Origin of the sequence: Roseibium litorale, from assembly GCF_014842915.1 — a bacterium.
GTDB classification, from domain to species: Bacteria; Pseudomonadota; Alphaproteobacteria; order Rhizobiales; family Stappiaceae; genus Roseibium; species Roseibium litorale.
The window spans coordinates 114,663-172,333 of sequence record NZ_JACYXI010000009.1 but is presented as its reverse complement, the minus strand read 5'-3'; the positions used below and the strand labels follow the sequence as shown (position 1 = coordinate 172,333).

The window sequence follows — 57,671 nt, the reverse complement described above, 5'->3', positions numbered from 1 at the left end:
TGGCTTATCGAGCGACTTTACTCTAGGGCAGGTCACAGCTTTACCTGTGAGAGTGGGTTTCCCTCAGAAGGCCTGGCTCAGGCCCACATAAAGCGCGTAATCCGGATCGTCCTTATCCGGATCGAGCGGCATGGCCAGATCCACCCGCAGCGGGCCGATGGGTGTGTAGTAACGCAAACCGATGCCTGTGCCGATCTTGAGCGGCTGCGAGAAATCCGGAATGCTATCGCTATAGGCATTGCCCGCGTCGACAAAGGCAACCACACCCAATGTGCCGGTGATCTTGACCCGGAGCTCGGCGGAGGCTTCCACAAGACTGCGCCCACCTGTAACTGTGCCGTTGAGGCGCGGGCCGACGTTGCGATAGGCGTAGCCGCGGATTGAGCCGCCACCGCCCGCAATCATGCGCCGGGTGGCCGGAACAGCATCAACGGAGGGGGCAATGATGCTGCCCGCGCTGACACGGCCAGCCAGAATGAACCGTTTGGCCTCGTCCAGGGCGACATAGCTGGAAGCCGTTCCCTTGACGAAGAACATCGCATGGGACTGCAGCGTGTCATAGGCAGGCTCGATGGCAAGCGCCGCATAGATGCCCTTTGACGGGTCCAGCTTGTCATCCCGGTTGTCGAAGGTCAGATCGGCAGGAATGCCGACAAGCAGGTATCTGTCCTTGCCATAGGCATCTTCCTCGTCGGCGAAGAAGACCTCCCCGCCAGCGCGGCCTGTCAATGTGTCAGTGAAGGTCCGCGAAAGATACCCGTCCAGGGTCACCGAGCGGCTCTTGTAGGCGTCCGGCACTTCCTGCTTGGCGCCGAGGCTCGTCGTGAATTTCGTCAGGGGGCCGAAGACACCGGGCTTTTCCAGCGCAATGCGGGCCGCGTATTCCATGTCGTCGGCACCGGCATCGCCGATATGGCCTGCGGAACCTTCGATGGAGAGAAGTTCACCGCGGCCGAACAGATTGCGCCGGCGCCAATAGGCCTCGACGCCAAACCCTTCCGAGCTTGACCAGGTGGCGCCCGCACCAATCACATGCCGCTTGCGCTCGGTCACCTCGATCGTGATCGGCATATCGCCCGTGGCCGGGTCGACATCGCCTTCCACAAGCTGGATGGAGGAGAAGATCCCGAGTTCGTTCAACCGCTTGCGGGCAGCTTCCAAAGCGTCGGGCGAATAGGTTTCTCCCACCGGGATCATGGCCTGGCTGATCACGAAGTCCGGCTCGGTCACGTCCGTGCCCTTGACGGAAACCGCACCGAAGCGGGCGCGCGGGCCTGTGGCAACCGTCAGCGTCACGTCCAGCTTCTTCGTTGCGTGATCCGCGACAATGTCCCGGCCCGAGACTTCTGCTTTCGGATAGCCCTGTTTCTTGAGGGCAAGCGCCATCTTCTGCTCGGCGGAGAGAATGCGGGTGGAAGCAGCCCTTTCACCGGAAACCAGTCCGAAGGAGGTCTCTGACCCTTCGTCCTGTGGCGGCAGGTCACCCTTGAAAGCAATCTGGCCGAACGTGAATTCGGGACCGGGACTGACGGTGATGATTGTCTCGACCGGACGGCTGCCGGGGATGTCGCCGGTTTCAAGTGCCTGTTGCAGGGGGCGCCCGTTCAAGGTGATATCAACGATGCCGCCATAGAGGCCATGCGCATAGAGCCGCGCCACGAGCCGGTCCAGATCGCTCAGGCTGCGGGAGATCAGTCCGGCTTCCCCTGAAGGAGGCTGATCACTGCGGGTGAACAGTGTGGAGGCGGCTTCCAGATCTTCGCGAAGGCTTTTGGTGTCCGTCTCGCTCATATCCAGGCGGACCGTATAGTCGATCGGATCAGGAACCTGCTGGGATGTATCGGTCTTTTGGCCCCAAAGATGAATGCCGAACAGCTCGAAGGCCTGAGCTGTAGAAGAGGGGGCGCTGAGGCCTGCAAGCATGGCGGCCAAGGATACGCCAAGCGTGAGGGCGCACTTCATCATTCCCTTGCGCAAGGGGCGCAAGAGGTCTCCAAACTGCCGGCCGCCGGACCTGGGTCCGGGCGAAGGAGACGGTAGACAACTCACAAACTGCCGCCTGTTTTGAGGTGCTTCGAAACAGAGGGGCCTGCCAAAAGAGGTTCGTTCCGCACATTCAAACAAGCGGAAAAACCAAAGAAATCCGGCAGATCCCGGCACCCATCCCACGTTCAAACCTAGTGCCTCTTGGTTAAGAGACCCTGAGGAAACTGTAGATCATGGAACAGGTTTCAAGACAACCGTGCCTGCTGCAGCGTGCTGTCAGGCAGTAATTTGGGGTCAGAAAAGGGAATCTTCTTCCGGCAGGTTCAGCTGCCGGCGGGCAGCTGTGAGCGTGTTGACCATCAGCATGGCAATGGTCATTGGCCCCACGCCACCTGGAACCGGGGTGATGGCGCCAGCGTGCTGAACGGCTTCCTTAAAGGCAACATCGCCCACCAGACGGCTCCTGCCTTCGCCGAGCTCCGGAGCGGGCAGGCGGTTGATGCCGACATCGATGACCGTTGCGCCCCGCTTGATCCAGCCGCCACGCACCATCTCGGGCCGGCCAACAGCGGCCACAACGATATCCGCGGCCCGGACAACGGCCGGCAGGTCCCGGGTGCGGCTGTGAGCGATGGTGACCGTGCAGTTTTCCTGCAGCAGGAGGCTAGCCATCGGTTTGCCGACGATGTTGGAGCGGCCGATAACGACCGCGTTCATACCGGACAGGTCTGCGCCCAGTGTCCGCTTCAGCAGAACGAGGCTGCCTGCGGGGGTGCAGGGAACGAGGGCGGTAGAGCGCTCGCCTGCAGTGAGCAAGCCGACATTGACAGGATGAAACCCGTCCACGTCCTTTTCCGGCTTGATCAGCCGCAGCACCTTGCTTTCGTCAATGTGACGGGGCAGGGGCAGCTGCACCAGAATGCCGTGAATGGCCGGATCATTGTTGAGCTTGTCCACGAGCGCCAGGACGTCGGCCTCCGGCGTATCGGCTGCCAGCGTGTGCTTGACCGAATGAAAGCCGCACGCTTCCGCCGTCCGGTCCTTGTTGCGGACATAGACCTGGCTGGCAGGGTCCTCGCCAACCAGCACCACGGCCAGTCCGGGCCGGATGCCGCTGGATTGGAGGAGCGCTGCGGAGCGCGCCGAGATCTCGTCGCGGACCGATTCCGCAACGGCCTTGCCATCAATGATCCTGGCTTCCGACATGTCAGTTTCCTTGCCGTGGTTTTGAAGTGCTCTCTATAGAAAGAGCCGCCGCTGCGGAAAAGCCTGTTTCTGTACTTTCGACCGCTTTCCCGCTGCGGCTTGCCTGTCACTTGATCAGGGAGCTTACCCGGTCCGCCTCGGCGATGGCGCAGATGATGTGGTAGAAGGAGCTGGCTGGAGCGGGTTCTTCCTTGAAGCTTCCGTCCGCCAGAAGCTTGTCGCGCCACAGGCCGCGGGGAGACACATCGAAGTAGACAAAGAGCGCGTCGATAGCCTGAACCGCATCCTTGAGGTAAGCGTCCCGCTCTTCCCCCTCTGACTGAACCGCGAGTTGAGCCGCCGCCTTGATCCATTCGGTCTGCCCCCAGAGGCGGGCGAGCGGATCGCGGACGGAAAAGTCATCGTTCAGGGCCATGATCGCGACCTGTCTCTGCGGGCATATGCCGTAAGTCATCCCGATTTCATAAAGTCTGCGGGCTTTCGCAATGGCTTCGGAATTGTTGCGGAGGTCCCCCCATTTGGCCAACAGCCATGCCCATTCGAACTGATGGCCTGGTTCCATGACGCGGCCAAGGTCTCCCGGCATCGGCGACCAGTCCAAGGCGAAGAACTCCCGCAACCCGCCATTCTCCTTGTCAATGAAGCGGGTCATGGCCAGAGTGGCGATCTCATCCGCAAGGGCTGCCCAGGGGCCGGAGGGGTCAACTTCGCTGAGAGCAAGAGCGGCCTCGAACATATGCATATGCGGGTTTGAGCACAGGGGAAGCTTGTCCGGGTTTGCTTCCCGGAAACCGCGTTCAGGGTGAGCGTAATGAGCGCGCAGGTAAGCCAGGAGGTCTCTTGCCTCTTGAAGAAGCGCTTCCTTCTGGTCTTCGAAGACGCTGGCCGCCTGGCCAAGACCAAAAAGAGCGAAAGCCTGATTGTAGAGGTCGAAGGCCGGGTCCTGATGGCTGCCATCAGCCGAAACGGATGCGGCGACGGTGCCTCCTTCAAGACGGTAGCTGACCCGGAACCAATCAAGGCCCTGCCGCGCGATCGTCTGCCAAGGGCCCTGCCAGCCAAGGCGTCCGGCCTCGATGAAGCTGTAGATCTGGCGTGGTTGAACGCGGGCCCGCTTGGGCATGTCCGCCGGATGGCCGGTACCCAGTTCAAGAGCTTCATGAAAGCCGCCGTGGCTCTTGTCCAGACCAAGTTCCTGCCAGCAGGGAAGAGCATTGGTCAGAAGCCAATCCTTCAGCTTGCCAGTTGAGGATCGAAAGCCGTCTGCCGGGGTTGAGGGCTGCGTAGTGCTGCTCATGACCTGTCCTAATTTCTGCGTGAAAGCGCCTTGTGTGGATAAAAGCGATTCTTCTGTTTCCTGTTATCCCAAATTTCAACAGCTCCAGCCAAGTCCCTGCCGAAACTGCGGAATGATGGCATTTCCTTAAACTTTTCAGCGTCAACTGTGGCCGATCAACCACAAGGCTGTAGGAACGGCAATTAAATCGTGCGCATTCTTGGACAGGGTCGCAGAGGGCGTGCTAACAAGGCGCCAATTGCTGGTGGAATGGGATTCAGATGAGATTTTCAGTTGTTGCCGCGCTGTGCTTGACCCTTGGTGCCTGCGGGGCTTTACCTAGCGAAGGTCCCGCTGCGATCAGCATAACCTCGGACGAAGTCGAAGCTGGCTCGTCGGCGAGCGACTACACATTTATTCCGATAAGCAAACAGAATATCGAGGCGATCAAAGGGTATCGGCCTCTGGCGTTTGCCAATCAGTTCCGCGGCGTTGGTGCCGGAGGGGCGAGCACCCTTCTTGGCGTCGGGGATACTTTGATGGTTTCCATCTGGGAAGCCTCCCAAGACGGTCTGTTTTCTTCCGGCGGAAAAGGGGGGGCAGGGCAGATCCCCGCAGTGATTGATGAGACCGGCTACATTTTTGTGCCCTATGCTGGCCGTGTCCGGGCTGCGGGTTTGAGTGTCGAAGCGCTTCGCCAGTCAATCCAGAAGGAGCTCGTCGGGAAAGCGGTTGAGCCTCAGGTCCTCGTTACGCTTGGTGAGAAGCTGAGCGCAACGGCCGTTGTTGTTGGTGACGTGATGAAGCCTGGCGTGTATCCGCTGCCTCTGAGGGATACGCGTCTGCTTGACATCGTGGCCACTGCGGGCGGGTCACGGCAAGCGACCTATGAGACGGAAGTTACCCTGAAGCGTGGAAACCGCTCGGGAACAACCCGTCTGGAACAGCTTATCGACTTTCCGGAAAACAACGTCCGTATTGCACCTGGTGACAATATTCTTCTGTCCCATCATCCCCGGACCTTCTCTGCGTTTGGGGCCGTGAAGTCCAGTCAGCTTGTGCCCTTCAAGACAAAAGGTGTTACGCTCGCTGAAGCACTTGCAACGGTGGGTGGTCTGAACGATAACAAGGCAGATGCTGCGGGTATCTTCCTGTTCCGCTATGAAGATACCAATCTGGTACGGAATCTGCGTCCAGAGATAGCTCAGTCCATGTCTCCGCATCAAACCGTACCGGTGGTCTATAGACTTGATTTGCGTGACCCGAGTGGTTTCTTCCTCGCCCGGTTCTTCGAGATGCGCGACAAAGACATTCTCTACGTCGCAAATCATCCCACTGCGGAACTCGGCAAGTTCCTGCAGATCATCGCGCCCCTGTTATCCAACGTGGCAACGGTCAACAATCTGACCGATTAAGGCTAGCAGTATTGCAGGAGGCTGGTACTCTTGCGTGAGGTTGGAAAGTCGATGGCGGCAGAAGGCGTTTCGAAGAAGGTCTTCCTGTTTCTGCAGGGGCCACCAGGAATATTTGCGCGCACGGTGGCCGATGAGCTGGAGCTGATGGGTTGCCGGACACTCAGAATCAACCTGTGTCCGGGCGATTGGCTCGGTTGGCATGACCACCGCTGCACGAACTATCGTGGCAGCCTTGAGGCTTGGCCTGCTTTTTTCGAAGACTTCTGTAAGAAGAATGGTGTCACTGATCTCGTTTATTATGCGGACCGGGTGCCCTATCATGTGGCTGCCGCCGAAACGGGTGCGGGACTGGGGCTGACCTGTTCAACCTATGAATTCGGCTATCTGCGCCCTGACTGGATCACGCTGGAACGGGTGGGGATGTCCGCCCATTCTCATTTTCCCAATGACCCCGGGCAGATCCTGAGCGCGGCCAAAGGGCTTCCAGCGGTCGATCTGGTGCCGCGATACAAGTTCTCTTTTGGGCAGGAGGCCTTTCAGGAAGTGGTCTACAACATGTCCAACGTGTTGTTCCCGCTCCTTTATCCGCGCTATCGCCGGGACAGGTTTTATCATCCGCTAGCTGATTATCTGAATGCATTGTCGCGGCTGGCATTTACCAAGAACCGTGACCGGATCGCTGCGCATCTCATCGATGATGTGATTGCGGCGGGCTGCCCCTATTACGTGTTCCCGCTTCAGCTGCAGAGTGATTATCAGCTCCGCTACAATTCGCCGTTCGATCACATCGCGGAAGCTGCTGAAGAGGTCATCCGCTCATTTGCCAAGGCTGCCCCGGTCGCTTCGCGCCTTGTGTTCAAGGTTCACCCGCTCGATAACGGCATCGAGCCCTGGCGGAAGATCGTCAAGACGATTGCCCGCCGTTATGGGGTTAAGAAGCGAGTCTATCTGATTGACGGTGGCAATCTCGACATTCTGCTGCGCAATGCTGCCGGCGCCTTGACCATCAATTCGACCACAGGTCTTCACTCCCTGCGCGTTGGCTGCCCCACAAAGGTTCTGGGCATTGCCATGTATGATATTGAAGGGCTGACCTGCCAGAAGCCGATCGACGAATTCTGGAGAGATGGCAGCCGTCCGGATCAGGAGCTTCTGGAGGCGCTCGAACGGCTCCTGGCTGCGACCATTCAGGTCAAGGGCTGTTTCTATACGGATAAGGGACGCCGTGCAGGCGCCTATGCCATGGCGCGCCGTCTTGCCTACGGCCGGGTGAACCTTCCTGGCGCATTGTGCACATATCCGCCGCGCCTGGAAAAGGCCCAGCACAAAGGTATCCGGACGACCTTCGCCGAGCAGATGGCTGATCCGGTCAAGACAGAGCGCTGGACCCATGCCTGGCTACCGTAGGCTAGGATCATCCGTTTCAGATCACTGGACACAGGATCGCCGTATCCTGTTCCTCCAGGGACCGTTATCTCCTTTTTTCCGGCTGGCTGGCAGCCGGTTGAAGGCCGCAGGTTGCAGCGTGTTCCGGATCAATCTGTGTCTTGGCGATTGGCTGCACTGGCACGGCGAGGGCTGCGTTTCCTATAAGGGGAAGCCGGCACAGTTTGGCGCCTTTGCTGCGGATTTCATGGACAGCAACCAGATCACCGATCTGATCTGCCACGCGGATCAAAGGACCTATCACAAGGCCGCCATCGAGGCGGCGCAGGCAAGGGGCATCCGCGTGTTCGTCACGGAGTTGGGCCTGCTGCGCTCTGGCTGGATGAGTCTGGAGCGGGAAGGGCTTGCAACGCTCAGCCGGTTTCCGTCCGATCCCGGTCAGATCAGGGCCATCGCGGATAGGGTGGGAGAGGTTGATTTCACGCCGGCGTATCCCAAGTCTGCCTATCTCGAGATCGTGCCGGATGTGCTCTACAACCTCGCCAACGAGTTCCTCTGGTTCCTTTATCCGCATTACCAGCGGCACACGATCTATCCGCCGATTCTGGAATATATCAAGGGTGGCTGGCGCATGCTCCGGGCCAGCCGGCGGAACCAGGCTGTTGCCCGCCAGATTGAGCATCTGAAGGCAGAGGGCTGTCCTTATTTCGTCCTGCCGCTACAGCTGGAGGGGGACTTCCAGCTTCGCGCCCATTCTCCTTACAAGAGCTTCGCTGAGGTGATTGATACGGTCTTTGCGTCCTTCACAAAGGCCGCACCCCGGAACAGCAAACTTGTTCTAAAGACCCATCCGCTGGACGCCGGGTTCGAGAACTGGCCTCAGACCGTTGAGGGGCTGGCTGCACACCATGGTCTTTCTGGCCGGGTTCTGTTTCTGGACGGCGGGCGCCTTGATAGCCTGTTTGAACAGGCCGCGGGTTTGGTCACCTTGAACTCGACGGCAGGCCTTGAAGCCATTCAGGCCGGAGTGCCGGTCAAGACGCTCGTACCTGCCCACTATTCAGTGGACGGGTTGACCTATCAGGGCGCGCTGGATGCGTTCTGGACCGAGCCTGGAACGCCTGATGAGGACCTGCTTGCGGCCTACCTGAAGGCGATCGCGGGCACGATCCAGATCCGGGGTTCCATTCACTGCAGGCAGGGTACGCAAGTGGCAGCTGACAATCTGGCCCGGCGCGTGCTCGATCTCAGCGTTAATGAGCCGGGAGCTTTCGTGGAACCGCCACCGCGTCTTGACGCTGCCCGTGCTCTTGGCGTTCCTCTTTAAAAACAATCAGCAGGAGGCAGAATAGATGGCCGGAAGTGATTTCAAGACCATTGTTCTGACCGGTGCCAGTGGCGGGATCGGCGAAGCCCTGGCGGCCGAATATGCAGCGCCCGGTATCCGGCTCGCTTTGATTGCCCGTGACGCGGTCAAGCTTGAGGCTCTTGCCGGGCTTGTCCGGTCAAAGGGGGGGGAGGCGGAGACCGCTGTCATCGATGTGCGCGACCGGGATGCCCTGCACGGCTTTCTGGAAGAGCTCGGCACGCGTTTCCCGGTGGATCTCATCATTGCCAATGCAGGAGTGACGGCTGGCCTCGGTCCGAACCGCAGCCGCGAGAGCGACGAGGATGCGGACCGGCAGCTGGATATCAACTACCGGGGCGCGGTCAACGCGGTCACCGGCGTGGTCGAGGCCATGCGGCTCAGGGGGCGGGGGCAGATCGTGCTGGTTGCTTCTCTGGCAGGTATGCGGGCCTTGCCAGACATGCCGAGTTACAGTTCCTCCAAGGCAGCCCTGATCGCTTATGGCCATTCGCTCAGGGGCTGGCTGAAGCCTTTTGGCGTCCGGGTCACGATCATATGCCCAGGCTTCGTTACCTCCCCCATGTCGGCCCGCCACAAGGGGGCAAAGCCCTTTGAGATGAGTGCGGAAAAGGCTGCACGCAAGATGCGCCGCGCCATTGAGGCGCGCCGTGCCTTCTATGCCTTTCCGTTTCTGCTTGCGATGGGAATCCGGCTCCAGAACCTGCTACCGCCGGTGCTGGGCGACCTCTTCATGGGAGGTTTTGCTGCCGAGATCGAGCCGGACCCCAGATACAACAAGAGCCGCACTCCGGAGTGAGATGCGGCTCTTGGTCTGAACTTCAAAAGGCCGGGTTTACTTGGCGGCCTGCTTGAGCCGGTCGAAGGTTGTTCCCCCAGTCCGGAGCTTGGCCAGTTCTTCAGCAGTGATCCCGACCGCGCGCCGGATCTGCTCATCCGTATGCTCACTGGTGATGAAGAAGCGGATCCGTGCTGACTTTTCGGCAACCGCCGGGAAAATGATCGGCAGAGCGTTGATGCCGCGCTTTAGCAGCGTGTTGGACAGGATCGCCGCATTGACGCTGTCACCGACGATGACCGGGACCACGGAATAGCCAGCGCTCGGGCCCGTATCGAGGCCCGCTTCCCGGGCAAGTTTCAGGAACAGCTGACCGTTTGCCTGCAGCTTAGCTACCCGCTCCGGTTCCCGTTCCATGACTTCGGCAGATTTGATCGCCGCAGCCGTCAGGGCGGGGGAAAGACCGACCGAAAAGACGAAGCCAGGCGCGGTCACGCGCAGATAATCGCAAAGAACCTTGGAGCCCGCGATATAGCCGCCGCAAGAGGAGAAAGTCTTGGAGAGGGTCCCCATCCAGATTTCGACCTCTGCCGGATCAATGCCGAAATGCTCGGCAATGCCGTGTCCGCGCGCACCGAGAACGCCAATGGAATGGGCCTCATCCACCAGCAGCCAGGCGTCGTAATTCTGCTTCAGGCGGACAATGCGCTTCAGGTCAGGGAAATCCCCGTCCATGGAGTAGAGCCCTTCCACCGCAATCAGAACGTTTTCGAACTTGTGGCGGTTTTCCGCCAGTAGCCGTTCGAGTGCATCCAGATCGTCATGGGGGAAATTGATGCGGGTCGCGCCGGACAGTCTCGCGCCTTCGGCAATCGAATTATGCACCAGGCTGTCGGTCAGGATCAGGTCACCCTTGTTCATCAGGTGGCCAATGGTGGTGACATTGGTCGCGTGGCCGCTGACCATGACAATCGAGGCCTCGACGCCGTGAATGCGGGCAATCGCTGCTTCCAGCTCCGCATGGCCCGGGCGCTCGCCCGCGACGATCCGGCTGGCCGAAACGCTGGTTCCGAAAGTGCGGATGGCCTCTTCAGCTGCCGCATTCACTTCCGGATGCCCGTTGAGGCCCAGATAGTTGTAGGAGGCGAAGTTGTCGTAGATCTCGCCGTCGATGAGCGTCGTGCCAGCCGCCAGTCCGTCGTGGGGACGGAAGAATGGGTTGGCAATGCCCATCATGTCGGCCGCTGCACGCTGCACCTGCAGCTGCTTGACCTGCGGCAGCTGGCGGAAGTCATAGGCCTTCTTTTTCGGCGGCTTGGTGGGGCTGGCTGCACCAGCTTCGCCTTCGGGGCGCCGCTGGCGGGCGGACTTGCGTCCTGCCCGGAGCGAGTCCATCAGCTTTGTGCGGTCACTGCCTGCGGCCATGGTCTTTTCGTCACTCATAGGAACGACCCCAGTTCGCGGCTTTTGCCTTCAACCTTCTCCGCCAGATCGGTGAGTCCTTCGACCTCGCTCTCCCCATCGTTGACGTGCTGAGACGCCAGCGTGCGGGATTCTGCCGAGATCGAGTCATCACCGCCTTCACCCAGAACGCGGGTGGCGACCCGGGTGGAGAGATCAATCAGGGTTGCGCCGTTGGCCAGGGACATCAGCGGAATATCAATGCCGAGCTGACGCTCTGCTCCCATCCGCAGTTCCAGGGCCATGAGGGAGTCCATGCCGATCTCTGACAAGGGCTTGTGCGGATCGATTTCTTCCGGCGAAATACGCAGGATCTTGCCGATTTCCGCAGCCAGAAGCTTCGCCACTGTCTGGGACGCAGTTACCTTGTCCATGCCTTCCAGCAGGGCAGCAAGGTCGATGGCGCCATCTCCCGCACCAGTGTCATCGCTGTCGCCGAGGCCGAGATAGCTGACCAGCGGCGTGGAGAGCAGGGCGAGATCCCGGCGGGCCGCCTGCCAGTCGATGCGGGCATAGCCGAGTGCTGCGGTCTCCTGATCTGACGTGCCACCCGGCAGGCACATGAGGGCCGTCAGGCCATCAAGCGCTTCCTGAGCGGAGAGGGCATGGCGCCCGAGCTTGCGCGACAGCATCTCGTTGACGTCTTCGTTCCGCGCCAGATAGCCGGCATCGGAGATCGCGCCCCAGGCGACGGTGAGGGCCGGCAGGCCTTCTGCCCGGCGCTTGCGGGCAAGGCCTTCCAGATAGCCGTTGGCGGCCACATAGTTGGCCTGGCCCGGATTGCCCACGAGCGTGGTCGCGGAAGAGTAGAGCACGAAATGCTCCACCGGATCCTGACGGGTCAGGCGGTCAAGGAGCTCCGCACCACGGACCTTCGGCGCAAGCACCTTGGTCAGGCCATCATGTTTCAGGTTCGCGATCAGGACATCGTTCAGCACCATGGCGGTGTGGAAGACGCCCTTGATTGCCGGAAGCTCCTTGCGGATGGTTTCCAGCGACGAAGAGACAGTTGCCTCGTCGGTAATGTCGCAGGCAAAGGCCCTTGCAGTGACACCCATTGCCGCCAGATCGGCAATGGCGGCCTTGGCTTCGTCGGAGGCATCGCCGCGCCGGCTCAAGACGGCCAGGTTGCGTGCACCGAGGGACCCCAGACGCTTCAGCAGCTCCACGCCAAAGCCGCCGAAACCACCAGCAATGACATAAGTGCCGTCGCTGGAGAGCGCCAGGCTCTTTTCGACCGGAACGGACTGCGGCACCACCGGTGGACGCAGCACGATCTTGCCGATATGGCCAGCCTGCTGCATCAGGCGGAATGCATCCACGACCCGGTCCGCCTCAAAGACGCGGTAGGGCAGCGGCGTGAAGGTCCGGTTTTCAAACAGCTCGACCAGATCCCGGAACAGGGCTTCTGCCAGGGCTGGCTGACGGGTTAGAAGCTGGTCGGCGTCAATGCCGAAATAGGTCAGGTTCTGACGGAACGGACGCAGGCCGATACGGGTGTTGCCGTAATAGTCGCGCTTGCCCAGCTCCAGGAAGCGGCCGAAGGGCTTGAGCACTTCGATGCTCCGCTCCATGGCTTCCCCGAACAGGGAGTTCAGAACCACATCGACCCCTTCGCCCAGCGTGTCGGCCATGACAGCGTCGACGAACTCGAGGCTGCGGGAATCGAGCACGACGTCAGCGCCCAGCAGACGCAGGAAGTTGCGCTTTTCGCGGGAGCCGGCGGTAGCAATGACCTTCGCACCACGCCACTTGGCGATCTGAAGGGCCGCAAGACCAACCCCGCCGGCACCGCCATGGATCAGGATCGTCTCGCCAGCCGACAGCTTGGCAAGATGGACAAGAGCGTAATAGGCGGTGAGGAAGGTCACCGGAATGGTGGCAGCTTCCTCGGAGGAGACGGAGGACGGCATCGGCGCACAGCCGCTTTCGTCCACGCTCACATGGCTTGCGAAACAGGCCGGCGCGAAGGTGATCACCTTGTCGCCCGGCTGGAAGCGGGTTACCTTGTCGCCGACAGCCGTGATGGTGCCGCAGCACTCCATGCCGAGTGTAGGACCGGCAAAGCCGTCTTCAAGGGCTTCTTCCGGCAGAAGGCCAAGGGCCCACATCACATCACGGAAATTGAGGCCGGAGGCTTCGACCGCGATTTCGACTTCCGAGCCGGTCGGAACCGTGCGGGCAACCGCCTGCCAGGCGAGTTGGTCGAGGGAGCCCTGACGCAGGATATCCAGACGCATGGCCGGGCTTGCACCTTCCGGCAGCGTGCTTTCCGGCAAAGTGCCGCCCTGAACGATGCGCAGACCGGAGCGGTGGCTGCCGTCCAGAATGACTTCCCTTTCGGCACTTTCCTGCAGAAGCTCGGCGGCAAGGCGGGCAGCGGCCAGACCTGGTTCCAGATCCGGCGAGACGTCAACAAGACGGATATTCGCGTTCGGGAACTCGTTCATGGCAACGCGGCCATAGGCCCATACACCCGCCTGAGCCGGAACATGGGACGCCCCGCCTGCCAGAGATTGCATGCCACCGGGGGCTACAATCGTGAGACGGGCATCATCTGCGCCAATTGTGTTCAGCAACTGGGTTAGGGACCAGGTACGCAGGTCGGTGGCCGCCAGCGCATCTGTGCTGCCGTCATAGGCACCCAGCAGGTGAACAACCTGATAGCCGCTGTCCTTGAGAAGGGCCTTCAGGGCCCCCGGATCGCCATCCGGAGAAACTGTCCAGGAGCCGTCTTCGGTCTTGGCCGTGGACTCACCGGATACTGCCCGCAGCACAGTCGCGCCCTCTGCCTCAAGGCAGGAGGCAAGGCCATCTGCCAGCTTGCGGCCGCAGCCCTCTTCGTCTGCCAGAAGCAGGAAGGTCTTCACAGCGTCTGAAGCTTTGTCCTCGCCCTCATCGGAAACCGCAGTTGCCTGAGGCTCTGCGGAGATCCGGGCGGCTAGAATGTCCGCTTCCAGCTCATCGCTGTCGAGGGCGATGGTCTCGACTGAGCCGAAACCGGCGGCTTCCAGGGCCTTGGCCCAATCCGCATCCTGAAGTGACAGGGGGAACTCGTCAGAGACGGACTGGCTCCACCAGTCAATTCCCGTGCCGCGCAGCAGATTGGTCAGCGGCGAAGGCAGGGCTTCTGCGGCAAGCAGAAGAGCGCCCCGCGTGCTCATGCGGGCGAGCTGTGCGAGCTGCTCACGGGACATTTCCGCAAGCGAAGCGCCACACAAGATCAGATCGAACGGGGCAACTGCCGCCAATTCTTCACTGGAGAACTCCAGGAAGGAGGTGGCCGTGCTGCCGGTCCACAGCCGCTCGGCGCGGCCAAGCAGTGCGTCTGACGGATCGGTGATCACTGCTTGCATCCGGCTCGGATCGATCCGTGCATCGATTTCCTGGCCAAGACCGGAAGACGATGCGCCAACGATCAGTACCTTGAGCGCGTCTTCCCGGGGCCAGTTCTTGACGACTTCAGTTCCAAGCTCGCGCAGCGCATCGGCCAGGACCGATGCCGAGGGAGAGGCCGTGCGATAGGCATCGAACAGACTGGACGAGAACGCGTCCTGCGCGGTTGTCTTCAGTCCGCTGGTCAGCAGCTCCTGCAAATCAGTTTCCAACCGGGCCAGAAGCGCTGCCTCGGCAACATGTTTTGGCGCTTCGACGGCGATGGCCTGCATTAGGTCCTTTGCGGAGGGGCCTTCTGCAGGATCGGCAAGCGTCCAGACGCCGCTTTCTTCCGTAGCTAGATCATTGTCCTGAAGCCAGGAGAGAATCGACTGAAGAAGCGGTTTTGCGCTGTCTTCCAGCTTGCCGTCAGCCGTCAGGGAGGCGGCAGACAGCTTGCCATTGCCGGAGAGACCGTAAAGGACGCTATGGGCAATCGAGCGGCCCAAGGCTTCCAGAAGAATGGCTGCATCGCCAAGGTCCGGCGGAGTGTCGCCGCCGACACCTGCTGCACCGGCAAACGCCTTGAAGCCGCCCTCCATAACCTTGTCCACCGGAGCAAGCCGGGAGGCGTCAGGCAAGAGAGCTGCAAACTGGCGGTACACCAGCTCGTTCGGGCGCGTGTCACGGCCAAGCTTCACGGCACGGAACCGGACCTGGGACATGCGTGCGACCACCTGGCCGTTCACATCCAGATACTCGAAGGAGGCTTCGATGGAACGGGACGAGGCCTTGGTCACGCGGATGCGGACTTCGACCGGCGGCGTGCCGGAGCGCAGAAGACGGACAGACCCGATACGGATCGGTAGGAAGCTGGTCTTTTCCGGAATGCCTTCCACAGATCTCAGAAGCGCGAAAAGCCCGTGGAACCCGGCATCGGCTAGGGTCGGGCACAGGGACAGCTCGGCAGCGGCCACCTTTTCGATCTGCGGACGCAGATGAACGGTCGCGTTGCGCTGGTCGTGGGTAACGACCTTTTCCACACGGGCAAACGCATCGCCATAGTCCAGGCCGAAGCTCCTGGTGATCTCATAGAGCGCGTCATGTTCAAGAACCGACAGGCTGCTGGTGCCAGCATCCAGCCATGGCGTCCGGCTGGCGTTGGAAACGGAGACGAAATGGCCACGGGCATTCAGCCCGAAGTCACTGTCCTGCAAACGCGGGCGGGACAGGATTTCGATCACCTTGTCGTCCGGCGAAATGCGCACAAGGGTTTCCCAAACGTCGCCTTCCTCGAACACCAGTGGGCGAAGAATGTCCATGTCGCGCACTTCGATCGCATCACTCTGCGACCAGGACAGGGCGGCCTGAAGCGCCATCTCGGTAAACCCGGCTGCCGGGAAGACGATCGATTCTTCGACCTTGTGGTCCGCAAGCCAGGGCAGGGACGCCGGATCGAGGTGGTTGAACCACTCCGCCGCATCTTTCCGCAGCCGGTAGCCCAGAAGCGGGAAGGTGTTGCCGACGATATAGTCGATAAGCTCGCCGGTCGGCTCGATCTTGAACTGGGCGTTCTGCCAGGGATAGAGCGGCAGTTGGGCCAGATCAGACGGGGCAGGCGCGACGAAACGGTCGAGATCCGTGCGGCCGCCATTGGCGAGGATCTGCGCGGCGACCCGGTCTACCGGATTGCCGGAGGCAACGGCGCCCTTGGCCGGCTGGTCCAGTGAGCCGAGGATCTTGGCTTTCTTGCCCGACGCGCGAAGGATATCGTTCATGTAGGTGCCAAGCACCGGCTTCGGACCGATTTCGACAAGGATGCCGTTGCCGGCTTCGATCATGGCATCGATAGCGGCAGAGAACAGCACCGGCTGGCGCACGTTCCGCCACCAGTAGTCGGCGTTCAAAACAGGTGCGGTGCTATCTGTATCGACGGTCGAGTGGAACGGAATCGCAGCGTCGCCCGGCGTTACACCAGAAAGAGCCTTCAGCAGCGGTTCCTTGATCGGATCGACCAGGGCGCTGTGGAAGGGATAGGCAAGGTTCAGCCGGCGCATGGCCCACTTGTTCTTGCGGGCAAACTTGGAGAAGGCGTCCAGGCTTTCCGCATCACCGGAAATGGTAACGCTGCGCGGGCTGTTGATCGCAGCGACTTCAAGGCGCGGCAGGCCGCTCTTGTCGATAGCCGCCTGAGCCTGATCTGCCGGGAGCAGAAGGGCCCCCATGGTGCCAAGGTCGCGGACAACCTCCTGCTCGGTGGAGCGGGCATGGATGACCTTCACGGCCTGTTCGAGCGTCAGCGCGCCACAGCACCAGGCGGCAGCCACTTCCCCGACGCTATGCCCGGCAACACCGTCCGGCTCGATGCCGCGGCTCTTCAGCGACTTGACCAGGGAAACCTGAATGGCGAACAGCAGCGGCTGGGCGATTTCCGTCCGCTCGATGTCGTTTTCCAGATCTTCAGCATAAAGGGTGGTCAGCAGAGACCAGCCGCCAAGGCCCATAAAAATCCGGTCGACCTGCTCGAAAGCAAGACGGAAAGCTTCATCAGTCCGATAGGCGTCGCGGCCCATTCCGGCCCACTGCGCGCCATTTCCGGAGAAGACAAAGCCGACCTTTTCTGAAGGCCGCAGGGCATCCCCTGAAACAGCGTTCGGAGAAGCCTCATCAGCCGCAAAGGCTGCCAGCACCTCCACTTTTTCAGCCGCAGAAGCTCCTGAAACAACCAGACGCTCGGCAAGAAGATCACGGCCATGGGCGGCCGAAACAACGATCTTCGCAGCTTCTTCTGCATCTGCTTCCGAGAGCCGGTCGGCGTAGGTTTTTGCCAGTTGCTTCAGCGCTGCCTTGGACCGGGCACTGATGACCAGAGGCGCTTCAACCGGAGCGGTTTCTTCAACCTGCTCACTCGGCTCCGGATCGGCAATAACGGCGTGGGCGTTGGTGCCGCCGAATCCGAAGGAGTTCACGCCTGCAAGACGCGGCTTGTCGGATGGCGCCAGGTCCACAGATTCGCTTGCCACCTTGAGGTTCAGGTCCTCAAAGGGGATATCCGGATTTGGCGTCTCAAAATGCAGCGACTTCGGCAGCTTGTTGTGCTCAAGCGCCATGACAGCCTTCAAAAGGCCGACGAGACCCGACACCGGTTCCAGGTGACCGACGTTTGTTTTTACCGAACCGATGTGAAGCGGCGTGCTGCGCTTTTGGCCTATCACGGTGCCAAGTGCTTCAGCTTCTGCCGGGTCACCGACGCGCGTGCCGGTACCATGGGCTTCGACGAAGGCGAGGGACTCGGGCGAAATGCCCATGTCCCAATAGATTTCGCGCAGAAGCCCGGCCTGGGCATAGGCGGAAGGCAAGGACATGCCGACGGTTCTGCCGTCCGCGTTGATACCGGTTGCCAGCAGCTGGCCATAGCTGCGCGATCCCTTCAGCTTGCCGGCACGGCGGGCACGCAGAACGATGGAAACGCCGCCTTCGGAACGTACATAGCCGTCGCCCTTGGCATCGAAGGCCTGGCAGAGACCGGTCTGGGACAGCATGGTCGCACGGGAAAATCCGACGAAGGCGAAAGGGCTGAGCAGCAGACTCACACCGCAGATCACTGCCGTATCGATCTGGCCGCTTTCAAGTGCGCAAACGGCTTCATGCAGAGCTACGAGCGACGAAGAGCAGGCCGTATCGACGGTGAAGCTCGGGCCGCGAAGGTCGTAGATATAGGAAATTCGGTTCGAAATGATCGACAGGGTGTTGCCGGTCATGAACTGCATGTCCGCATTGGACGGGTCGTTCAGGAACCTGTGATGATAGTCGAGCGAAGACGCGCCGACATAAACCCCGGTATTGGTGCCCGCCAGTTCGCTCGGTTTGACGTTTGCATGTTCCAGAGCTTCCCAGACTAGCTGAAGGAGCAGCCTTTGCTGCGGATCCATCTGGAAAGCTTCACGGGGAGAAATGCCGAAAAAGGACGGATCGAATCCCCAGACATCGTCAATCTGACCTGCTGCCCATGTGTAGGCCTTGCCGACAACGCTCTTATCCGGATGACCAAAACGGGGGAGCGGCCAGCGCTCGGGGTCCACGCTTGTGACGGCACATTTGCCTTGATCCAGAAGAGACCAGAAATCAGCTGCAGACTTTGCACCCGGCAAACGGCTGGAATAGCCAATGATATCGATGGTTGAGGTAAGCGACGCCACAGATCGACCTTTATTTATTTGAATTCTGAATGCTTTTTTAAGCCATTTCCTCGCGGAAGGTCACACTTAACCGCTGATGGGTCTGGATACTATTTTCAATTCAAAAGCCCCTCTCCAAGGAATCTTCAGCGGTGATATTCAGTCCCCGCTTAAATTTGCATGCATAGTCCGCGCCAACTAATGCGATTTAATAACCTATCATATGCAACAGCCGTGCTGCATGTTTCTAGCTTTAATTTCAGACTATCGCCGCTCTTGAGACATTTTTATGGTCACGGTGAAAAAGAATGCATTTCAAACCTTGATCAAGGGATGTGCGCTAAACGCCCAAAAGAACTGGTTACGGTTGTAGAGTGCCAGTAACCGCACCTTTTGAAATTTTCAATCGTTTGCATGCAAGATCATTGCTGTTTCGCGCCATTTCCAAATATTTCCTGTTTCTAGTCCACGGCTTTTTGCCAGTTTTCCGCGAAAGTGACGGCTCCGGTCTCACAGAAACGCGCCATGCGCTGGAGTTCGCTTTCGAGCTTCTTTTGTCTGGCTGAGGTCAGGCGGATGCCTGGCTCTGGCCAGTATCCGGTTATCTGCAACTGACCCTCGGAACGCAGTGCTTTCATGTCGATCCGTCCGATCAGTCTTTCGCCTTCCATGACCGGAAAGACGTAATAGCCATAGGTGCGCTGGGGTTCCGGGACGAAGATTTCGATCCTGTAAAAGAAATTGAACAGCCGTTCTGCTCTCTTTCTGTCTCTCAGCATTGGATCGAAGGGGGAGAGGATCCGCACCTTGCCGGGCGAGGGCTCCAAAAGGAGCGCGCGTTCAGGCAGGTCTGGAAAGGCAAAGGCTTTTCGCGGAGGTTTGCCGTCGCTGCCCTCGATCAGCACCTCCTCGATTTCTCCGGTCTGCTTTTGTCTCTCGCACCAGTCCCTGGCTTCTTGAGGCGTGATGAGACCGAAAAAGGCAGCCAGCTCTCCCGATGTGCCAAAGCCGAGCCGGGTCAAAGCCTCCCGGCAAGCCCAGTCAATTGTTTCTTCCGTATCCGCCGATGCCTTGCTGTGGGCCTCGGGAATGACCCGCTCCGTCAGGTCATAGACTTTCTGGAAGCCGTTGCGGGCGGATACGGCAAGCGCACCGGTCCGCCACAGATATTCAAGGGCCGTCTTCGACGGATGCCAATCCCACCAGCCACCATTGGTGCGCACCTCATCCTGTCCGATGTCCCCTGATGAAACCGGACCGTTGCGCGCGATCTGGTCCAGCACCTCGTCCAGCTTGTGCAGGAATTCATGCCGCTGCCAATCAGACCAGCGGGTGCGCAGACGCTCCCCATCCCTGGCGAATTTCAATTTCCAATGCGGGTAGAACTCCATTGGAATGACAGAGGCGTCATGGGTCCAGTGCTCAAACAGCCTGCGGTCTTTCTCGAGGAGTTGCTTGAGATGCTTCGGCCGGTAGGATTGGCGGCGCGAGGCCAGGATCATGTGATGGGCACGAGCCACCGTGTTCACGCTATCAACCTGCACAAAGCCGAGATGATCGATCACACCCTTCAGATCGTCTCCCTTACCGCTTCCGCTCATCGGTTGCTGCAATCCGTGACGCTCCATGAAAAGCCGCCGGGCGAGCAGATTGGAGAGGAGGGGGAGGGAAGGTGTGGGCATAAGCAGTCGTCCGGATCAGGTGGGAGGCGACTATTGCACGGATTGTGCAGCTGGTTGAACCTGCAACCTTTGAGAACGAACCAAAAATCTGATGGGGTGGGAATGGACAGTATCCAACTGCTTTTCTTGATCGCGGCGGTCTTCAGCCTGGCAGGGCTGGTGAAAGGTGTTATAGGCCTTGGACTTCCAACGGTTGCCTTGAGTCTCATGACCGTTTCGACGGATCTCACCACGGCAATGTCCCTGATGCTCGCCCCAACCCTTGCCACCAACATCCTGCAGGCCTTTGGACGGCGGGGAACCCTGCGGCTTATCGGAAGGCTTTGTCCCTTTCTGCTTCCGGCGATGGCCATGGTCGGTCTCGGCGGGCTCATTCTTCAAAATGCGGACCTGAAACTCCTGACAGGATTGCTCGGTGTGGTCCTGATCCTTTACGCGGTCTCAGGTCTGACGGGGTTTGTCCTTCATGTGTCTGAGCACCGCGAAGCACCCCTCGGGTTTTGCTTCGGGGCTGTGAATGGCGTTTTGACCGGGATGGTCGGGTCCTATGCGGTGCCTGGCGTCATGTTTCTTCAAGGATTGAACCTGCCCCGGGATGCCTTCGTTCAGGCCATGGGACTTCTGTTTCTCGGATCCACCCTCGCGCTGGGCGTGACATTGTCGGGTGCCAATATTCTCGACGTTGAAGCCGGAGGCCTGTCGGTTCTGGCTTGTGTGCCGGCCTTTGCGGGTTTCTTTGCCGGACAGGCCATCCGCAAACGGCTGTCCGAGCGGTTGTTCCGCCGGCTTTTCTTTTTGGGCCTGCTTGCACTGGGGCTGTTCGTCAGCATCCGGTCATTTGGCGCGCTTTAAGCGTCCTGAGCTGGCTCAGGAGTGTTCCGGATGGGCGGTTGATGGCCGCCTGCGCGATTGGACGCATGCTTCTTGGGAGAATTTTCTGATATTTTCGCCATTCATGGATGCTTGTTGCTTCATGTCAGGGTGCAACAAGTGGTAGACAACAGGGAATTACGCCCGTTTCCTCCGAGCATGGAAGACAGTAGACACATGAACGTCCTTGCCAAGGCAGCCGACCTGGAAGCCGATGCGCCCGCAGGCGCTTTTGTCCAGGAAGTAACGTCGGTCCAGCATTACACCGACCGTCTTTTCCGTTTCCGCATGACCCGCCCGGCAAGCTTCCGCTTCCGTTCCGGTGAGTTCGTCATGATCGGCCTGATGATCGACGGCAAGCCGCTCTACCGCGCCTATTCCATTGCCAGCCCGTCCTGGGACGAGGAGCTGGAATTCTTCTCCATCAAGGTGCCGGATGGCCCGCTGACCCAGCATCTGCAGAAGATCCAGCCTGGTGATGCGGTTCTGATGAAGAAAAAGCCGACGGGCACCCTGGTGAACGATGCCCTGATCCCGGGCAAGCGGGTCTACATGTTCTCGACCGGCACGGGCATCGCCCCCTTCGCCAGCCTGATCCGTGACCCTGACACCTATGAAAAGTTTGACCAGGTGATCCTGACCCACACCTGCCGTGAAGTGGCCGAACTGAAATACGGCCTGGACCTGGTGGAAGAGACCAGGAACGACCCGCTGATCGGCGAATATGCCCGCGAGAAGCTGGTGCACTACACCTCGGTGACGCGCGAAGACTATCCCTTCAAGGGGCGTATCACCGACCTGATCGAGAACGGCAAGCTGTTCACCGATCTCGGCGTGCCGCCACTTGATCCAGCCATCGACCGCGGCATGATTTGCGGCTCGATGGAGATGCTGCGCGATACCAAGGCTCTCCTCGAAAAGGCAGGCCTGACTGAAGGCGCCAACAACAAACCGGCAGAATTCGTCGTCGAACGCGCCTTTGTCGGCTGATTTCAAGACGGCCGCATTTCACACTGAAGAAAAGCCGGGTCATCGACCCGGCTTTTCTGCTGAATCGCCCTTGCTTCTCTGGTCGAAAAGCAGAGTTCCGGGCCGTTTTCACGTGAGAATTGCGGATTTTGCCAATGTCAGAAAACGGAAAGCAGGATAAATAAACTGGTGGCAAGTGACGTTAAGCTACGTTTCTGCAAGGAATGATGGGACACACTGGGAAAGAAATATGGTTTGCTGAATAGGTGTGCACGAATCGGAACTCATCATGAAAGATGAAGACATTGGCTCAAATTAAGGTAGTCGCTGAGATCGGCTGCAATCATAAAGGCGACATGGCCATCGCTCGGAAGATGATCCAGATCGCTTCGCAAGACTGCGGAGTGGATGTGGTAAAGTTCCAGAAGCGCTGCAATCGCGAGCTGCTGTCTGAAAAAGAGTACAACACGCCTCATCCGGTTCCTGCCAATGCGTATGGTTCGACCTATGGTGCACACCGCGAGTTTCTTGAGTTCGACCTGGAGCAGCACCGCGAACTGCAGTCCATTTGCCGGGACTTTGGTGTAGAATACTCCACTTCTGTCTGGGATCTGACTTCGGCGCGGGAAATCACGTCCCTGCAGCCGGCCTTGATCAAGATTCCCTCAGCGACCAATCAGAATTTCCAGGTTCAGGATTATCTCTGCCGTTTCTTCGAAGGTGAGATCCATGTTTCGGCCGGCATGACGACCACCCGGGAACTTGAGAAACTGATTGATTTCTATGAAGAGGCCGGGCGGTCCCGTGATCTCGTCTTATACGCTTGCACCTCAGGCTATCCGGTTGCTGCAAAGGACGTTTGCCTTCTGGAGATCGACAGGCTGCAGCGTCTTTATGGCCGGCAGCTTGGGGCGACAGGCTTTTCCGGGCATCATCTTGGAACGGCGATTGATATGGCCGCTGCGGCTTTGGGGCTGCAATGCGAAAGCCATTATGAAGGGGCGGCTCCCTTCCGCTACATCGAACGGCATTTCACGCTCGACAAGACCTGGAAGGGGACGGACCATTCCGCCAGCCTTGAGCCTGACGAGATGCGCCGTCTCTGCGAGGATCTTAGAACCGTGCAGGCAGCCTTGCGTTTCAAGGAGACGCAGATCCTTGATGTCGAGGTTCCTCAGCGCCATAAACTGAAGTGGCGCGAGTTGGAGCGGCAGCGGGAAGACGCCGAATTGCCGGGATTGGTCAAGCCGCTGAACAGGATGATGTGAGGCAGTTTCTCAGACATGACACAGATCCGTGCCCTTGTGACCGATTTTGACGGTGTTCATACCGACAATACGGTTCTCGTCGATGAAGAGGGGCGTGAATCCGTCAGCTGCTCAAGGCGCGATGGGATGGGGATCGAGCTGCTGCGGGAGAGGGGGCTACACCTTCTGATCTTGTCCCGTGAGGCAAACCCGGTTGTCCGCTCCCGTGCCCGCAAGCTTCGTATGGAGGTCATGCACCACGTCCTGGACAAGCTTCCTGCTCTGGATGACTGGCGCCGGGAAGCGCAGCTCCAATGGGAAGAGATCGTCTATATCGGCGATGATATCAACGACATCGACTGTCTCAAGGCTTGTGGCCTGGGTGCCGTTCCCGCCGATGCACACAAGGACGCAAAGGCCCATGCCGATCTCATTCTGACGGAAAAGGGCGGCAAGGGCGCGATCCGCGAACTGTGCGATTATCTGATCGGTAAAGGGTTACATGTGTAATCAGGTTCTGGAAACCATTCCCTGCGATGGCGGAAGGGCCAAAATCTGAGCCACCGGCTTAACCGTTTCTTGGTGTAAATCGCACTTGTGAGCTTCGTTTAAGCGCGTATATGTTTTCCGAATGATGCTGGTCCATAGATGTCTGTATTCGATCAGTTTAGTGGCGGGTTCCAATAAGATTTTGGCTTCAATTTTGAAGGGGTCTGGTTTGGATCTGAAGCGTAAGTATGACGGGAACATGGTATGAACTTAGTTCTTCCAAAGACGTTTCTTCAAAATTTCAAGTCCAGCACTCTGAAAGGGGTGAAGGTTACCTTCATCAACATGCCTATTCGGGAGCAGGCAAAACCCAATAATCCACCAGTTGGGCCGGCCCTGTTGGCTGCACGGTTACGTGAATATGGTGCGGAACCGGCAATTATCGATCTGAATATCTATCGTGTTTTGGATGAAGAAGCCTCGCGTAAAGGGCTTGCGTTTGGCAGGTGCCTTACTTTTCAGGAGGCTCGTGCTCTGATCGAGCGAAGCTTGGCCAAGGCCGGCAGTCAGCACGTTATTGGTTTGTCCGGTCTGATTACAACCCTCTCGTGGCAAACTGAGATTGCCAAGGTAATTAGAGAGTTGGACCCTGACGCTTTGCTTGTCAGCGGTGGCGGTCTGGCCACACAGTTCCGTGAGGATTTGTTTAATTGGATTCCGGAGCTTGATGCTGTCAGCCACAGCGAAGGCGATGACATCGTTCTGAAAATCGCCCTGGACGCCCAGGCTTTACGCGATCACGGATTTGATAAAGCCTACAAAAGCGGACGTCTAACTCCATTCTACCGTGACTTTCGGGCTGGCCGTCCACGTTTCTTCTATCACGGCGGCAGAACTCCTGATCTCGATTCCCTTCCATTTCCGGCTTACGATCTGTTGAAGGAGGACGTAGACGGCTTCCCAGTTCTAGAAAGTTATCTTTCTGCGCCTGTGTGGGGCGGGGCGGCGAAGAACAGCTCCGCCACCAGCTTCCAGATGAAGCGCAGTATTTCGACCATATCAAGCCGGGGCTGCCCTTTTGCATGCAAGTTCTGCTTTCGCGGGGCGCAGGGTGAACGGAACTATGGTGTTCGCAGCGCGGACAATCTGGCCGCTGAGTTCCTGGAATACAAAGACCGTCTTGGCGTCGATTTCATCGGCTTGATGGACGACAATTTCATGGTCAGTCCAAAGCGTATCACGGAGCTTGCTGACCTGTTGGAGCCTCTGGCCAGATCTGGCGAGCTGCGCTGGGGAGCTCATGGCCGTCTTGACGAAGCAGCTGATCTGCGTCCAGACCGCAAGTCCGGAGGATACGTGAAGGCCGATGTCCTGCGTGTGGATGAGATGGCACGCGCTGGCTGCATCTACATCGGTTTCGGTGCCGAATCCGCCTCGGCGAAAGTGCTTGAGGACATGGGAAAGGGCGGCTTCATGCTGACGAGCGGTATGGAGAAGCTGAACGGCTTCGAATTCCCCCGGGCCATGACCGAAGGTATCCGCAATACGCTTGGGGCTGGTATACATGGAAACTGCACCTGGATCATGGGGTATCCCGGTGAAACTCTGGACGACCTTAAGACAAGCATTGCATTCATAAAGTGGCAGCAGGAATTGGTTACCAGCGGTCTGATGCCCGGAACGAGCGAATACGACACCGCATTTGCTTCGATAAACACATCGGTCTTTACTGCGACGGCTTATCCCGGGACGGAAATGTTCCAGCATCCAAAGGTGATTGAAGATCTTGAACGCGTTTTTGGACTCAGATTTTATCCGGACACAAGGCAGCCTGTAGTAGATGAGAACTTCCGTAAATATGTTCTTGAGCTGAACGATGCGACCAAAATGATAACAAACAATGATGGTAGACCGCTAAACTACAGTGCAATTCCCGACGATCAATTTGTTGAGGTCCGCGCCCTTCTGGATGCGCGAAAGCTGGATCAGGTTCTGGATTACGAATGACACGCGGAATTTATGCGATGGTGCCCGCGCGGGCTGGCAGTGTTGGTCTGCCGAACAAAAACATCCGTCTTCTCAACGGGAAACCTCTGATCCTGCATAGTCTGCTGCCGGCAATGGCAAGTGACCTCGTTGAGGAGACCTATCTCAACAGCGACAGTGACGAGTATTTGCGTATTGCTGCGGAGGCCGGGGCAAAAACGTATCGCCGTCCAGATAGGTTGGGAAAGGCGACTACGACTATGCAGGAGGTGGTGGCGGATTTCGTCAGGCACCTCAAGTCGGCTGGAAAGCCAGTAAAAGCAGTTCTTGTGCTCTACCCGACATATCCCTTCCGTACGCCGGAGAATCTGAAGGACATTCTCGACTTTTATCATGCCGAGACCGATTGCGACAGCATCATTGGCATGAAGCAACCAACTCTGCATCCGTATCTTTGCGCAACTCTGGATGGGGAAAACCGGATCAGCACTTTCGTTGAATACGATGTGAACCAGTATTATCGGCGTCAGGACTATCCTGAATGCTACCAGTTTTCTGCATGGGCAATGGTTGCCAATGCAGATCATGTCGATGAACTGAACGCGCAGATGATGTCACCGAAAAGCCGTGGCTACCGGATTGCGCCGGATATTCGGGTGGTTGATATCGATGCGAAGGAAGACTTTCAGTTCGCTGAATATTTGATCGACAGAGGCATCGTGAAGCCAGGCTGCTGATCTGCCTTCTTTTAGGCGTCACTCCTGTTCACTTTCCAGCAAACCAAGCCGGCCGAGGCGCTCATTGGGAGAAAAACCGGCTGAAATCCAGTTTCTGAGCTTTTCATGCAGAAACGGAATAATTGACATGGCCGGTTGATCCGCGCTGAGGGTAAAATACTCCGTCTTCGGATACCAGGGGGGCGAGGCCTGACCGAGGAGCAACTGAGTTTCCGGTGGCCCGAACCGCCAGCATGGGATGCCGTAGCATCCGGCCAGCTCTGCAGGGCTGGTATTGGCGCCAATGACCAGATCACAACAGGCGGTAAGTGCAGCGGCCGCCTCTAGATCGTTCATCAGATCCAGATCCTCGAAATCAATGAAATTGTAACCCCGTCCATCGCGCAAGAACGCGACTTCCCGGTCGATACGGGCGTATTGCAGGTTGATGAAAGTGACTTCAGGTGTCTCCAGCAGCGGTGCCAGTTCGGGAACTGACAGGTAGAAACGCGCTCTGGAAGGAGCAAGATTGCGGGAACGCCAGGCAAGCCCGACGATTGGCTTGTCTCTCGCCTCTGGAATACGTTCGTGGAATGCACGTGCCTTCCTCTTGTCGAAGACGAAACCTGGCTGGCGGGCGGTTTCAAAGTCTGCATACGACCTTCGGTAGAACATCCCCAAGTCGCCCATGCTGAACTGATAATCATAGTCATGACAGGTGGCGTTCAGCGTAAGGCTTTCGAATGTCGCGAGCCGGACGGTTGCGTCTGGAAAGGTGCGCTGGAAAGGAGGGATAAGCTTTTGAGATACTTCGATAATGACATTTCCGGCAGCCTTGATGAGGTCATGAATGATGCTGCCGAAACGGAAAGCATCCCCAATACCTTGATCGTTCCAGACCATGATGGTCTTTCCGGTCAAGTCGGAGCCATCCCATTCGGGCTTCAGGAATTTCCGTTTGAGTGTGGAGTCGATCCCCTTCCGGAGCCTTGCCGGGTGGAGGCGCCAGCCATTTTCCAGATCACCTAGGCCAAGATAGGCCAGCGACATGTTCCACTCGACGGCTGGGTCAACGCTTCCAATTAGTTCACTAGCTTTTAGGAAATGCTTCAGTGCTTCTCCGAAATTGCCGAGTGACTGATGCGTGACCCCAAGAGTGGTAAGCCGGTGCGGATCCTCCGGGCCGTCCTTCACCGCTGCTTTTGCGAAAGGAAGTGCGCCTTTGGGGTCCCCTGTTTTATAAAGAAGCCGCGCCATTTCGTGTTGAAGATCTGAGTTGTCTTTGAAAAGCTCCAGGGCTTGAGGCAGCTCTGTTTTGCTTATCTCGTATGTCTCTGCTTTAAGTCTCGCCCTTGCCCGCTGAATGTAGTTTTCCGGATTACCAGGTTCGAGCTTCACAGCGTTGTCGAAGAACCTGACGGCTTCTTCATACCGCTTCTGATCGCGCAGGAGCAGGCCGTAATTGCTGTTGGCATCCGCATAGCTCGGCACCTTGGAGATCAGGAGTTTGAAAATCTCTTCGGCCTCGTCCTGGCGCTCCAGCTTGGTGAGGGCGATGGCCTTCAGATTGTAGGCTTCGACAATGTTCGGGCTGAGTGACAGGGCCTTTTCGGCGTTCTCCAGGATGACCTGCGGGCCGGAGGCGGGGATGTCGCTATGGGCACGGGCGAGGTTGGAATAGAAGACGCCCTGGTTCGGAGACAGCTTGATGGCTTTCTCGATGTATTTGATCGCGGTCTCAGGGTCGCCAAGCTGACGGTAACTGACGCCGAGAAGGTGATTGGCGTCGGCATTGCCGGGCAGTTTCTTCAGAACCAGCTTGTAGATCTTCTGGGCCTTGGCGAACTCGCCGGCCTTCTGCAGGGCAAGCGCCTTGTGCATCTTCTCCAACAGGGGGGCGGTTGGGGTCTTCGGCGCCATCGTCTTGAACGTCCTCGGCTATCACCTTCAGAATCATCAGGCACGACTTTAGCAGGCCTCGGCCGTTGAGATAGCAAGCGGTCAGCGATGAGAGAAAGGTTTACGCAGATTTCTGCGTGCCCGAACTAACTGCGAGAGTTAATCAGCACGAGGGCTTTCGAATAAAGGAGGGAACGCTATAGAAAGGCAACTTTTCAATTCTCAAGTTGCGCTTCTTCGAGAATTCGTCAGCAGAAATGGTTTCTCCGGCAACTGAGTTGTAGTCATCGAAAACTACCAGGCCTCCTGGAACAACTCGATCATATAGTAGCTCAAGAGCAAAATCTGTCGGCTCTTTGACATCCATGTCTAAGTGCAAAAAGGCGATTCGAGTCTCCGGGTGTTTTTTTAGATACTCCGGCAATGTAACAAAAACGTTCCCTTTAATTAGTTCAAAATTCTCAAATCCTTTAGTTTCTAAAATTGACGTAACTTCGTTTTCCTTAAGACCAGGGCCGCCGGTACGTTCAAAATTTTCAACAAAATTCAAATCGTCTTCGAGATTAAGTCCCTCTGTCGGAAACTCTCCAAATGCATCAAAACCAACCAGTTTCCTGGAATAGTCATTTTCCAGCGCATCCCTGAATGTCGCCAAGCGTACCAGGGAAGCTCCTTTGTAAACGCCCAATTCGAAGATATGTCCCGGAATCTCGACGATTGATTTGTAGAGTTCATAGTGAGCGAGCATTTTATTGAGGCGTGTCTTGGATGAAAACCAGTAAAATCCGTTTTCATAGTCCCATGCCGCTTCTTTTTTTAGCCCGCGTAAAGTGGCCTCACTCGTCATAATTCCCTCCATGAGAGTAGTTTTACGTTCGATAATTGAAATATTCATTTTCTGATTGGTTAGATCAATGAATTGTATCGGTGTTTTACTAGTTTTCTAGTGGAGAACGCTTTTCTGAATAAACTGCGGCCAATCAAAAATAGCTATTGTCTCGGGCGCGGAGGCCGAAGAGGCGGGGGCTTGCACGGGCTTGCCGCTGATCACAGCTAAAACCGGTCGCAAATGCCGCCTTTGCTTATTTTTTTCTGAAGAAATGGTGGGCGATACTGGGATTGAACCAGTGACCCCTCCCGTGTGAAGGGAGTGCTCTCCCGCTGAGCTAATCGCCCGCGCCTCGACGGTGGTCCGTCCGGCTGGTTGCGGTCATGTACTGGATTGGCCGGGGTTATGCAAGGCCCTCATGGTCAAAACCGGTGGGGCGTGGATAACCCCGCCGGAGAAGAGTGCCCTCACACAGGCTGCGGCTTGCGGAGCCGGGAGACCGCGCCGGGAAGCTCCTCGAAATGGGAGATGACGATGTCCGGGCCAAGTTCCGTCACAGGCACGGGCGTGTAGCCGAAATCGACGGCGACGACCGGAATACCGGCGGCTCTGGCAGCGTCAATGTCGGTCACGGAATCGCCGACCATGATGGAACCTCCGGCGCTGCCGCCGGCGCGGGCAATGGCGCCGAGAACGGGTGCGGCATCCGGCTTGGGCCTGGCGAAGGTGTCTCCGCCGACAATCGCATCGAAATGCCGCGTCAGATCGAGGGCGTCCATGAGAGGGAGGGTCAGGCGCTCCACCTTGTTGGTGCAGACGGCCAGCTTCCAGCCTTCGGAGCGGAAGGTTTCCAGAGCGTCGATCACACCTGGGAAGGGGCGGGTGTGAACCGCGATATTGGCTTCGTAATAATCCAGAAAGTCATCATAGAGCGGCGCCAGGCTCTCTTCCGTCCAGGTGACGCCATTGGCGTTGAGCCCGCGTTGCAGCAGCACCTTGGCGCCGTGTCCGACCATGGTGCGGACGGATTCGGGTGCGATGGCCCTGTAGCCCGCCCGGGTCAGCACGGCGTTCAGGGTCGCAGTCAGATCGTCCATCGATGACACGAGCGTGCCGTCGAGATCGAAAACCAGTACGGACATTGGGGATTCCTGCGCTTGGAAAGTGGTGCGGGAATCCTAGCTGCGGCAGACCCCGCAGGCAAGATGCAGAGGGGCAGACCTTCTGCTGGTCAGGCGGATATGGCCGGCAGCAGGCCTGTACCGGTGCTCTTTGTCTGGTCAGTTTAACAAGCACGTTAAGGGGGCTGACCAAACGGCACTACGGTGCTTGTCACGTTGGAAACCGCCTGAACTCAGGTCCCCGGCAAACCAATATTTCCGCAGAGTGGTCCCGGGGTATTTGTCGCGCGCGGGTCTTGGCCTGAACCTCCAAGCCGTGCTAATCAGCGGCTCTGGTCCGTAGGGCCGGATCAACGCAATGATGTGCCGGTGGAATACCCGGCAGAGTGGCCGTTTTGCCGGGGAGCCTGGTGCCAGGCGCCGGGTTAGTTGGACCGGTCAGGGCTGAGGCAGGCAGGGCTGAGGAAAGACGAGGCGCGATGAGCGACGACTTTAAGCGGCTTGCGGCGGAACGCGCCGCAGAAGACGTGAAACCGGGAATGAAGCTGGGGATCGGAACCGGTTCAACAGCTGAGCATTTCGTCCGCGCCCTGGGCGCACGCGTCCGGGCCGGACTGGATGTGGTCGGGGTCCCGACCTCTGAGCGCACCCGTGAGCTGGCGGAAGCCGAAGGCATCAAGCTGGCGACCCTGGAAGAGCTTCCCGAGCTGGACCTGACCATTGACGGCGCTGATGAGATTGATCCTGCCCTGACCCTGGTCAAGGGCGGCGGCGGAGCGCTCCTTCGCGAGAAGATCGTCGCAGCAGCCTCCAAGAGCATGATCGTGATCGCAGACGAGTCCAAGCTGGTTGATACGCTCGGCGCGTTTCCGCTCCCGATCGAAGTCAATCCGTTCGGCCTTGGTGCGACGATCAAGGCTGTGGAAGCCTGCTTCGCCCGCAATGGATTGCAGGGAAAACTTGTTCTTCGGGGCGGCTCTGACCATCCTTTTGTCACAGATGGCGGACATTACATCCTCGACGCTCATCTCGGCCGGATTGCGGATGCATCCCGGCTGGCGAACGACCTGGTTGCGATCCCGGGTGTCGTGGAGCATGGTCTGTTCCTCGGTCTGGCAGCAAAAGCCTATGTGGCTGGCAAACAGGGCGTGACGACGGTCGAGCCTGCACGTTGAGTTCTTGAGATTTTTGGCAGGGCGGCCCGCCTGGCCTTATTGGAGTTCGAATATGAAAATTAAGTCCGTTTTTTCCGCCTCTGCAGCCTTTGGCGCCGTGATGTTTGCTCTGGCTGCCGCCCCGGTCTATGCGCAGGATGGAGAGTTCACCGAAAGCCATCTGGCGGCTGCGAAGGAAGTCGTGACCGCGACCAAGGCCCTGAGCTCCTTTGACGATATTCTGCCGCTGCTGGCTGAGCAGACCCGTACGCTGTTCGTGCAGTCTGATCCGGCCCGGACCCAGGAAATTGTTGATGTCACCTCTGAGGTTGCCCTGAAGCTGGCCGCCAAACGTGCGGAGCTGAACAAGACCATCTATGAAATCTGGGCCCGCCGTTTCACCGAGGACGAGCTGAAGCAGCTGGTCGAATTCTATAACTCTCCGCTCGGTTCCAAGCTGACCGACAACGGGCCGACCATCACGGCTCTGGCCATTGGTGCTGCCCGTCAGTGGCAGGATCAGATCTCCAGCGAGCTGGTCGCAATGGTCCGTGAAGAACTGGACAAGCGCGCTGCCGCAGCAGCTGCCGAAGCTCCGAAGCAGTAAGTGACAGAGCTGCCGGGAAATTCACCGGCTCGTGACTGAGAATGAAGGACAAGGCCGCTTTGCGGCCTTGTTTTTTTGTCTGGGCAGACCCACAAACGGCCCAGAAGACAGTTGTGGCATGGCCGCGGAGAGCTTTTTTGCCGCCAGGCAGAGTGGCAGGCGGCCAGCGGCAGGCCCGGGGATTGGAAGGGAATAGGATGAGCGAGTTTGATTACGACCTGTTTGTGATCGGTGCAGGGTCCGGCGGCGTGCGGGCAGCCCGCATAGCAGCCTCTCACGGCGCCAAGGTCGCAATTGCAGAGGAGTACCGCTATGGCGGGACCTGTGTCATCCGTGGCTGTGTTCCCAAGAAGCTGTTTGTCTATGCCTCCCAGTTTTCTGAGGCGTTCGAGGATGCGGAAGGCTTTGGCTGGAGCGTTGGCGAGCGGACCTTTTCCTGGCAGACCCTGATGGCAGCCAAGGATAAGGAGATCGAGCGCCTCGAAGGCATCTACCGCACCAACCTTGAGCGCCACAATGTGGAAACCTTCGATACCCGCGCTGTGGTCGAGGACGCGCATACCGTCCGCCTGCTATCGACCCGCCAGACGATCACTGCCAGGACGATCCTGATTGCGGTTGGCGCCTCTCCGAACGTGGACACGGCAATCCCGGGTCATGAGCACGCCATCACCTCGAACGAGGCCTTTCAGCTGGAAGAGCTTCCCGGCAGTGTCCTGGTGCTCGGCGGCGGCTATATCGCGGTCGAGTTTGCGGGCATCTTCAATGGCATGGGCGCTGAAACCCATCTGATGTACCGCCGGGACACGATCTTGCGCGGGTTCGACAACGAGCTTCGTTCGGCTGTTCAGGAAGAGATCGTCAAGAAGGGGATCAATCTCATCACAGAAGATGTGGTGACAGCGATCGTCAAGCGGGATGACGGCAAGCTTGAGGTAACGAGCGAGCAGGGCCGCACCCTGGTGGTGGATCAGGTCATGTACGCGATTGGCCGTGATGCGCATACCAAGGGTCTGGGCCTCGACAAGGCCGGTGTGGAGATGCGGGCAAATGGCGAGATCATTGTTGATGCCGAATCCCGCTCTTCTGTTCCTTCCATCTATGCGGTTGGTGACGTTACTGGCCGGGCAGCCCTGACGCCGGTTGCCATCCGTGAGGGCCATGCCTTCGCTGACAGCACCTTTGGCGGCAAGCCCTGGACCGTGGATCACAGCCTGATCGCGACCGCCGTCTTCTCACAGCCGGAGCTTGGCACGGTTGGACTTACAGAAGAGCAGGCGCTGGAGGTCTCCCCCAATCTCGACATTTATTCGACCCGCTTCCGGCCAATGAAGAACACTCTGGCCGGCCGGGATGAGCGGATGATGATGAAGATCATCGTAAATGCCGACACGGACAAGGTTCTTGGTGTGCACGTCATGGGGCCGGATGCAGGCGAACTGGCTCAGATCCTGGGCATAACCTTGCAGATGGGCGCGACCAAGGCCGACTTTGACCGCACCATCGCGGTTCATCCGACGGCGGCGGAAGAGCTGGTGACCATGCGCGAGCCGAGCCGCCGCATCCGCGCCTGATCGCAGTCCCCAGGTCACATCCCCAGATCGGCATCTGGGGCTTGTACGCCAATCACGGCCTCTGGCAGCACCTGTCAGAGGCCGCTTCAGTTTGAAGAGCTACTTTGATCAGGTGTCAGGCGGCCTTCCGGCTTGCTGAGGGCTTGCCAACGCCTGACTTGCCAACGCCCGGCTCATCAGTCCCGGACTTGCCGGTCTCAGAAGAGGGTGCGCCATCTGTCTCGCTCTCGGTCTCCAGCTCGGCGTTGAGGGGCTTGGGCGCCTTGGGCCGGTCCGTTTGCGCAGGGGCCTTGCCTGCCGCGCGCCGGAGCACTTCCGTTGCCAGGTCTTCCCCTCGCAACTCGTCCCCTTTAGCGGGTTCGGAGAAGGTAAGCAGTCCGCGGCCGGCTTCCTTCGACGTGTAAAGCGCCTTGTCGGCTTCCGCGAGGAGCGCCTCCATATCCTGGCCGTGGAACCTTGCAATGGCAATGCCCACGCTCAGGCCGACCTGCACGGACGTCTCTTCCGAGATCCGGATCTTCAGGCCGGTGGCCTGAATGAGTGCCCCGGCCAGGGCTTCCAGCTTGGCGCGCATTACGGTCTTGCGGACGAGAACGATGAATTCGTCCCCGCCGACCCGCGAGACAATTCCGGCCCGGCCGAGAATGTCTTTCATTCTGTGCGCAACCTCGCGGATCACGAGGTCACCGGCTGCGTGGCCATAGGTGTCGTTGACCGCTTTGAAGTGGTCGAGGTCGCAGTGAAGGATTGCGAAGGGCTTGCCCGGGAGCGCCTTGAGGGACGCTGCCATAAGCCGGTTGAAGTAGAGCCGGTTGGGAAGACCTGTCAGAGTGTCGTGCAGGGCCAGATAGCGGTTCTGTTTTTCGCTGGCGTGAAGGGAATTCGTCAGCCGTCCGATCCGCCAGGCGATCAGAAGAGCGAGTGCCGCCAGGGTTGCTCCCAGCATCAGGATCACAGGGATGACTGTTGGCCAGATGCTGTTGCTTTGGGCCTCGCTCTGCCAGACGAAAGATCCAAGGGGCGTGCCGTCCATTCCTTTGAGGAAAAGGTTTGGACCCCACTCCGGCATCTCCGCGCCGGGAAGGAAAGACAGCCCCTTGAAGTCAAGCTGTGCGTTCAAGTTCTGGATGAAGGCCGCGTCGAGAAAACGGACCGTCAGCAGAAAGACCGCATTCTCATCCGGCAATTGCACCCTCTCCAGATCCGGCATTAGGGGCAAAGCGCCGACAATGGCTGGCTTATGGTCGAGAATGACGAGGCCAATGGAGGCATATTTAGACAGGTCCAGATCACGAATATCCCTGTGGCTGTAGCCGCCAGGGACCCGGACACGGTTCTGCTCGAAGAGATTTCTCGCGGCATTCATCAGCGGCATGAGAGAGGGCAGGTCGCTTAGGGGATGCTCTCCGAAATGCGTGTATCCCTCGAAGGATTCGGCCATGATCTTGTTGGTGCTGGAGACCAGGAAACTTCTGTTGTGCCCGTGTCTTGACCACAGCTTGCCAAGCTGGTCCCGGACGTAGTCGGTGTTGAAGCTGAGAACGATATTGGCCACGGACTCATCCGACCGGGCAACCGGCAGCGCTTCGCGGGCCACCATTTTTGTCCGGTCGCTGAGCGTGTTTGCGAACAGTCTGTGCTCGCTCTGGATCGCCTGGGTAAAGGAGGCTTTGGAGGCCACGTAACCGACAAAAACCAGGGAAGCGGACGTGACGGCAATCAGAAGGCTTGCGAGCAAGAACGCGAGGCGCGGAATATGAGTCCGGGAGGCGCCGCTGTCCTGCTTTTGTTTCCGTCGGGCGTCTCCGGTGCGCAAAAGGAAGTTCCTGAAAATTCGTGTCTTCACTATCCCCCGCCAGAATAGGCTGGCGGGGTTAATTTTACGTCGCGAGTGGCCGCGAAAAACGGTCACTTGGCAGAAGTATCAGATCGCGTTCCGATAATCCCGCCGCTGGCTCCAAACTGCCCTGACACGCTCTAAAAAACGTGCGCAATTTTGAAAAAACGGGTATTTTGTTTGAGGTCACTCTCCTTGATTGCCTCTTGGTGGCGCTTCTGCGACCCCGTATTATAGGCTGAGAGTGACCGCTTTTCCCCCTTATCCGCTGATTAGAGACTGTTTGAGGGAGGGCTTTACCGGCAGATGATCAGCGAAGCAGGCCCGGTTTCTGCCTGTTTGCTTGGCCTTGTAAAGGGCTACGTCGGCGGCGCGCAGCAGATCCGTTCCATGGTGTCCGCAGTCTGGCGCCCTCGCAATGCCGAGTGACATCCCGGCCTTGAAGCTTTCACCTGTTTCCAGCTCAACCGGGACATGGGCTTCTGCAAGGATCTGTTCGGCAATCTGCTCAAGTTCATGAGAACCATCACCCAGCGAGACGACAATCAGAAATTCGTCTCCTCCGATACGTCCAACATATCCGGCAGGTTCGACGATTTGCCGCAGCCGGCGGGCGATGGTCTTGAGAACCTCGTCGCCTGCCGCGTGGCCGCTGGTGTCGTTGATTGACTTGAAGTTGTCGAGGTCACACGCGATCAGCGCGAAGGGTGTTCCGGGCAGGCCGGAACAGGCTGCTTCCAGAATTTCGCTGAATGCGAGACGGTTGCGGCAGCCCGTCAGCGGGTCGTGGCGGGCGTTGAAGTGATTGATGGCCTCACTGCGTTCCAGAGACCGGGTCAACCGGACAATCTTGCGGGAAATGAGCAAGGCTGCGGCTGACAGGAGAAGACACAGGCCGATTGCGACCGGCAGGATCAGCTTCCAGATCTGCAAGCCCGGGCGCTCCGGATGCCAGGTGAAGGTGCCGACCACATCCCCATGATGGTCCATCAGTTCCCGCCGGGCCTTTTTGCCTTCAGGCGCCTGACCATCCAGAAACGCGATATCCATCAAGTCCAGGGGAGCAGTCAGCTGCTGGAGGAAGGTTTGATCGATGGCCTTCGCGGCAACCAGAATAACGACCGGCCATTTGTTCAGATCAATGCGGCGTTCCTCCGGAAGGATTTGCACCGCGCTCAAAAGCATCGGCTGGCCCTCAATCCGGGCGAAAGCGAAATCGGCCACCTCATCCAGCTTGAGCGTGCTGTCGAGCTCCGCTCCCGCGGCAGCCGCCGCCGGAAACTCTGGAAGACCTTCCGCGATCCGCTTGCGCAGCTTGTCGGCCAATGCGCGGACCGGATCGTCCTCAGCCAGAACGCGCCGTGTGAAATCAGCTTGATGTTCGCGGGTGCTTGCCAGCAGCTCGTCCCCTGGGCCGATCAGAAAACTGCGGTGGATGCCGAAGTCATTCCACAGGGCATTCAGGAATTCGTTTTTGATGAAATCGGGTTCCACGCCTTTGACGATATGTTCCACCGCATCGTCCCAGTGGGCAACGGTAAGCTGGTCACGGGCCGTCAGCAGCTGGTGGTCACGCAGCGCATTGTCGAATACATAGGCTTCGTGCTTCAGGGCTTGGCGGTCCGCGGAACGGGAGGCGAGATAGCCCACAACGGCGAGAGAGGCCGCAGCAATGACGATCAGCAGGACTGTGAGCCAGTAAACATGTGCCGTAATGCGGCCGCTGGCGGCCGGGCCGTTCGTTTCCGGCCATCCGTTTTCGAAGTTTGTCGTCATTAGAACGCCATTGTCGTTGTGGTCTGGCGGCTTCCTGAGCTGGCTTGCCAATTGTGCCATGGGGCTAAGCCGTAAGGGTAAAACGTTAAGATCAAATTCGGATTCCGGCCATATCCAGGTCAGTTATCTGCACAATTCACAGGGCGTGCGAGGTGCGTGGAACTCATGAGCATTACCTATTTTGGCTATGGATCACTTGTGAACACCAGAACGCTGGGAGAGGGCGCCTCGGTCCGGGCGGGACGGCTTGAGGGCTGGATACGCGAGTGGCGCGTCGTTGGCCTGACTGATTCCGGACGCGGCATTTGCGCGCTTTCGGTTGCCCCCAAGCCGGGTGTCACGATCCGCGGCGTTCTGGTCCGTGAGCCGGAAGACAGGCTGCCGGCGCTTGAGGCGCGGGAAAAGCGGTACGACAAAGTGCCCGCGATCGGCGGGCAGTTCCGGTGCGAGCAGGAAGAGCAACCTGGACCGGAGGATATGTTCCTGTTCCAGTCGAAGCCCGGGAACCGGGATTGGGGGTCCGGCAGCAACCCGATCCTGCAAAGCTATATTGATTGCGTGCTTCTCGGTTTCTACGATTTCTGGGGCGAGGAGGGCATCCGCCATTTCATCGAAACCACAAGAGGCTGGCATGCGCCTGTTCTGGCGGACCGGGCAGCGCCCATCTATCCCCGGGCGGTTCAGGCAGCTCCTGAGGTGATCGAGCTGGTCGACCAGTATCTTGCCCCTTTGAACATCCGCACCATTCCCGTCTGACACGCGGTCAAAGTGTCCCGAAGGCTGCGTGGAGCCCGGCACCAACGGCCCAGGCAATCGCTGCCGCCGTCATGCCAATGAGGGTGGTCTCCAGCCCGGAGCGGAGCCAGCCCTGGGTTGACCAGCGGGCTTTGGCCGAACCGATGCTGAAGAAGGCCAAGGCTGTCAGCAGCACCGCGATCAGGTTACTGGAGGGCAGGGCGAATGCGAAGGGCAGCAAGGGCAGGCTGCCGCACAGGGCAAAGGCGGCAAAAGTGCTTGCAGCGGCCTTGAGCGGTGATCTTTGAACGCTTGCCAGGCCATATTCGCCCTGCATCATGGTCTCGATCCAGGTGCTGTTGCGTGAGGTGATGATGGTGGTCAGGGTCTCCAGTTCCGAGCCCTCAAAGCCTTTGGTACGGAAGATTTGCCGGATCTCCTCACGCTCGCCCTCAGGGGCAAGGCGGATGTGTTTTTCCTCGATCTGGCGCAACCGCCGGAAGTCTTCGATTTCCGTCTTGGTTCCGGTGAAATTGGCCGCCGCCATGGAAAAGCCGTCGGCAAGCAGGTTGGCAAGGCCCAGGATCAAAACCACGGACGCGGGTAATTGCGCGCCGAGGGATCCGGCGACGATGGCAAAGGTGGTCACGGCGCCGTCAATCCCGCCATAGACCCAGTCGCGGAGGTAGCTGATCGAAGGGCCGTCCTGCAGGCGTGTTGCAATGTCCTGCGGGGTGTGGCTGTGTTCCAGTTCCATGGGGCCATCTTTTTCCGGTTCACGCGCGGCTTTGCTGGAAATCAGCGCCTGCGGGTGTGGTCTCCGGCCAAAGATACGTATATAAGGCCGGACGTTTTGCCTTTTTACGGGCGGCGGTTGGAAATGAGTGTGACCCGGGAGCTGTTGAATGAACAGTAGGGGAAACCCCGGCTCCTTTGGGGCTCCCGCGCTGGCAGTAATGCGCGCGAGTGCTCTAACACTATGAATTTGATCAGCTTTTGAGCGATCGGCAGGCCCGGTTGCAGGCCCGCTGATCCAGGCAGGAGTAGGACTGATGGCGGAAAAGTGGACACCGGATAGCTGGAGATCGATGCCGGTCTTGCAGGTGCCGGATTATCCAGACAAAGAGGCTCTGACGGACGTCGAAAAGCGTCTTTCGACCTATCCGCCGCTGGTTTTTGCCGGTGAAGCGCGTGCGCTGAAGCGCCAGCTTGCCGATGTTGCTGCGGGCAAGGCCTTCCTGCTTCAGGGCGGTGACTGTGCAGAAAGTTTCGCCGAGCACCACGCTGACCACATCCGCGACTTCTTCCGCGCCTTCCTGCAGATGGCTGTCGTTCTGACCTTTGCCGGTGCCAAGCCGGTAGTGAAGGTGGGCCGTATCGCCGGTCAGTTCGCCAAGCCGCGCTCTTCGGGAACGGAGACCCAGAACGGCGTCGAGCTGCCGAGCTATCGTGGCGACATCATCAACGACATCGCCTTCACGCCCGAAAGCCGTATTCCGGACCCGAACCGGATGGCCATGGCCTACCGCCAATCGGCCGCTTCGCTGAACTTGCTGCGCGCTTTCGCACAGGGCGGCTTTGCGAACCTTGATCAGGTTCATCAGTGGATGCTCGGCTTCATTTCCGACAGCCCGCAGGGCCACCGCTACAAGGTTCTGGCGGACCGGATCACCGAAGCGCTGGCTTTCATGCGTGCTTGCGGCGTTGATTCCTCCAGCGTCCCGCAGTTCCGTTCGACGGATTTCTTCACCAGCCACGAAGCCCTGCTGCTTGGCTACGAAGAAGCCTTCACCCGCGTCGACAGCACCACCGGCGACTGGTACGCCACCTCCGGCCACATGCTGTGGATCGGCGACCGGACCCGTCAGCCCGATCACGCCCATGTGGAATATTTCCGCGGCATCAAGAACCCGATCGGCCTGAAGTGCGGCCCGTCCCTGTCTCCGGACGGGTTGCTGGAACTGATCGACAAGCTGAACCCGGAAAACGAAGCAGGACGCCTGACGCTGATCTGCCGCTTTGGTGCGGACAAGGTCTTCGATCATCTGCCGCAGCTGATCCGGGCCGTCGAGCGGGAAGGCCGTACGGTTGTCTGGTCGTGTGACCCGATGCATGGCAACACGGTCACCGCTGGCGGGTACAAGACCCGTCCGTTCGAGCGCATCCTGAAGGAAGTGGAATCCTTCTTCGCGGTTCACCGCGCCGAGGGCACTCATGCTGGCGGCGTCCATGTGGAAATGACCGGCCGGAACGTGACCGAGTGCACCGGCGGCGCTCATGCGCTGACCGCAGACCAGCTCGGCGACCGGTACCACACCCATTGCGACCCGCGCCTGAATGCGGATCAGGCTCTGGAACTGGCCTTCCTTATCGCCGAGAACCTCAAGCGTGAACGTGATGAGCAGCGGCCGGCAGCAATGGCCGCTATCGGCTGATCAAACAGGTTCTCAGGAGCTTTCCTGCTGAATTGGCAAAAGGGCGCTTTCGGGCGCCCTTTTCAGTTTCATCTGATGAAACACGTATTATCGATAAATTTGCTAAGGGTCCTTTTACCAGCATGGTGCATACATTGCGGTATTCATTTTAAGGGAGTTTTTCGCGTGCGGCGTTGGGACCTGTCGCAGGTGTCATTTCTTTTAATCGAAGACAACCTGCACATGCGCTCTATTATTAGATCAATTTTAGCGGGCTTTGGTGTGCGGCAGATCCATGAGGCCAGCGATGGGGCCGATGGTCTGGAAGCAGTCATCGACCGGACGCCCGACTTCGTCCTTTGCGACTGGGCAATGGCACCTGTCAGCGGGGCAGAATTCATAAAGATCCTGCGGCGCGACAAGGACACCCACATCAGCACGACCCCGGTGCTCGTTATCAGCGCCCATTCCCGCAAGACGATCATTCTGGAGGCCATGCGGCTTGGTATCCACGGGTTCGTGGCCAAGCCGGTTGCTCCGGCGGTGCTCTACAAGCGTATCGGAAGCGTGCTGGACAATCAGGCCCTTCATGGCCGCACCAAAGGGCTTTTCCGGCAGGCCGGGTGGCAGACCAGGCAAGACGCTGTCTCAGTTAACGCGCGCGAAGGAACGAGGCTTGCGCCGCCCGTCAAGCCCGATATTGTGTCCTTGGCTCTTCTCTGACCGGCAGTTTCCGGCCAGCTTGGAACACGGGCCGGAAAGCAAAGCCTTGCATGCACCCGGCGATTGCATGCAGCTCCCTCCCGGAGTACATCACGCACATGACGACTTCTCCCTCCTTGCGGCCGGTTGATGGCCGATTCCGTCTTGCCGTTGCCCAGCTCAACCCGACCGTGGGCGATGTGGCTGGCAACCTTGCCCTGATCCGTGCAGCCCGCGTGGAAGCTGCTGCGGGACATGCCGATCTGGTGCTCTATTCCGAGCTGATCGTTGCAGGCTATCCGACCGAGGATCTGGTTCTGAAGCGCGCTTTCGTGCGCCGCTGCATGCAGGCCATCGAGGAGCTGGCAGCGGAGACAGCGGACGGTGGCCCGGCGATGCTGGTCGGCACGCCCTGGCTGGATGGCGACAAGCTTCACAATGCGGTCGCGCTGCTGGACGGCGGCAAGGTGCAAACGCTCCGGTACAAATATGATCTGCCGAATTACGGCGTCTTCGATGAGAAGCGTGTGTTCAAGGCCGGGCCGCTGCCGGGGCCGGTGGACTTCCGCGGTGTGCGCATCGGTGTGCCGGTCTGTGAGGACATCTGGAACGACGAAGTCTGCGAGTGCCTCGCTGAAACCGGAGCCGAAATGCTTCTGGTGCCGAACGGCTCGCCCTATTGGGGGCACCGGGCCGAAGAGCGCCTTCAGGTGGTCGTGGCACGTGTGGTCGAGAGCGGTTTGCCGCTGATCTATTGCAACCAGCTGGGTGGTCAGGACGAACTGGTCTTCGATGGCGGCTCCTTCGCGCTTCAGGCCGACCGGTCGCTGGCGTTTCAGCTGCCGCAGTTTGAAACGGCTCTCGGCTTCAGCGACTGGGTCCGGCAAGAGGACGGCAGCTGGCGTTGCGAGAACGGCACTGTTGCACCGCTTCCCGGATTGGATGAAGCCAACTGGCGCGCCTGCGTCATGGGCCTTGGCGACTATGTGCGCAAGAATGGCTTCCCCGGTGTGGTTCTGGGACTGTCCGGCGGCATCGACTCTGCCATTTGCGCAGCGATGGCTGTCGATGCGCTTGGTGCTGACAAGGTGCATGCGATCATGCTGCCTTACCGCTACACATCGAAGGAGAGCATCAAGGACGCTGCGGACTGTGCCCAGGCGCTTGGCATCCGTTACGACACCGTGCCGATTGCCGAGCCGGTGGAAGGTTTCGGACGCGTTCTGGCGCCGCTCTTCACCGGCTGCGAGCAGGATACGACGGAAGAGAACCTTCAGTCCCGCGCCCGCGGGGTGATCCTGATGGCGATTTCCAACAAGTTCGGCTCCATGGTCGTGACCACGGGCAACAAGTCGGAAATGTCGGTTGGATACGCCACGCTCTATGGCGACATGAACGGCGGCTACAATCCGGTCAAGGATCTCTACAAGACCCAGGTCTTCCACATGGCCCGCTGGCGCAATGCCAACCGGCCTTCCGGCATGCTCGGGCCGGAGGGAGAGGTCATTCCGGACAATATCATCACCAAGGTTCCGACCGCCGAGCTGCGCGAGAACCAGACCGATCAGGACAGCCTGCCGCCCTATGACGTGCTGGATGACATCCTGTCCTGCCTGGTCGAACACGAGATGGCGGTCAGCGACATCGAAAAGCGCGGTCATGACCGTGCGCTGATCCACCGGATCGAACACCTGCTTTATATTGCCGAATACAAGCGCCGCCAGGCCCCTCCCGGGGTCAAGATCACCGAACGCAACTTCGGCCGGGACCGGCGGTATCCAATCACCAACCGCTTCCGCGACCGGTCCTGAACGCGACCCGGCGCGGGCTGGCAAGTCTGAAGGCGTCCGGCTTCTCTTGAATCCGTTTCGCTGACGATCCGGACCGGTTCCGGGTCGTTCCGGTGCCTGCACTCAAGGGGGCGGGCCAAGTCTTTGAGGGGCACCGTGTCCTATTTTTCGTTTCTGAGCACGAACGCCTGCTGGCTGGGTGCAGGCTTCCTGCTCACGGCCTTCTCCTGTTTCGGCCAGACCTTTTTCATCTCCATGTCCATGGGGGACTTGCGCCAGGAACTGGGGCTCAGTCATGGCGATATGGGATTGATCTATATGGCCGCGACGCTGGGCAGTGCCGCGGTGCTGCCGTGGGTCGGGCGCTCTGTCGATGCCTATCCGCTTCACCGGGTTGCCCTTGTGGTGATGCTCTGCCTGATCGCGCTGTGTGCCTCTATGGCCAGTGTTCACAGCGTTCCCATGCTGGCGCTGGTCATTTTCGGTCTGCGCCTGAGCGGGCAGGGGATGATGAGCCACATTTCCTTCACGGCAATGGGCAGGTGGTATTCCGCCCAGCGCGGGCGGGCCGTGTCCATTGCCTCGCTCGGCTTCCCCGCAGCTGAAGCCTCAATGCCCTTAGCCTTCGTCACCTTTACCGGCATTTATGGCTGGCGGGCCGGGTGGTGGGCCGCGGCGGCCATGATGCTGTTCTTCGCCTTGCCGGTCATTGTCACGCTCCTGTCGCGCCCGCGCATTCCCACGGCTGCGGAAGCCGCCTCACAGGAGATCCGGCAACGGGACTGGACCCGCAAGGAAGTGCTGCGGGATCCTGTGTTCTGGGCAATTGCCGCCGGAATTCTCGCGCCGCCCTGTTTCGGCACGGCGGTCATGTTCAATCAGGTCTATCTGGTCGAGTTGCGCGGATGGTCGCGGGAAATGTTCGCCAGCACCTTTGCGGTAATGGCCTTCATGGCGGTCGTTGCCTCGCTGATTCTCGGCCCCCTGATCGACCGGATCTCCGCCCGCCGGCTGCTGCCCTTTACCCTGCTGCCGCTGGGTCTGGCATCGCTTGTCCTGGGGCTTGTCCATGCGCCCGTTGCCGCGTTCCTGTTCATGGGGCTGCTGGGCATCAGCAATGGGTTCACCTCGACCTTCGCCGGCGCCCTGTGGCCCGAGATCTATGGAACGCGTCACATCGGGGCGATCCGCGCCCTGGCTTTCGCCCTGATGGTGTTTGCTTCGGCGGCGGGTCCCGGGCTGATCGGCTTCCTGATCGATGCCGGGATTCCCTTCGATCTTCAGCTCATCGGAATTTCCGCTTATTGCGCAGTGCTCTCGCTGGTTCTGACCGTCGCTGCACGGGCGCTGGCCCGGCGCGGTCTGAAGGATCTGGAGGCCGCCTGAAACGGCGGCCTGAAAAAGTGCTGCCGGAACGGCATCTGCCTTAAAAATCCCTCTTGCGGAGCTTTGTGCGGGCGGCTACCTCTCCAGCATGACAGTAACAGTTCGCTTTGCTCCCTCGCCGACCGGCTTTATCCATATCGGCAACATTCGTCCCGCCCTGTTCAACTGGCTTTTCGCCCTGAAGACCGGCGGCACTTTCATCCTCCGCTTTGATGATACGGATCTTGAAAGGTCCAAGGAGGAATATGCCAAGGCCATTGAGCACGATCTGGCCTGGCTGGGTGTGCATCCGCACCGGATTGACAAGCAATCTGAACGGTTCGCCTTGTACGACGAGGCGGCGGACGTCCTGCGCAAGGCGGGCCTGCTGTATCCCTGCTACGAGACCGCTGACGAACTGGAGCGGCGCCGGTCCCGTGCCCGGGCTCTGGGCCGTCCGCCGGTTTATGACCGCGCGGCTCTGAAGCTGACGGATGAGGAAAAGGCGCGTTTCGAAGGCGAGGGGCGCAAGCCGCACTGGCGTTTCCTGCTGCCGAATCATGATGGCGACCCTTTCACCACCCGGCGCACGGATGTGAGCTGGACGGATATGTGCCGCGGTAGCCAGACCATTGATCTGGCCTCCCTGTCGGATCCGGTTCTGATCCGCGAGGACGGCACCTATCTCTACACCTTGCCGTCCATTGTGGACGATATCGACATGGGCGTCACCCATGTCATCCGGGGCGAGGATCATGTTGCCAACACAGGCGTGCAGATTTCGATCTTCAAGGCGCTGGGCGCCGAGCCGCCGGTCTTCGCACACCACAACCTTCTGACCACCCGGGACGGGGAAGGCCTGTCCAAGCGCAAGGGCGCGTTGTCCATCGGATCTCTCCGGGACAGCGGCTACGAACCGATGGCTGTTGCCTCTCTTGCCGTTCTGACCGGGAGCAGTCAGGCAGTTGAAGCCGTTCCGACGATGACGGAACTGGGCACGCGGTTTGACCTCGCCAGCATTTCCCGTTCCTCGGCCAAGTTCGATCCGGAAGACCTGAACGGTCTGAACGCCAAGCTCGTTCACGAGATGCCCTTCAGCCAGGTTCAGGAACGTCTGTTCAGCATGGGGGTGAATGTTGCGGAGCCTTTTTGGCTGACGGTGCGCGGCAATTGCAGCAAGGTGTCCGATGCCAGGACCTATTGGCAGGTTATCCATGGTCCGGTTTCATCAGCCGTTGCCGAGGAGGACCGGGAATTCCTGGCCGCAGCAGTGAAGCTTCTTCCGGAAGGGGACATCACGACGGAAACCTGGGGCGAGTGGACCAGCCGGCTGAAGGCGGAGACGGGCCGAAAGGGCAAGGGCCTCTTCATGCCCCTGCGCAAGGCTTTGACCGGCATGGAACACGGTCCGGACATGAAGGACATGCTGCCGCTTATTGGGCGACAAAATATTCAGGCCCGACTACCCTGACGGCGGCTGGTGCCTGCGGCGCAGGGGCGGCTGTCGTGCTTTCCCCTGCCTGCGGTGCCGCCTGAGCGGCTTCTTCTGAGATTGGCTCTGCGGCAGGTTCTGCCTTTGCCTTGCGGCCCAGAACGGGCAGGGCGCCTGTGTCGGCGGTTGCCGCCTGAGCCCGCGTTGCCGGTGTGATCTGGATGCTGACAGGACTGAAGCCAAGCGCCAGGTTCATTCGCGTGTCCGGGTCGGCTCCTGAGGGCACCTGATCTGGCGTGATGGGCGTGCTCGGCTCCGGGGCGATCCTGTTGGGGGATGCCGGATCAAGACGCAGGGCACTGACCGAAAGACTGCCTGCATCCGCGGTTGCCTGTCCCGCAATGGTCTTCAGGGGAGAGCTATCCGCCCCGGCGCGCGCTGGGCCGCGGCAGCTGCATCCCTCGACGATCTGAGTCCGGTAGCGGTAGGCGTTGGTCAGATCGGTGTAGGGCACACCGGCCAGTGAGATCATCTCTTCCTGCAATCCGCCGGGGTTGCGATGAACGAAAAGCTCGGTCTCTGCAGCCGGGCAGATTTCTCCGCAGCGGGCTGCGTCATCGGAGAACTGACCCTTCCCGGTCGAAAAGCTGACCGGGAAGAAGAAGCCGTCGCAGGTGCGCACGCATAAAGTCCGGAACGTGCCGCCTGAGGGAATTGCCACCCGGCGGGACATGTTCCCGCTCTGGCCATCATAAGTGGCGGACGACGATTTGCGGCTGATGGATGTTCGCGGGTCCGCTGCCGTCAGTTGCAAATCTTTGGAGCTGTTTTTTGCGGCCAGACCCGCATGTGGCACGTTGACAACCAGTCCGTTCGGCAAGGTGCGGTAGGAGTTTTGGGTGTCGACTGAAACGGTGCTACCGGACGACCCGCTTCCCGCCAGAGCAAACAGGCCCTTGTTGCCCGTTCCGGGATTGCTGGCTTCGTGGGTGGCCGAGCGGCAGCTTGATGAAGCAAGCGCAGAGCGGATCTGTTGAATTCTGCGGGCATTGCGTGTGCCCCCGCCGGACTTCTTGATCTGACGGTCAATAGCACGCAGGTTTGCCTGCATCTTGCCGATGGTCTTGACCAGCGGTCCGCATTTTGGCGAGGCAGCTGCCGTGCCGCATTGGAAATAGCCGGCATCGCGTTCGGCTGCGGTCAGCGCGCGCTGCTGCTGCTGGCGGGCGCTCTCCCACTTGCCGCCGGACCCGGAACTGCCCTCGAGCCGTCCGAGTTCTGCCTTGAGGCTGGAGCAGTCAGGCGCGGCCACAGCCGTTGCGCTGCCAGCGCAAACGGCCAGCATAGCAAGAACCAGCCGCATGCCTTGGCGCCGGTCCGGTTGGGAGTGCCTGTTGCTCATCAAATCCTGTCCACCTTACGTGGTTAGGTGCCTGTCGAGCCTCATAAATGGCAGGATGATTAAAAATAGCAATAAAAGCCATTAAACGCAGTTAATAGACGCGTGATCTGTTCAGAAGTCTTACTGCCGCAGCGTCTTTACCCGTTCCATGATCCGGTCAAGCGTGTCATCCAGTGCCTCACGCTGAGCCGCGCTCAGGCTGTCCTGCAGGGCCTTGGTGAAGGCCAGCGCCTGAGGAACGATGGCCTCATAAATCGCAAGTCCGTCCGGTGCCAGATCCACGAAGCTCTCGCGCATGTCGTCCGGGTTCGGGGTCCGGATCACCAGTTTGCGCTTTTCCAGCGCCGCGACAGCCCGGCTGACCTTGGTCTTGTGCATGGCGCTGCGCTCGCCGATGGTCTTAGCGGTCAGCTCACCATATTGGCCCAGCAAGGCAATCACCCGCCATTCCGGCCGGGCGATCCCGAACTGGGTCTCATAGAGGCTTGCGAACGCCTGGCTTACGGTCTCCGAAACAAGGTTGAGACGGTAGGGCAGAAAGCTCTCCAGCGCCAGAACGGGAGACGTATCCCGCTCGGCCTCATCTGCTTGCTGTGCCGCTGCCTTGTCCATGCCACTTTTCTGGTCGGTCATGTGCCCTGTCTGCGTTTGCGATCGACGGATACGAAGATTAGGGAGTTTGGCGCGCTTCTAAAAGCCCCCGGAGATGAGGGAAGGATTATGTGCAACAGCCTTGGGTCTGGACTGTTGAAAAACGGCTCTATTTGCAGAATTGACAGATAGAGAACCAAGAGCTGGGGACTGGAATGCCGGGTTTCTGTTGATAAGAGACAAACAGACTTGGCTGTGGTCCCTCAATATTTGCGAATCGCCCTGTGAACCTGAGACCGTTGCAGATCGCCGGTGCCCGGGAGACGGAAGCCCGAAGGCGGACGCAGGGCATCTGTAGACAGAGGCTGAGTGTATCAGCCCGCTTGGTGACGGATGGCGCAGAAGCCCTCCGCCCTCGACCGTGAGAGGCGCCCATGAACAAGCATTTTGCATCTGTTGCGGACACAGAGGAAAAACGGACCTCTTTCCGCGAGATCGGCCGGGGCTGTTATGCCTTCACTGCAGAAGGCGACCCAAACACCGGGGTTGTGATCGGGAATGATTTCGTTCTCGTTGTCGACGCGCAGCCGACCCCTGTCATGGCGAACCGGGTGATCGAGGAAATCCGCAAGGTTACCGACAAGCCGATCAAGCATGTGGTGCTCACCCATTACCACGCTGTCCGGGCCTTGGGCGCCAGCGCCTATGGGGCCAGCGAGATCATTTCCTCGGACCTGACACGGCGCTTGATCGAGGAGCGGGGAGAGGCTGACTGGCGTGTTCAGCGCGACCGTTTCCCGCGGCTTTTCAAGGACGCAGCCTCCATTCCCGGACTGACCCGGCCAACCCTTTCCTTTGCCTCGTCGCTGTCCATTGACCTGGGCAACAAGGAGGTGCGGCTCATGCATCTCGGGCGCGGGCACACCATGGGCGATGCGGTGGTCTGGGTTCCCGATGCCATGGTGATGTTCACCGGGGATCTCGTCTGCCATAAGGCCGCCTGTTATTGCGGGGACGCGCATCTGTCCGACTGGCCGCGTGCTCTGGACCGGATTGCCGCCTTCCGTCCCCGTGCGGTCATGCCGGGGCGCGGCGGTGCCCTTGTCGGCGAGGAGAAGGTCACAGAAGCCATCGCCGACTGCCGCCGGTTCATCGAGACCCTGCGGGACACCGCATCCGATGCGGTCCATGCCGGCAAAGGGCTCAAGGACACCTTTCTGGCGGTTCGCGCGGTGATGGATCCGCTCTATTCGGACTATGCGATCTACGAGCATTGCCTGCCGTTCAACGTTGCCCGCGCTTATGACGAGGCCCAGGGCCTGGATATGCCTCAGCTCTGGACCTCCGAGCGGGACCGGGATCTTTGGGACGCGCTTGGAGATGTTGCGGGGGAGATGCCGGAAGCCGGTGACGAACTGGTGGAAGTCGAGATTGACGAAATGCTGCTGGAAGACGCACTTGGCAGCGCTCTCGAGGACAGCCTCGACATGAGGGACGGCGATCCTGAAGAAGAAGCTGCCGACAGCGAGGTTTCTAAAAGCGTTGAAGACGGGACTGAATCCACGGCTGAAACGGCGGTAGCGTCCGGGGAGGACGCAGAGATCGGCGCGGAAGAGGGCGAACGGCCCGCGAGCTGACCCCACGGACCTTTCCGGGCACTGTGCCGCCCTTGAGAGGTGTTACTGCCTATGGACATTCACGGACAGGTGACCCAAATGGTTGCCTGTCCGTTTTGTTTGAAAAGGCTGTATTCATGTCTCTGATGGCTGTTTCTTTCCGCAAGCTTGCCGCTGCTGCGTTAACGGCAGCCGCCGTTCTGGCTCCCCTTGGGGCTTCGGCCGCAGAAGAGCCCGACCTGATCTTCAAGAAGTCGACCGTCTGGAAGTTTCTAACCCCGGATCACAAGCTCGCCACCTATGCCATTGATGACCCGGTGGTCGAAGGCGTCGCCTGCCATTTCACGGTCCCCGAGAAGGGCGGCATTTCCGGCTGGATTGGTGTTGCCGAGGAAGTGTCCGATGTCTCGCTGGCTTGCCGTCAGGTCGGACCGGTGACCATCAAATCGAAATTCGAGCAGGGCGAGGAAATGTTCCGCCAGCGCCGCTCGCTGTTCTTCAAGAAGATGCAGATCGTCCGCGGCTGCGACGCCAAGCGCAATGTGCTGGTCTATCTGGTCTATTCAGACAAGCTCGTTGAGGGGAGCCCGAAGAACTCCACCTCGACCGTTCCGATCATGCCCTGGGGCGATCATGAGCCACCGAAGTGCGGGGATTATCTGAAGGATTGATCCGGGAAGAATCAGCCTCAGCTTACCTCCACCGCGAAGGAAGCGGAGTGCGGAGCCCATCCTTCCAGGCTCCGCTGACGCTTCGCACCTCAGGATGAGGAAGAGTGTGTAGGGGGCGTTTCCTGCAGGGGTTCAACACGGGTCCCTCATCCTGAGGAAGCGCGGTAGCGCTGTCTCGAAGGATGGGCTGCGGGCGCTTGACGGGATGGAGAGACGGTGCCGCGCAGTCTACTCGCCTGCGGGGGCCATAAGGGAGGCGGACAGGCTGGACTTTGCGTCTGTGGCGCAGAAGTGCTTGTAGAGCACGGCCATGGTTTCCTGAGCGGCTTCGCTGACAAGGCGGTAGTAGATCGTCGTGCCTTCGCGGCGCGTTTCCACCAGACCTTCATTGCGCAGAAGGGAGAGCTGCTGGGAGACGGTCGGCATCCGCATGCCGGTCTTCTCGGCAAGCTCGCCAACGCTGCATTCCCGATCGAACATGTGGCACATGAGCAGAAGACGGGGCCCGGAGGCCAGCATCTTCAGGAAACGGGCGGCATCTTCTGCCTTGTCTTCAAGAGCTTTGTGGTTCATAGCGCGGAGAATGACAAAGAATTGCGGCGGCAGCAAGTTACAGTCTGTTTGACGGTTACTTTCTGCTTTCAGAAACGGCCAATTGCCGGAAGCAGAACATAGCCCTGGCCACAGCTGACGCCGGCTGCCAGGCAGATGGCCTTGTTCTGGCCGGAAGCGGCATGGGCCTGCGGCAGGTTGATGAGGCTCATCAGGCCGGCAACCGGGCTGCCGAGAACGAGGACGAGAAAGGCGAGGGCGAAAAGACGGTTGAACATTTTGGTAGCTCCCCAGCTTGCCCGGGGAAAGCTGTTGTCCCGGGCTGATGAGGAGACAATGCCAAACCGGCCTTGAACCCAGTCTGAGGGGCGCGTTCAGGTGGCGTTCAGAAGCGTTAAGCGGCTCTGAACGCCGGTCAATTTCCCTGCAAAGCGCCTGTCTGGGCTAGAGACTGGGCTAGAGACTGGGCTAGAGATTTTCCGTCATGGCCTTCGCCAGCGCCTTCAGCAGAGTTTCGTCACGGCCATAGATATCCTTGCGGAAATGGGTCGAGCCGTCCTTGTTCATCCACGCCGTCAGATAGGTGAGGTGAACGGGGATGGGGGTCTTGAGCGTGATGACCTTCCGCTCGCCGCTGTCACGCAGGGCGTCCAGCTGGTCCAGAGTATAGCCCTGATCTCCCAGAAGCACCTCCGCCAGGCCAAAGGGATCGGACACCCGGATGCAGCCATGGGAGAAGAACCGTTCCGACTGGCTGAACAGCGACTTGGACGGCGTGTCGTGGATGTAGATGTTGAACTTGTTCGGAAACATGAACTTGATCCGGCCCAGCGCATTGCTCTTGCCCGGGTCCTGCCGCAGGCGGAACGGGAAGTTGCCGGGAGAATAGCTGTTCCAGGCAACCTGAGTCGGAGCGACTTCCGTGTCGCCCTTGAAGATGCGGATGTTCTGCGCATTCAAGGCGATAGGGTCCCGGCGCAGCTTGGGAAGATATTCGTTCGTGGCGATGGAGGAGGGAACGCTCCAATAGGGATTGATCTCCACATAGGTCATGTTGTGCGAGAAAACCGGCGTCGCGTGATAGGGCTTGCCGACGACCACCCGCGCCGTGTGCACCGTGTGGCCCTCTTTCACCACCTTCAGGTTCTGGTCCGCCAGATTGACGAAGACATAGGTCTCACCCAGATCATCCGGCATCCAGCGGCGGCGCTCCATGTTGAGCTCCATCTGGATCAGACGCTGGCGGATCGGCACGTTGATCTGCGCCAGCGTTTCCTTGCCGATCACCGCGTCGACGGAAAGACCGTGATAGGCCTGGAAGTCCTTCACGGCTTGAACCAGGGCGCCGTCATAGATGGTGCCGCTATGAGCGCCGGGCTCCAGATAGTCCTCCTGGATCATGCGCTGGGCGAGCACCGGCACCCTGTCGTCGGTCATGCCTGGTTTCAGAACCTCGCCGTCGGGCACAACGGTGAAGCCGCCATTGGCTGCCTTCTCCCGGTATTGTGCGAGACGCAATTTCAGCCGGGCATAGCTGGGTGAGAGGGGCGCGAGATTGTCGAGCACATCCGCAAAGCTGCCCCCCGCGGTGCCAACTTCCTTCAAAAGCGCCTGTGGATCAGGCGCATGCGGGAAAATGTTCAGCGCCTTGTTCACCTCGTTGGGCTGGACCCGGCCTGAAGAGAGATGGGTGGCATAGCGCACGAACTGGAGGGACAGGTCGATGTCGAGCTGGGCCTTTTCCTCATTCGAGGCTGCGGACTGAACGCGCGCGGCCAGACCGATCGGATCATAGTTTTCAGGGTTCAGCGCATGATCATTTGCAGCGGCAAAGGCATTGATCGCCAGATGTGCCGTTTCATGAACGCCTTCCTCGTCCAGCCACAAGGGCTTGTAATCTCGGGCCTGATAAACCATTGCGATCTTTTCCGGAACCGTGCGGGTCTGAAGCGCGGAGTAGACGGCGGCGCTCAAGGGCGGCAGGGCTGCAGCGTCAAGCGCGGGAGCTGCCTCGACAGCATCGCCCGCAGAAGGCGCAGCCTGAGCAATGGTTTGCGTTTGCGCTGCCATCTGTGGCTTGCTGACGGGAAGGGCGGTTTGTGCCGAGGCGCCGCCCGTCCAGCCGGTTCCTCCGGCAGCCAGAAGCGCCAGCACGGCCCACGCGCACAATGCCTTTGAACCTGCCTTGTTTCTTCCGGACACCATAAAACCCCTCCCATCCGGAACCCTCCGGCACACTGCCGGGTCTCGTTCCGAATCTTCGCCTGAAAATTACCCCAAGGGTAGCTGAGTGCGGGGCGCTGTCCAGCTCCGGCGTCATGAGGGGAGTCCGTGGGCCACCCGGGAACGGTCCGGGACCGTTGAAGGCTTGACCAGCGCGCGGAAACAGGTCAATAACATCCCCATGATGACGGCCACACGGAACATCATTTCGATCACCATTATTTGCAGCTAGCGACATCGCTGGCTGTGGCCGATCCCTCTTTGCACATCGCACGATAGACGGACCGTCCCGGCCAGCAGGCCAGGAGACCGTTTGACATGAGCGCAACAGCGCCCGCCAGCAAAGGGCTGAAGCTCACCAATACGCTGACCCGCTCGAAGGACGAGTTCGTTCCCATCGATCCGGAAAACGTGCGCATGTATGTCTGCGGCCCGACGGTCTATGACTTTGCCCATATCGGCAATGCCCGCCCGGTGATCGTCTTCGACGTTCTCTACCGTCTGCTGCGCCATCTCTACGGCGCTGATCATGTCACCTATGTGCGCAACATCACGGACGTGGACGACAAGATCAACGCCCGCGCTCTGCGCGATTATCCGGATCTGCCGCTGAACGAGGCCATCGCCAAGGTGACGGAAAAGACCGCCAACCAGTTCCACGCCGATGTGAAGGCGCTGGGTTGCCTGGAGCCGGGTTTCGAGCCGCGTGCGACCCAGCACATCGGCGGCATGATCGAGATGATTCAAACTCTCATCTCCCGCGGCCATGCCTATGAAGCAGAAGGCGAAGTCCTGTTCGACACGGCCTCCATGCCGGCCTATGGCGGGCTTTCAAAGCGCAATCTGGACGACCAGAAGGCGGGCGCCCGCATTGCCGTTGACGCACACAAGAAGAACCCGGGCGACTTTGTTCTGTGGAAGCTGTCCTCCGGGGACGAGCCAGGCTGGGACAGCCCCTGGGGCCGTGGCCGTCCGGGCTGGCACATCGAGTGCTCGGTCATGTCCGAGCATCACCTTGGCAAGGTTTTCGACATTCACGGCGGCGGGCTGGACCTGATTTTCCCGCATCATGAAAACGAGATCGCGCAGTCCTGCTGCGCCCATGGCACGGACAAGATGGCCAACGTCTGGCTCCACAATGGCTTCGTCCAGGTGGAAGGCCGGAAGATGTCCAAGTCCGAGGGCAACTTCGTCACCATCCATGATCTGCTGGAAACGGAAGTCTTCGGCGGGCGGAAGTGGCCGGGCGAAGTCCTGCGCCTTGCCATGCTCATGACCCACTACCGCGAGCCGATCGATTTCTCGGTCAAGCGGCTGGAGGAGGCTGAGCGGCTTCTGGCTAAGTGGCCTGCGGTAGAGGCGTCCAATGCGGAGCCATCCGCTGAGGTTCTGGCCGCGCTGGGCGATGACCTCAACACGCCAGCCGCCATTCAGGCGCTCCACGCGCTGGCTGGCGAGGCCGCGCGCGATGAGAGCAAGCTGGCGGTCTATTGCGCAACGGCTGCCCTTCTGGGTGTGGCACCAGTGATCGTTGATACCGGTGATCTTGACGTTGCCTCCATCGACGCCCGTATCGCGGAGCGTCTCGCGTTCTTTGAAGCCAAGAACTGGGCCGAAGCCGACCGTATCCGCGATGAGCTTGTCGCTGAAGGAATTCAGCTCATGGATTCAAAAGACAAGACCACCGGCAAGCGTGTCACCACCTGGGAAGTGAAACGCTAAAATGCGTGCCAATCAGCCCTTTCTTTTTTGCCGGAAAGGGCTGGGGTGCCGCGATGTGGGAGACCAAGGTCATGACTGATCCAGAAAACTTGCACACCGGCGGTTGCCAGTGCGGGGCGGTGCGGTTCAAGGTGGAGGGCGTGCTGGATGATGCGTCCATCTGCCATTGCCGCATGTGCCAGAAGGCCTTCGGCAATTTCTATGCGCCGCTTGTCTCCGTCAGGCAGGCCAAGCTGACCTGGACGCGGGGAGAGCGGGCGCGGTTCCGCTCGTCCAATCACGTTCAGCGCGGGTTCTGCAGGGACTGCGGCACCCCGCTGACTTATGAGGCACCGGACGGCATGGCTCTGGCCGTCGGGGCCTTTGATCATCCCGAAAGGCTCGTCCCGAGCGTTCAGTACGGCCTTGAGGGCAAGCTGCCTTACGTGGACAGCATGGCACAACTTCCCGGAACCCGCACAGATGAGGATGCCGTGGCGCTGGAGTTTCTGGCGAACCTCAAGACTTTCCAGCATCCCGACCATGATACGGAAACCTGGCCGTCGGAGGAAAGCGCATGACCGGAAAGACTTATCTCAGCGGTGGCTGCCAATGCGGCGCCATCCGCTACCGGGCGTCTGACTTCGGCCGCTCGTCCCTGTGCCATTGCCGCATGTGCCAGAAGGCGCTTGGCGGCCCCTTCGCGGCGCTGGTGACCGCGAAGGACCTTGAATACACCCGCGGCCAGCCGAAGCACTTCCAGAGTTCCAACAAGGTGAAGCGCGGTTTTTGCGGCGAGTGCGGCACGCCGCTGACCTTCGAGTTCGACGGCTGGGCTCCGGATGTCACCGTGACCACCATGGACGATCCGGAGCGCATGCCGCCGGTGATCCAGCTGGCAACCGAAATGCGCCTGCCCTGGTGCGAGCGGGTGATCGATATGCCCGGCTTGAGCGAGGACGAAATAGCGAAAGCCGCCGCGCATTATGCCGCCATCACGTCCTTCCAGCACCCGGACCATGACACGGCCAGCTGGCCGCAAGAGGCAAAGACCGATGAGTGAAGGGACGCGGACAGGCGTTTTCACAGGTGGTTGCCAATGCGGGGCTGTCCGGTTCCGCGTGGAGGGCACGCTTGGGCGGGGATGTGTTTGCCATTGCCGCATGTGCCAGAAGGCGGCGGGAAATATCTTTCTGCCTCTGATCAGCGTTCAGCAGGCGCAGCTGCGCTGGACGCGGGGCGAGCCGAAAATGTTCCGCTCCTCTGAAACCATTCAGCGCGGCTTTTGCGCAGACTGCGGGACACCGCTGACCTATCAGCATGACGGCGGCATTCCGGAGCTGACAATTGGATCGTTTGATCATCCGGAGCAGCTGGAGCCCCAAGTTCAGGCGAATGCGGAACGGACCATCCCCTGGGCTGCAACGATCTTTGAAAAACGGAATGTGACGCAGACGCTGGATGCTGCCTGGATCAAAACCTATCAGCATCCTGACCACGACACAGAAACCTGGCCGCAGGAGACAAGCGAATGACGCTCCGGACGCTTTACCCCGAGCTTGAGCCCTATGCTTCCGGCATGCTGGACGTGGGCGATGGCCATCAGATCTACTGGGAGCGCTCTGGCACACCCGGCAAGAAGCCCGCCGTGTTCCTGCACGGCGGGCCGGGCGGCGGTATTTCGCCGGACCACCGGCGCCTGTTCCATCCGGACCATTATGATGTGCTGCTGTTTGACCAGCGCGGCTGCGGCCGCTCCACGCCCCATGCGGAGCTGGAGGCCAACACCACTTGGCATCTGGTCGCCGATATCGAGCGCCTGCGCGAGATGGCGGGCGTTGACCAGTGGCAGGTCTTTGGCGGGTCCTGGGGCTCCACCCTGGCGCTGGCTTATGCTCAGACCCATCCGGAACGGGTGAGCGAACTGGTGCTGCGCGGTATCTACACGCTGACCAAGGCGGAGCTCGACTGGTATTATCAGTTTGGCGTCTCCGAGATGTTCCCGGAGAAATGGGAGCGGTTCTTGGCACCGGTGCCGGAAGCAGAAAGACACGACATGATGGGGGCTTACCGCAAGCTCCTGACTCATTCTGACAAGTCCGTCCGCGTGGCGGCTGCCCGGTCCTGGAGCCTTTGGGAAGGCGAGACGATCACGCTTCTGCCGAATGCGGAGAACTCCGATCACTTCGCCGAGGATGAGTTCGCCCATGCCTTTGCGCGCATCGAGAACCATTTCTTCGTTCATGGCGGCTGGCTGGAAGAAGGCCAGCTTCTGCGCGATGCGGGCAAGCTCAAAGGCATTCCGGGCGTCATCATCCATGGCCGCTATGACATGCCGTGCCCGCTCAGAACCGCCTACGAGCTGTACAAGGGCTGGCCGGGATCGGAACTTTATGTGATCGAGGGGGCGGGCCATGCCTTCAACGAGCCGGGAATTCTCGACCGGCTGATCCGGGCCACTGATCACTACGCCGGTCTTTCCGGCTGACCATTTTCAAAGATCACACGACAAAAGACAGCCCGGCGGGCAAAGATTCAGGCAAGTGAGACAATGACCAGGGAACGCCTCTACCTCTTCGACACGACACTTCGCGATGGTGCTCAGACGAGCGGCATTGATTTTTCGGTGACGGAAAAGGTGGTCATTGCCGAGCTGCTCGACCGGCTGGGCGTGGACTATGTGGAGGGCGGCTATCCGGGGGCGAACCCGACGGATACGGAGTTCTTCAGCGAGAAGCGGACACAGAAGGCGGCCTTCACCGCCTTCGGCATGACCAAGCGGGCAGGGCGTTCCGCCTCCAACGATCCGGGTCTGCAGCAGGTGCTTGCAGCTTCCTCTGATGCCTGCTGTTTCGTCGCCAAGGCCTGGGACTATCACGTGGATGTAGCGCTCGGCTGCACCAATGAGGAGAACCTGGAAAGCATCGAGGACACGGTGAAAGCCGCTGTCGCTGCCGGCAAGGAAGCGATGATCGATTGCGAGCATTTCTTCGACGGCTTTAAGGCCAATCCGGACTATGCGCTGGCCTGCGCCCGCACCGCCTATGAGGCCGGGGCCCGCTGGGTGGTGTTGTGCGATACCAACGGCGGCACGCTGCCAGATGAGATCAAGGCGATTGTCGCCAAGGTTACCGGGGTCGTTCCGGGGGATCATCTGGGCATTCACACCCACGACGACACGGGCCACGCAGTTGCCAATGCACTGGCCGCCGTCGATGCAGGTGTGCGTCAGATTCAAGGCACGCTGAACGGGATCGGCGAGCGCTGCGGCAATGCCAATCTGATCACTTTGAT

At 59.5% G+C, this 57,671-nt stretch carries 43 protein-coding genes, 1 tRNA gene and 1 pseudogene (1 of these 45 only partly in view); 27 read left to right on the top strand and 18 right to left on the bottom strand.

The genetic code is table 11. The features are described from left to right. Positions 1–63: 63 nt before the first annotated feature. From IG616_RS14960 to IG616_RS14950, 3 genes are all read right to left on the bottom strand, one after another. Complete coding sequence (locus IG616_RS14960; protein WP_209007549.1) at positions 64–1,986, bottom strand: autotransporter assembly complex protein TamA; 1,923 nt, start codon at positions 1,984–1,986, stop codon at positions 64–66. 294 nt (positions 1,987–2,280) lie between these two features. After that, positions 2,281–3,192 carry a bifunctional methylenetetrahydrofolate dehydrogenase/methenyltetrahydrofolate cyclohydrolase FolD gene (gene folD / locus IG616_RS14955; protein WP_192148957.1) on the bottom strand — a complete coding sequence of 304 codons (912 nt, stop codon included), beginning with the start codon at positions 3,190–3,192 and terminating at the stop codon, positions 2,281–2,283. Between the two features lie 106 nt (positions 3,193–3,298). Beyond that, positions 3,299–4,489, bottom strand: coding sequence for an AGE family epimerase/isomerase (locus IG616_RS14950; RefSeq protein WP_192148956.1), 1,191 nt, complete (start codon positions 4,487–4,489; stop codon positions 3,299–3,301). 260 nt (positions 4,490–4,749) lie between these two features. On the opposite strand from IG616_RS14950, the gene IG616_RS14945 reads away from it, so the two are divergent. The 4 genes from IG616_RS14945 (at position 4,750) to IG616_RS14930 (ending at position 9,434) form a co-directional block, all read left to right on the top strand. Further along, entirely contained in the window at positions 4,750–5,883 is a 1,134-nt protein-coding gene (locus tag IG616_RS14945; RefSeq protein WP_192148955.1) for a polysaccharide biosynthesis/export family protein, read from the top strand. Between the two features lie 30 nt (positions 5,884–5,913). Then, a complete protein-coding gene (locus IG616_RS14940) occupies positions 5,914–7,290 on the top strand; it encodes a capsule biosynthesis protein (RefSeq protein WP_209007547.1) in 1,377 nt (458 codons plus the stop codon). A 118-nt stretch (positions 7,291–7,408) separates the two neighbouring features. Continuing rightward, on the top strand, positions 7,409–8,596 hold the full coding sequence (locus IG616_RS14935; protein WP_209007545.1) for a capsule biosynthesis protein: 1,188 nt from the start codon (positions 7,409–7,411) through the stop codon (positions 8,594–8,596). Positions 8,597–8,621: 25 nt separating this feature from the next. After that, positions 8,622–9,434 (top strand): SDR family NAD(P)-dependent oxidoreductase, encoded by an 813-nt coding sequence (locus IG616_RS14930; protein WP_192148953.1) that lies wholly within the window; start codon positions 8,622–8,624, stop codon positions 9,432–9,434. A gap of 36 nt (positions 9,435–9,470) precedes the next feature. On the opposite strand, the gene IG616_RS14925 is transcribed toward IG616_RS14930, so the two are convergent. From IG616_RS14925 to IG616_RS14915, 3 genes are all read right to left on the bottom strand, one after another. Continuing rightward, complete coding sequence (locus tag IG616_RS14925) at positions 9,471–10,856, bottom strand: aminotransferase class I/II-fold pyridoxal phosphate-dependent enzyme (RefSeq protein ID WP_192148952.1); 1,386 nt, start codon at positions 10,854–10,856, stop codon at positions 9,471–9,473. After that, positions 10,853–18,448 carry a type I polyketide synthase gene (locus IG616_RS14920; protein WP_209007543.1) on the bottom strand — a complete coding sequence of 2,532 codons (7,596 nt, stop codon included), beginning with the start codon at positions 18,446–18,448 and terminating at the stop codon, positions 10,853–10,855. Before IG616_RS14920 ends, IG616_RS14925 begins: the two co-directional genes overlap by 4 nt. A gap of 440 nt (positions 18,449–18,888) precedes the next feature. After that, positions 18,889–20,028, bottom strand: a complete 1,140-nt coding sequence (locus tag IG616_RS14915; protein WP_425504193.1) for a winged helix-turn-helix domain-containing protein — start codon at positions 20,026–20,028, stop codon at positions 18,889–18,891. 183 nt (positions 20,029–20,211) lie between these two features. Here IG616_RS14915 and IG616_RS14910 point away from each other — a divergent pair, with 183 nt between their 5' ends. From IG616_RS14910 to IG616_RS14885, 6 genes are all read left to right on the top strand, one after another. Beyond that, positions 20,212–20,961: a sulfite exporter TauE/SafE family protein gene (locus tag IG616_RS14910; protein WP_192148950.1), complete on the top strand. Its 750-nt coding sequence runs from the start codon at positions 20,212–20,214 to the stop codon at positions 20,959–20,961. A 195-nt stretch (positions 20,962–21,156) separates the two neighbouring features. Then, positions 21,157–21,969 (top strand): ferredoxin--NADP reductase, encoded by an 813-nt coding sequence (locus IG616_RS14905; RefSeq protein WP_192148949.1) that lies wholly within the window; start codon positions 21,157–21,159, stop codon positions 21,967–21,969. Between the two features lie 335 nt (positions 21,970–22,304). Continuing rightward, positions 22,305–23,216, top strand: coding sequence for an N-acetylneuraminate synthase family protein (locus IG616_RS14900; RefSeq protein ID WP_246476253.1), 912 nt, complete (start codon positions 22,305–22,307; stop codon positions 23,214–23,216). A gap of 15 nt (positions 23,217–23,231) precedes the next feature. Continuing rightward, complete coding sequence (locus IG616_RS14895) at positions 23,232–23,705, top strand: KdsC family phosphatase (RefSeq protein WP_192148947.1); 474 nt, start codon at positions 23,232–23,234, stop codon at positions 23,703–23,705. Positions 23,706–23,948: 243 nt separating this feature from the next. After that, positions 23,949–25,691 (top strand): B12-binding domain-containing radical SAM protein, encoded by a 1,743-nt coding sequence (locus IG616_RS14890; protein WP_192148946.1) that lies wholly within the window; start codon positions 23,949–23,951, stop codon positions 25,689–25,691. After that, a complete protein-coding gene (locus tag IG616_RS14885; protein ID WP_192148945.1) occupies positions 25,688–26,407 on the top strand; it encodes an acylneuraminate cytidylyltransferase family protein in 720 nt (239 codons plus the stop codon). Before IG616_RS14890 ends, IG616_RS14885 begins: the two co-directional genes overlap by 4 nt. An 18-nt stretch (positions 26,408–26,425) precedes the next feature. On the opposite strand, the gene IG616_RS14880 is transcribed toward IG616_RS14885, so the two are convergent. From IG616_RS14880 to gph, 4 genes are all read right to left on the bottom strand, one after another. Then, positions 26,426–28,306: a tetratricopeptide repeat protein gene (locus IG616_RS14880; protein WP_192148944.1), complete on the bottom strand. Its 1,881-nt coding sequence runs from the start codon at positions 28,304–28,306 to the stop codon at positions 26,426–26,428. Between the two features lie 142 nt (positions 28,307–28,448). Further along, entirely contained in the window at positions 28,449–29,132 is a 684-nt protein-coding gene (locus tag IG616_RS14875) for a TylF/MycF/NovP-related O-methyltransferase (protein WP_192148943.1), read from the bottom strand. A 254-nt stretch (positions 29,133–29,386) separates the two neighbouring features. Next, positions 29,387–29,461: transfer RNA gene (locus tag IG616_RS14870), tRNA-Val, on the bottom strand. A 120-nt stretch (positions 29,462–29,581) separates the two neighbouring features. Beyond that, positions 29,582–30,256 (bottom strand): phosphoglycolate phosphatase, encoded by a 675-nt coding sequence (gene gph, locus IG616_RS14865; protein ID WP_192148942.1) that lies wholly within the window; start codon positions 30,254–30,256, stop codon positions 29,582–29,584. 458 nt (positions 30,257–30,714) lie between these two features. On the opposite strand from gph, the gene rpiA reads away from it, so the two are divergent. The 3 genes from rpiA to gor all read left to right on the top strand — a co-directional run bounded on the left by rpiA (position 30,715) and on the right by gor (position 33,570). Then, positions 30,715–31,410: a ribose-5-phosphate isomerase RpiA gene (gene rpiA, locus IG616_RS14860; protein WP_192148941.1), complete on the top strand. Its 696-nt coding sequence runs from the start codon at positions 30,715–30,717 to the stop codon at positions 31,408–31,410. A gap of 52 nt (positions 31,411–31,462) precedes the next feature. Then, a complete protein-coding gene (locus IG616_RS14855) occupies positions 31,463–31,996 on the top strand; it encodes a DUF2059 domain-containing protein (RefSeq protein ID WP_192148940.1) in 534 nt (177 codons plus the stop codon). A 197-nt stretch (positions 31,997–32,193) separates the two neighbouring features. After that, a complete protein-coding gene (gor, locus tag IG616_RS14850) occupies positions 32,194–33,570 on the top strand; it encodes a glutathione-disulfide reductase (protein WP_192148939.1) in 1,377 nt (458 codons plus the stop codon). Positions 33,571–33,685: 115 nt separating this feature from the next. On the opposite strand, the gene IG616_RS14845 is transcribed toward gor, so the two are convergent. After that, positions 33,686–35,386, bottom strand: coding sequence for a diguanylate cyclase domain-containing protein (locus tag IG616_RS14845; RefSeq protein ID WP_192148938.1), 1,701 nt, complete (start codon positions 35,384–35,386; stop codon positions 33,686–33,688). Between the two features lie 282 nt (positions 35,387–35,668). Continuing rightward, positions 35,669–37,243, bottom strand: a complete 1,575-nt coding sequence (locus IG616_RS14840) for a diguanylate cyclase domain-containing protein (protein ID WP_192148937.1) — start codon at positions 37,241–37,243, stop codon at positions 35,669–35,671. 105 nt (positions 37,244–37,348) lie between these two features. On the opposite strand from IG616_RS14840, the gene IG616_RS14835 reads away from it, so the two are divergent. After that, positions 37,349–37,939, top strand: a complete 591-nt coding sequence (locus IG616_RS14835; protein ID WP_192148936.1) for a gamma-glutamylcyclotransferase family protein — start codon at positions 37,349–37,351, stop codon at positions 37,937–37,939. A 7-nt stretch (positions 37,940–37,946) separates the two neighbouring features. Here the strand turns inward: IG616_RS14835 and IG616_RS14830 are convergent, their stop codons facing one another. After that, positions 37,947–38,675, bottom strand: coding sequence for a VIT1/CCC1 transporter family protein (locus IG616_RS14830; RefSeq protein ID WP_192148935.1), 729 nt, complete (start codon positions 38,673–38,675; stop codon positions 37,947–37,949). 295 nt (positions 38,676–38,970) lie between these two features. Between IG616_RS14830 and IG616_RS14825 the strand changes: the two genes are divergently transcribed. The 5 genes from IG616_RS14825 (at position 38,971) to gltX (ending at position 45,660) form a co-directional block, all read left to right on the top strand. Next, positions 38,971–40,353, top strand: coding sequence for a class II 3-deoxy-7-phosphoheptulonate synthase (locus IG616_RS14825; protein WP_192148934.1), 1,383 nt, complete (start codon positions 38,971–38,973; stop codon positions 40,351–40,353). 165 nt (positions 40,354–40,518) lie between these two features. Beyond that, on the top strand, positions 40,519–41,055 hold the full coding sequence (locus IG616_RS14820) for a response regulator (RefSeq protein ID WP_425504192.1): 537 nt from the start codon (positions 40,519–40,521) through the stop codon (positions 41,053–41,055). Positions 41,056–41,153: 98 nt separating this feature from the next. Beyond that, positions 41,154–42,845, top strand: coding sequence for an NAD+ synthase (locus IG616_RS14815; protein WP_192148932.1), 1,692 nt, complete (start codon positions 41,154–41,156; stop codon positions 42,843–42,845). 135 nt (positions 42,846–42,980) lie between these two features. Beyond that, positions 42,981–44,210: an MFS transporter gene (locus IG616_RS14810; protein ID WP_192148931.1), complete on the top strand. Its 1,230-nt coding sequence runs from the start codon at positions 42,981–42,983 to the stop codon at positions 44,208–44,210. An 88-nt stretch (positions 44,211–44,298) separates the two neighbouring features. Further along, positions 44,299–45,660 carry a glutamate--tRNA ligase gene (gene gltX / locus IG616_RS14805; protein ID WP_192148930.1) on the top strand — a complete coding sequence of 454 codons (1,362 nt, stop codon included), beginning with the start codon at positions 44,299–44,301 and terminating at the stop codon, positions 45,658–45,660. Here the strand turns inward: gltX and IG616_RS14800 are convergent. Together IG616_RS14800 and IG616_RS14795 are read right to left on the bottom strand one after the other, a co-directional pair. Beyond that, positions 45,623–47,023 carry a DUF2865 domain-containing protein gene (locus tag IG616_RS14800; protein ID WP_192148929.1) on the bottom strand — a complete coding sequence of 467 codons (1,401 nt, stop codon included), beginning with the start codon at positions 47,021–47,023 and terminating at the stop codon, positions 45,623–45,625. The genes gltX and IG616_RS14800 overlap by 38 nt on opposite strands. A gap of 120 nt (positions 47,024–47,143) precedes the next feature. Further along, positions 47,144–47,656, bottom strand: a complete 513-nt coding sequence (locus IG616_RS14795; protein ID WP_246476252.1) for a MarR family winged helix-turn-helix transcriptional regulator — start codon at positions 47,654–47,656, stop codon at positions 47,144–47,146. 392 nt (positions 47,657–48,048) lie between these two features. Here IG616_RS14795 and IG616_RS14790 point away from each other — a divergent pair. Both IG616_RS14790 and IG616_RS14785 read left to right on the top strand, forming a co-directional pair. Next, a pseudogene (locus IG616_RS14790) lies at positions 48,049–48,990 on the top strand (MBL fold metallo-hydrolase); the annotation flags it as partial. Between the two features lie 386 nt (positions 48,991–49,376). Next, positions 49,377–49,901, top strand: coding sequence for a CreA family protein (locus tag IG616_RS14785; protein WP_192149006.1), 525 nt, complete (start codon positions 49,377–49,379; stop codon positions 49,899–49,901). A gap of 228 nt (positions 49,902–50,129) precedes the next feature. On the opposite strand, the gene IG616_RS14780 is transcribed toward IG616_RS14785, so the two are convergent. From IG616_RS14780 to IG616_RS14770, 3 genes are all read right to left on the bottom strand, one after another. Further along, positions 50,130–50,474 (bottom strand): ArsR/SmtB family transcription factor, encoded by a 345-nt coding sequence (locus tag IG616_RS14780; protein WP_192148927.1) that lies wholly within the window; start codon positions 50,472–50,474, stop codon positions 50,130–50,132. Positions 50,475–50,542: 68 nt separating this feature from the next. Beyond that, a complete protein-coding gene (locus IG616_RS14775) occupies positions 50,543–50,731 on the bottom strand; it encodes a sugar transporter (RefSeq protein WP_192148926.1) in 189 nt (62 codons plus the stop codon). Positions 50,732–50,921: 190 nt separating this feature from the next. Next, positions 50,922–52,658, bottom strand: a complete 1,737-nt coding sequence (locus IG616_RS14770) for a L,D-transpeptidase family protein (RefSeq protein ID WP_209007524.1) — start codon at positions 52,656–52,658, stop codon at positions 50,922–50,924. A gap of 336 nt (positions 52,659–52,994) precedes the next feature. On the opposite strand from IG616_RS14770, the gene cysS reads away from it, so the two are divergent. The 6 genes from cysS to cimA form a co-directional block, all read left to right on the top strand. After that, complete coding sequence (cysS, locus tag IG616_RS14765; RefSeq protein ID WP_192148925.1) at positions 52,995–54,398, top strand: cysteine--tRNA ligase; 1,404 nt, start codon at positions 52,995–52,997, stop codon at positions 54,396–54,398. Positions 54,399–54,469: 71 nt separating this feature from the next. Continuing rightward, entirely contained in the window at positions 54,470–54,958 is a 489-nt protein-coding gene (locus IG616_RS14760; RefSeq protein ID WP_192148924.1) for a GFA family protein, read from the top strand. Then, positions 54,955–55,440 (top strand): GFA family protein, encoded by a 486-nt coding sequence (locus IG616_RS14755; RefSeq protein WP_192148923.1) that lies wholly within the window; start codon positions 54,955–54,957, stop codon positions 55,438–55,440. The genes IG616_RS14760 and IG616_RS14755 overlap by 4 nt, the downstream gene beginning before the upstream one ends. Beyond that, positions 55,433–55,912: a GFA family protein gene (locus IG616_RS14750; RefSeq protein WP_246476251.1), complete on the top strand. Its 480-nt coding sequence runs from the start codon at positions 55,433–55,435 to the stop codon at positions 55,910–55,912. The genes IG616_RS14755 and IG616_RS14750 overlap by 8 nt, the downstream gene beginning before the upstream one ends. Beyond that, entirely contained in the window at positions 55,909–56,865 is a 957-nt protein-coding gene (gene pip / locus IG616_RS14745; protein WP_192148921.1) for a prolyl aminopeptidase, read from the top strand. Before IG616_RS14750 ends, pip begins: the two co-directional genes overlap by 4 nt. A 63-nt stretch (positions 56,866–56,928) precedes the next feature. Next, on the top strand, positions 56,929–57,671 hold the beginning of the coding sequence (gene cimA / locus IG616_RS14740) for a citramalate synthase (protein WP_192148920.1). 853 nt of this gene lie beyond the right edge of the window; 743 of the gene's 1,596 nt are visible here — the first part of the coding sequence; it begins with the start codon at positions 56,929–56,931; its stop codon lies beyond the right edge, outside the window.

What these genes read in the sequence shown, in the direction of transcription:
- IG616_RS14895 (WP_192148947.1), top strand. Translation starts at nt 23,232, where the DNA reads ATGACACAGATCCGTGCCCTTGTGACCGATTTTGACGGTGTTCATACC.
- IG616_RS14795 (WP_246476252.1), bottom strand. Translation starts at nt 47,656, where the DNA reads ATGACCGACCAGAAAAGTGGCATGGACAAGGCAGCGGCACAGCAAGCA.
- IG616_RS14825 (WP_192148934.1), top strand. Translation starts at nt 38,971, where the DNA reads ATGGCGGAAAAGTGGACACCGGATAGCTGGAGATCGATGCCGGTCTTG.
- IG616_RS14760 (WP_192148924.1), top strand. Translation starts at nt 54,470, where the DNA reads ATGACTGATCCAGAAAACTTGCACACCGGCGGTTGCCAGTGCGGGGCG.
- IG616_RS14840 (WP_192148937.1), bottom strand. Translation starts at nt 37,243, where the DNA reads ATGGCACAATTGGCAAGCCAGCTCAGGAAGCCGCCAGACCACAACGAC.
- IG616_RS14780 (WP_192148927.1), bottom strand. Translation starts at nt 50,474, where the DNA reads ATGAACCACAAAGCTCTTGAAGACAAGGCAGAAGATGCCGCCCGTTTC.
- folD (WP_192148957.1), bottom strand. Translation starts at nt 3,192, where the DNA reads ATGTCGGAAGCCAGGATCATTGATGGCAAGGCCGTTGCGGAATCGGTC.
- IG616_RS14750 (WP_246476251.1), top strand. Translation starts at nt 55,433, where the DNA reads ATGAGTGAAGGGACGCGGACAGGCGTTTTCACAGGTGGTTGCCAATGC.
- IG616_RS14880 (WP_192148944.1), bottom strand. Translation starts at nt 28,306, where the DNA reads ATGGCGCCGAAGACCCCAACCGCCCCCCTGTTGGAGAAGATGCACAAG.
- IG616_RS14815 (WP_192148932.1), top strand. Translation starts at nt 41,154, where the DNA reads ATGACGACTTCTCCCTCCTTGCGGCCGGTTGATGGCCGATTCCGTCTT.
- IG616_RS14945 (WP_192148955.1), top strand. Translation starts at nt 4,750, where the DNA reads ATGAGATTTTCAGTTGTTGCCGCGCTGTGCTTGACCCTTGGTGCCTGC.
- IG616_RS14930 (WP_192148953.1), top strand. Translation starts at nt 8,622, where the DNA reads ATGGCCGGAAGTGATTTCAAGACCATTGTTCTGACCGGTGCCAGTGGC.
- pip (WP_192148921.1), top strand. Translation starts at nt 55,909, where the DNA reads ATGACGCTCCGGACGCTTTACCCCGAGCTTGAGCCCTATGCTTCCGGC.
- gltX (WP_192148930.1), top strand. Translation starts at nt 44,299, where the DNA reads ATGACAGTAACAGTTCGCTTTGCTCCCTCGCCGACCGGCTTTATCCAT.
- IG616_RS14915 (WP_425504193.1), bottom strand. Translation starts at nt 20,028, where the DNA reads ATGAGCGGAAGCGGTAAGGGAGACGATCTGAAGGGTGTGATCGATCAT.
- IG616_RS14885 (WP_192148945.1), top strand. Translation starts at nt 25,688, where the DNA reads ATGACACGCGGAATTTATGCGATGGTGCCCGCGCGGGCTGGCAGTGTT.
- IG616_RS14830 (WP_192148935.1), bottom strand. Translation starts at nt 38,675, where the DNA reads ATGGAACTGGAACACAGCCACACCCCGCAGGACATTGCAACACGCCTG.
- IG616_RS14770 (WP_209007524.1), bottom strand. Translation starts at nt 52,658, where the DNA reads ATGGTGTCCGGAAGAAACAAGGCAGGTTCAAAGGCATTGTGCGCGTGG.
- IG616_RS14875 (WP_192148943.1), bottom strand. Translation starts at nt 29,132, where the DNA reads ATGACGAGTGAGGCCACTTTACGCGGGCTAAAAAAAGAAGCGGCATGG.
- rpiA (WP_192148941.1), top strand. Translation starts at nt 30,715, where the DNA reads ATGAGCGACGACTTTAAGCGGCTTGCGGCGGAACGCGCCGCAGAAGAC.
- IG616_RS14800 (WP_192148929.1), bottom strand. Translation starts at nt 47,023, where the DNA reads ATGAGCAACAGGCACTCCCAACCGGACCGGCGCCAAGGCATGCGGCTG.
- IG616_RS14910 (WP_192148950.1), top strand. Translation starts at nt 20,212, where the DNA reads ATGGACAGTATCCAACTGCTTTTCTTGATCGCGGCGGTCTTCAGCCTG.
- IG616_RS14925 (WP_192148952.1), bottom strand. Translation starts at nt 10,856, where the DNA reads ATGAGTGACGAAAAGACCATGGCCGCAGGCAGTGACCGCACAAAGCTG.
- IG616_RS14890 (WP_192148946.1), top strand. Translation starts at nt 23,949, where the DNA reads ATGAACTTAGTTCTTCCAAAGACGTTTCTTCAAAATTTCAAGTCCAGC.
- IG616_RS14855 (WP_192148940.1), top strand. Translation starts at nt 31,463, where the DNA reads ATGAAAATTAAGTCCGTTTTTTCCGCCTCTGCAGCCTTTGGCGCCGTG.
- gor (WP_192148939.1), top strand. Translation starts at nt 32,194, where the DNA reads ATGAGCGAGTTTGATTACGACCTGTTTGTGATCGGTGCAGGGTCCGGC.
- IG616_RS14835 (WP_192148936.1), top strand. Translation starts at nt 37,349, where the DNA reads ATGAGCATTACCTATTTTGGCTATGGATCACTTGTGAACACCAGAACG.
- cysS (WP_192148925.1), top strand. Translation starts at nt 52,995, where the DNA reads ATGAGCGCAACAGCGCCCGCCAGCAAAGGGCTGAAGCTCACCAATACG.
- gph (WP_192148942.1), bottom strand. Translation starts at nt 30,256, where the DNA reads ATGTCCGTACTGGTTTTCGATCTCGACGGCACGCTCGTGTCATCGATG.
- IG616_RS14755 (WP_192148923.1), top strand. Translation starts at nt 54,955, where the DNA reads ATGACCGGAAAGACTTATCTCAGCGGTGGCTGCCAATGCGGCGCCATC.
- IG616_RS14950 (WP_192148956.1), bottom strand. Translation starts at nt 4,489, where the DNA reads ATGAGCAGCACTACGCAGCCCTCAACCCCGGCAGACGGCTTTCGATCC.
- IG616_RS14905 (WP_192148949.1), top strand. Translation starts at nt 21,157, where the DNA reads ATGAACGTCCTTGCCAAGGCAGCCGACCTGGAAGCCGATGCGCCCGCA.
- IG616_RS14785 (WP_192149006.1), top strand. Translation starts at nt 49,377, where the DNA reads ATGGCTGTTTCTTTCCGCAAGCTTGCCGCTGCTGCGTTAACGGCAGCC.
- IG616_RS14900 (WP_246476253.1), top strand. Translation starts at nt 22,305, where the DNA reads ATGGCCATCGCTCGGAAGATGATCCAGATCGCTTCGCAAGACTGCGGA.
- IG616_RS14775 (WP_192148926.1), bottom strand. Translation starts at nt 50,731, where the DNA reads ATGTTCAACCGTCTTTTCGCCCTCGCCTTTCTCGTCCTCGTTCTCGGC.